The organism is Olivibacter ginsenosidimutans (assembly GCF_039542865.1).
GTDB classification, from domain to species: Bacteria; Bacteroidota; Bacteroidia; order Sphingobacteriales; family Sphingobacteriaceae; genus Olivibacter; species Olivibacter ginsenosidimutans.
Genome location: NZ_BAABIQ010000041.1, coordinates 173,015 through 230,685 on the forward strand (window position 1 = coordinate 173,015; position 57,671 = coordinate 230,685).

General features: G+C 38.9%; 46 protein-coding genes and 2 tRNA genes (2 of these 48 running past the window's edge). 26 read left to right on the top strand and 22 right to left on the bottom strand.

The window, feature by feature from the left end; genetic code table 11:
• From ABD930_RS16505 to ABD930_RS16550, 10 genes are all read left to right on the top strand, one after another.
• Nucleotides 1-322 carry the 3' end of a UDP-N-acetylmuramoyl-L-alanyl-D-glutamate--2,6-diaminopimelate ligase gene (locus tag ABD930_RS16505; protein WP_345233155.1) on the top strand. 1,142 nt of this gene lie to the left of the window's left edge, so the window shows 322 of its 1,464 coding nt (coding positions 1,143-1,464); its start codon lies beyond the left edge, outside the window; its stop codon occupies nt 320-322.
• A gap of 24 nt (nt 323-346) precedes the next feature.
• Nucleotides 347-1,591 carry a phospho-N-acetylmuramoyl-pentapeptide-transferase gene (gene mraY, locus ABD930_RS16510; RefSeq protein WP_345233158.1) on the top strand — a complete coding sequence of 415 codons (1,245 nt, stop codon included), beginning with the start codon at nt 347-349 and terminating at the stop codon, nt 1,589-1,591.
• Between the two features lie 3 nt (nt 1,592-1,594).
• On the top strand, nt 1,595-2,968 hold the full coding sequence (gene murD, locus ABD930_RS16515; protein WP_345233161.1) for a UDP-N-acetylmuramoyl-L-alanine--D-glutamate ligase: 1,374 nt from the start codon (nt 1,595-1,597) through the stop codon (nt 2,966-2,968).
• A 33-nt stretch (nt 2,969-3,001) separates the two neighbouring features.
• Nucleotides 3,002-4,198 (top strand): FtsW/RodA/SpoVE family cell cycle protein, encoded by a 1,197-nt coding sequence (locus ABD930_RS16520; protein ID WP_345233164.1) that lies wholly within the window; start codon nt 3,002-3,004, stop codon nt 4,196-4,198.
• Between the two features lie 12 nt (nt 4,199-4,210).
• Nucleotides 4,211-5,341, top strand: a complete 1,131-nt coding sequence (gene murG / locus ABD930_RS16525) for an undecaprenyldiphospho-muramoylpentapeptide beta-N-acetylglucosaminyltransferase (RefSeq protein WP_345233166.1) — start codon at nt 4,211-4,213, stop codon at nt 5,339-5,341.
• Nucleotides 5,338-6,720, top strand: a complete 1,383-nt coding sequence (gene murC, locus ABD930_RS16530; RefSeq protein WP_345233169.1) for a UDP-N-acetylmuramate--L-alanine ligase — start codon at nt 5,338-5,340, stop codon at nt 6,718-6,720. Before murG ends, murC begins: the two co-directional genes overlap by 4 nt.
• A 1-nt stretch (nt 6,721) precedes the next feature.
• Nucleotides 6,722-7,534 (top strand): cell division protein FtsQ, encoded by an 813-nt coding sequence (locus ABD930_RS16535; protein WP_345233172.1) that lies wholly within the window; start codon nt 6,722-6,724, stop codon nt 7,532-7,534.
• Between the two features lie 12 nt (nt 7,535-7,546).
• On the top strand, nt 7,547-8,881 hold the full coding sequence (gene ftsA / locus ABD930_RS16540) for a cell division protein FtsA (RefSeq protein ID WP_345233174.1): 1,335 nt from the start codon (nt 7,547-7,549) through the stop codon (nt 8,879-8,881).
• 220 nt (nt 8,882-9,101) lie between these two features.
• On the top strand, nt 9,102-10,769 hold the full coding sequence (gene ftsZ / locus ABD930_RS16545) for a cell division protein FtsZ (RefSeq protein WP_345233176.1): 1,668 nt from the start codon (nt 9,102-9,104) through the stop codon (nt 10,767-10,769).
• Between the two features lie 296 nt (nt 10,770-11,065).
• A complete protein-coding gene (locus ABD930_RS16550) occupies nt 11,066-12,307 on the top strand; it encodes an aminotransferase class I/II-fold pyridoxal phosphate-dependent enzyme (protein ID WP_345233179.1) in 1,242 nt (413 codons plus the stop codon).
• A 36-nt stretch (nt 12,308-12,343) separates the two neighbouring features.
• Here ABD930_RS16550 and dapA read toward each other — a convergent pair whose 3' ends face one another.
• The 8 genes from dapA to ileS all read right to left on the bottom strand — a co-directional run bounded on the left by dapA (nt 12,344) and on the right by ileS (nt 24,322).
• Nucleotides 12,344-13,231 carry a 4-hydroxy-tetrahydrodipicolinate synthase gene (gene dapA, locus ABD930_RS16555; protein WP_345233181.1) on the bottom strand — a complete coding sequence of 296 codons (888 nt, stop codon included), beginning with the start codon at nt 13,229-13,231 and terminating at the stop codon, nt 12,344-12,346.
• Nucleotides 13,232-13,307: 76 nt separating this feature from the next.
• A complete protein-coding gene (ligA, locus tag ABD930_RS16560) occupies nt 13,308-15,326 on the bottom strand; it encodes an NAD-dependent DNA ligase LigA (protein WP_345233183.1) in 2,019 nt (672 codons plus the stop codon).
• Between the two features lie 302 nt (nt 15,327-15,628).
• Nucleotides 15,629-15,814, bottom strand: coding sequence for a hypothetical protein (locus ABD930_RS16565; RefSeq protein WP_345233185.1), 186 nt, complete (start codon nt 15,812-15,814; stop codon nt 15,629-15,631).
• 136 nt (nt 15,815-15,950) lie between these two features.
• Nucleotides 15,951-18,674: an aconitate hydratase AcnA gene (gene acnA / locus ABD930_RS16570; protein ID WP_345233187.1), complete on the bottom strand. Its 2,724-nt coding sequence runs from the start codon at nt 18,672-18,674 to the stop codon at nt 15,951-15,953.
• A 162-nt stretch (nt 18,675-18,836) separates the two neighbouring features.
• Entirely contained in the window at nt 18,837-19,529 is a 693-nt protein-coding gene (locus tag ABD930_RS16575) for an SIMPL domain-containing protein (protein WP_345233189.1), read from the bottom strand.
• A gap of 155 nt (nt 19,530-19,684) precedes the next feature.
• Nucleotides 19,685-20,335: a lipoprotein signal peptidase gene (locus tag ABD930_RS16580; RefSeq protein WP_345233291.1), complete on the bottom strand. Its 651-nt coding sequence runs from the start codon at nt 20,333-20,335 to the stop codon at nt 19,685-19,687.
• A gap of 121 nt (nt 20,336-20,456) precedes the next feature.
• A complete protein-coding gene (locus ABD930_RS16585; RefSeq protein ID WP_345233192.1) occupies nt 20,457-20,840 on the bottom strand; it encodes a TraR/DksA family transcriptional regulator in 384 nt (127 codons plus the stop codon).
• A gap of 68 nt (nt 20,841-20,908) precedes the next feature.
• Nucleotides 20,909-24,322, bottom strand: a complete 3,414-nt coding sequence (gene ileS / locus ABD930_RS16590; protein WP_345233194.1) for an isoleucine--tRNA ligase — start codon at nt 24,320-24,322, stop codon at nt 20,909-20,911.
• A 221-nt stretch (nt 24,323-24,543) separates the two neighbouring features.
• Between ileS and ABD930_RS16595 the strand changes: the two genes are divergently transcribed.
• The 4 genes from ABD930_RS16595 (at nt 24,544) to ABD930_RS16610 (ending at nt 26,991) form a co-directional block, all read left to right on the top strand.
• Nucleotides 24,544-24,777 carry a signal peptidase gene (locus ABD930_RS16595; RefSeq protein WP_345233196.1) on the top strand — a complete coding sequence of 78 codons (234 nt, stop codon included), beginning with the start codon at nt 24,544-24,546 and terminating at the stop codon, nt 24,775-24,777.
• 1 nt (nt 24,778) lies between these two features.
• Nucleotides 24,779-25,123 carry a diacylglycerol kinase family protein gene (locus tag ABD930_RS16600; protein ID WP_345233199.1) on the top strand — a complete coding sequence of 115 codons (345 nt, stop codon included), beginning with the start codon at nt 24,779-24,781 and terminating at the stop codon, nt 25,121-25,123.
• Between the two features lie 18 nt (nt 25,124-25,141).
• Complete coding sequence (recO, locus tag ABD930_RS16605; RefSeq protein ID WP_345233201.1) at nt 25,142-25,864, top strand: DNA repair protein RecO; 723 nt, start codon at nt 25,142-25,144, stop codon at nt 25,862-25,864.
• Between the two features lie 227 nt (nt 25,865-26,091).
• Nucleotides 26,092-26,991 carry a DUF72 domain-containing protein gene (locus tag ABD930_RS16610; RefSeq protein WP_345233203.1) on the top strand — a complete coding sequence of 300 codons (900 nt, stop codon included), beginning with the start codon at nt 26,092-26,094 and terminating at the stop codon, nt 26,989-26,991.
• A 14-nt stretch (nt 26,992-27,005) separates the two neighbouring features.
• On the opposite strand, the gene ABD930_RS16615 is transcribed toward ABD930_RS16610, so the two are convergent.
• A complete protein-coding gene (locus ABD930_RS16615) occupies nt 27,006-27,638 on the bottom strand; it encodes a hypothetical protein (protein WP_345233205.1) in 633 nt (210 codons plus the stop codon).
• Between the two features lie 261 nt (nt 27,639-27,899).
• Here ABD930_RS16615 and ABD930_RS16620 point away from each other — a divergent pair.
• Nucleotides 27,900-27,974 (top strand) — tRNA-Val (locus tag ABD930_RS16620).
• 76 nt (nt 27,975-28,050) lie between these two features.
• A tRNA-Val gene (locus tag ABD930_RS16625) sits at nt 28,051-28,125 on the top strand.
• Between the two features lie 147 nt (nt 28,126-28,272).
• Here the strand turns inward: ABD930_RS16625 and ABD930_RS16630 are convergent.
• Nucleotides 28,273-28,533, bottom strand: a complete 261-nt coding sequence (locus ABD930_RS16630; protein ID WP_345233206.1) for a hypothetical protein — start codon at nt 28,531-28,533, stop codon at nt 28,273-28,275.
• A gap of 341 nt (nt 28,534-28,874) precedes the next feature.
• Here ABD930_RS16630 and ABD930_RS16635 point away from each other — a divergent pair, with 341 nt between their 5' ends.
• The 4 genes from ABD930_RS16635 (at nt 28,875) to ABD930_RS16650 (ending at nt 33,199) form a co-directional block, all read left to right on the top strand.
• Nucleotides 28,875-29,303: a DUF6597 domain-containing transcriptional factor gene (locus ABD930_RS16635; protein ID WP_345233208.1), complete on the top strand. Its 429-nt coding sequence runs from the start codon at nt 28,875-28,877 to the stop codon at nt 29,301-29,303.
• A 42-nt stretch (nt 29,304-29,345) separates the two neighbouring features.
• The gene (locus ABD930_RS16640) at nt 29,346-29,858 is read left to right on the top strand and encodes a glucosidase family protein (RefSeq protein WP_345233210.1); all 513 of its coding nucleotides are present in this window, start codon (nt 29,346-29,348) and stop codon (nt 29,856-29,858) included.
• 130 nt (nt 29,859-29,988) lie between these two features.
• Entirely contained in the window at nt 29,989-31,356 is a 1,368-nt protein-coding gene (locus tag ABD930_RS16645; RefSeq protein WP_345233213.1) for an alkaline phosphatase family protein, read from the top strand.
• Entirely contained in the window at nt 31,340-33,199 is a 1,860-nt protein-coding gene (locus ABD930_RS16650) for a cytochrome-c peroxidase (RefSeq protein ID WP_345233215.1), read from the top strand. The genes ABD930_RS16645 and ABD930_RS16650 overlap by 17 nt, the downstream gene beginning before the upstream one ends.
• A gap of 572 nt (nt 33,200-33,771) precedes the next feature.
• Here the strand turns inward: ABD930_RS16650 and ABD930_RS16655 are convergent.
• The 5 genes from ABD930_RS16655 to ABD930_RS16675 all read right to left on the bottom strand — a co-directional run bounded on the left by ABD930_RS16655 (nt 33,772) and on the right by ABD930_RS16675 (nt 40,942).
• On the bottom strand, nt 33,772-34,287 hold the full coding sequence (locus ABD930_RS16655) for a glutathione peroxidase (protein ID WP_345233217.1): 516 nt from the start codon (nt 34,285-34,287) through the stop codon (nt 33,772-33,774).
• A gap of 4 nt (nt 34,288-34,291) precedes the next feature.
• Nucleotides 34,292-35,149, bottom strand: a complete 858-nt coding sequence (locus tag ABD930_RS16660; protein WP_345233220.1) for an N-acetylglucosamine kinase — start codon at nt 35,147-35,149, stop codon at nt 34,292-34,294.
• A 288-nt stretch (nt 35,150-35,437) separates the two neighbouring features.
• Nucleotides 35,438-36,748: a TolC family protein gene (locus ABD930_RS16665; RefSeq protein WP_345233222.1), complete on the bottom strand. Its 1,311-nt coding sequence runs from the start codon at nt 36,746-36,748 to the stop codon at nt 35,438-35,440.
• 15 nt (nt 36,749-36,763) lie between these two features.
• Entirely contained in the window at nt 36,764-39,880 is a 3,117-nt protein-coding gene (locus ABD930_RS16670) for an efflux RND transporter permease subunit (RefSeq protein WP_345233224.1), read from the bottom strand.
• A gap of 3 nt (nt 39,881-39,883) precedes the next feature.
• On the bottom strand, nt 39,884-40,942 hold the full coding sequence (locus tag ABD930_RS16675) for an efflux RND transporter periplasmic adaptor subunit (protein WP_345233226.1): 1,059 nt from the start codon (nt 40,940-40,942) through the stop codon (nt 39,884-39,886).
• A gap of 341 nt (nt 40,943-41,283) precedes the next feature.
• Between ABD930_RS16675 and ABD930_RS16680 the strand changes: the two genes are divergently transcribed.
• Entirely contained in the window at nt 41,284-43,041 is a 1,758-nt protein-coding gene (locus tag ABD930_RS16680) for a M61 family metallopeptidase (RefSeq protein ID WP_345233228.1), read from the top strand.
• Nucleotides 43,042-43,046: 5 nt separating this feature from the next.
• On the opposite strand, the gene ABD930_RS16685 is transcribed toward ABD930_RS16680, so the two are convergent.
• On the bottom strand, nt 43,047-43,541 hold the full coding sequence (locus ABD930_RS16685; protein WP_345233230.1) for a hypothetical protein: 495 nt from the start codon (nt 43,539-43,541) through the stop codon (nt 43,047-43,049).
• Nucleotides 43,542-43,951: 410 nt separating this feature from the next.
• On the opposite strand from ABD930_RS16685, the gene ABD930_RS16690 reads away from it, so the two are divergent.
• A complete protein-coding gene (locus ABD930_RS16690; RefSeq protein WP_345233232.1) occupies nt 43,952-45,754 on the top strand; it encodes an AMP-dependent synthetase/ligase in 1,803 nt (600 codons plus the stop codon).
• Nucleotides 45,755-45,783: 29 nt separating this feature from the next.
• Here the strand turns inward: ABD930_RS16690 and ABD930_RS16695 are convergent, their stop codons facing one another.
• A complete protein-coding gene (locus ABD930_RS16695; RefSeq protein ID WP_345233234.1) occupies nt 45,784-46,650 on the bottom strand; it encodes a cupin-like domain-containing protein in 867 nt (288 codons plus the stop codon).
• A gap of 261 nt (nt 46,651-46,911) precedes the next feature.
• Between ABD930_RS16695 and ABD930_RS16700 the strand changes: the two genes are divergently transcribed.
• The 4 genes from ABD930_RS16700 (at nt 46,912) to ABD930_RS16715 (ending at nt 52,009) form a co-directional block, all read left to right on the top strand.
• Nucleotides 46,912-47,358 (top strand): MarR family winged helix-turn-helix transcriptional regulator, encoded by a 447-nt coding sequence (locus ABD930_RS16700; protein WP_345233238.1) that lies wholly within the window; start codon nt 46,912-46,914, stop codon nt 47,356-47,358.
• A gap of 12 nt (nt 47,359-47,370) precedes the next feature.
• Entirely contained in the window at nt 47,371-49,800 is a 2,430-nt protein-coding gene (locus ABD930_RS16705) for a 3-hydroxyacyl-CoA dehydrogenase/enoyl-CoA hydratase family protein (RefSeq protein ID WP_345233240.1), read from the top strand.
• A gap of 107 nt (nt 49,801-49,907) precedes the next feature.
• Entirely contained in the window at nt 49,908-51,080 is a 1,173-nt protein-coding gene (locus tag ABD930_RS16710) for an acetyl-CoA C-acyltransferase (RefSeq protein WP_345233242.1), read from the top strand.
• Nucleotides 51,081-51,199: 119 nt separating this feature from the next.
• Nucleotides 51,200-52,009 (top strand): DUF4198 domain-containing protein, encoded by an 810-nt coding sequence (locus ABD930_RS16715; RefSeq protein ID WP_345233244.1) that lies wholly within the window; start codon nt 51,200-51,202, stop codon nt 52,007-52,009.
• A gap of 89 nt (nt 52,010-52,098) precedes the next feature.
• Here ABD930_RS16715 and ABD930_RS16720 read toward each other — a convergent pair whose 3' ends face one another.
• The 5 genes from ABD930_RS16720 to accC all read right to left on the bottom strand — a co-directional run.
• A complete protein-coding gene (locus ABD930_RS16720) occupies nt 52,099-53,487 on the bottom strand; it encodes a LutB/LldF family L-lactate oxidation iron-sulfur protein (protein ID WP_345233246.1) in 1,389 nt (462 codons plus the stop codon).
• 38 nt (nt 53,488-53,525) lie between these two features.
• Nucleotides 53,526-55,058, bottom strand: coding sequence for a M28 family peptidase (locus tag ABD930_RS16725; protein ID WP_345233249.1), 1,533 nt, complete (start codon nt 55,056-55,058; stop codon nt 53,526-53,528).
• Nucleotides 55,059-55,071: 13 nt separating this feature from the next.
• Nucleotides 55,072-55,515, bottom strand: coding sequence for a ribose 5-phosphate isomerase B (gene rpiB, locus ABD930_RS16730; protein ID WP_345233251.1), 444 nt, complete (start codon nt 55,513-55,515; stop codon nt 55,072-55,074).
• 200 nt (nt 55,516-55,715) lie between these two features.
• A complete protein-coding gene (gene tatC, locus ABD930_RS16735; protein ID WP_345233254.1) occupies nt 55,716-56,594 on the bottom strand; it encodes a twin-arginine translocase subunit TatC in 879 nt (292 codons plus the stop codon).
• Between the two features lie 145 nt (nt 56,595-56,739).
• On the bottom strand, nt 56,740-57,671 hold the 3' portion of the coding sequence (gene accC, locus ABD930_RS16740) for an acetyl-CoA carboxylase biotin carboxylase subunit (RefSeq protein WP_345233256.1). 409 nt of this gene lie beyond the right edge of the window; the window shows 932 of its 1,341 coding nt (coding positions 410-1,341); its start codon lies off the right edge, out of view; the stop codon is at nt 56,740-56,742.

Below are 57,671 nucleotides of genomic sequence, written 5' to 3' on the forward strand. Positions count from 1 at the left end.
AACGAAGAGGCCGGAAATGGCTAAAGTGGCCACAAAATTAAGTGATAAAGTTATTTTAACGTCTGATAATCCACGAAGTGAGGATCCAAAACAGATTATAGAAGAAATGGAGCAAGGGGTACCAAAAGACAGCAGAAAGAATGTTTTTGCCATAACGGATCGCTATGAAGCTATTAAAGCAGCTGTACATTTAGCTCAACCTGCTGATATTATCTTGGTTGCAGGAAAGGGGCATGAAAAATATCAGGAAATAAAAGGAGTGAAAAAGGTTTTTGATGACAAGGCCATATTGCGTGCGCTTTTTGCCGAGATAGACAACTAAATAGGATTTATATAATCGTAAGGAATGCTATATTATTTTTTTTCATATGTGCATGATCATTTTAACCTACCAGGTACGGGGTTATTTCAATATATCTCGTTTCGTTTTGGTATGGCGGTTATATTATCCTTAATTATAACAACCGTATATGGCGGTCGGTTAATTGGTTTGTTACGTAAAAAACAAGTAGGAGAGACGGTGAGGAGTTTAGGGCTCGAAGGGGAATCACAAAAGCAAGGGACACCTACCATGGGTGGCCTCATCATTATAGCAGGTATATTACTCCCTACCGTGCTTTTCGCCAAATTGGAAAATATATATGTCATTTTGATGATTGTGGCAACAGTATGGATGGGTGCCGTAGGATTTTTGGATGACTATATTAAAGTATTTCGAAAAAACAAGGAGGGGTTAGCTGGTAAGTTTAAGATTGTTGGCCAAGTGGGATTGGGAGTTATTATTGCATGGACGATGTACTATCATCCATCTATCGTAACCCGGCAAAAGGTGAATGGTCCCATTAAAGGTGAGCATATTGCGATACAACAAAACTTTGATGGCACAAAAAGTTATTATAACCTAGAGGTTAAGTCTACGAAAACGAATATCCCTTTTTATAAAAACAATGAATTTGATTATGGTAAGGTGTTGAGTGTTTTTGGAGTGCCTGATGGTAAATATGTGTTTTTTGTCTTTTTGGTTTTTGTGGTATTTATCATTACTGCAGTATCAAACGGTGCAAATATCACTGACGGTATTGACGGATTGGCAACTGGTACATCCGCTATTATAGGAGTAACCTTAGCGATTTTAGCATATGTTTCGGGTAACAGCATATTTGCAGATTATCTCAATATTATCTATATCCCCCAGTCGGGAGAGCTGGTGGTGTTTGCTGGCGCTTTTGTAGGTGCTTGCGTTGGTTTTTTATGGTATAACTCCTATCCGGCGCAAGTGTTTATGGGTGATACGGGAAGTTTGGCGATTGGGGGAATTATAGCTGCCTTCGCTATTATGATTCGTAAAGAATTATTGATTCCTGTATTATGTGGCATTTTTTTGATCGAATTGGTATCTGTTATTTTACAGGTATCCTATTTTAAATATACGAAGAGAAAATTCGGTGAAGGTCGTCGGATATTTTTAATGTCGCCTTTACATCATCATTACCAAAAGAAAGGGTATCATGAATCTAAAATTGTAACCCGCTTTTGGATTGTAGGAATTATTTTGGCTGTCATCACAATAGTTACGTTGAAGGTACGATAGACCATGAATACAAAGGGAACACATATCGATAATAAAAAGCCATTTTTGGTGGTTTTGGGGGCAGGCGAAAGTGGCATAGGAGCCGCTGTGCTTGGCCAGAAGCAGGGCTTTGATGTGTTCGTTTCAGATGCAGGGGAAATCAAAGAAAATTATAAAAAGCAGCTAGCCGATCGGGCTATTGCTTATGAGGAGAAAAAGCATTCATTGGATATCCTGCTTTCAGCTAATATCGTTGTTAAAAGTCCTGGGATTCCAAGAAAAAGCGCTATAGTTCAGCAGCTAATAACCCAAAACATACCCGTTATTGGCGAAATTGAATTTGCTGCCCGTTATACAGACGCAAGAACGATTTGCATCACGGGCTCTAATGGTAAGTCGACAACAACGATGTTAACCTACGATATCTTGAAAAAGTCGGGATTAAATATTGGTTTAGCGGGAAACATTGGTCGAAGTTTCGCTTTGCAGGTTGCTACAGAGCCTTTTGATGCATATGTGCTGGAAATCAGTAGTTTCATGCTGGAGGATATGGATACATTTCGAGCAGATATTGCTGTTCTATTAAATATTACGCCAGATCATTTGGATCGTTACGATTATAAAATGGATAATTACGTAGATGCGAAGTTTAGCATAACCCGTAATCAACGTAAAGACGATTTTTTTATCTATTGTAAGGACGATCCAGAAACGTTAAAGGGGTTGGCAAGAACGCCGATTAATGCGATAACATATCCATTTAGTCAACAAGAAGTAGTTGAACCAGGTGCATACTTAAATAAGGATAAAGAAATCATTATAACAATACCTAACCAGGAAAAATTCATCATGTCTATCAACGATTTAGCTTTACAAGGGAAACACAATGTGTACAACAATATGGCCTCTGGAATAGTGGCCAAAATATGGGAATTGCGAAATGAATCCATTCGCGAGAGTATGGGAGAGTTTGTGAACATTCCCCATCGTTTGGAGCATGTGACACGTATTTCGGGTATTGAATTTATTAATGATTCGAAGGCGACAAACGTTAATTCTGTATGGTATGCCTTAGAAAGTTTACCAGAAAAGATTGTACTCATCATGGGAGGCGTAGATAAGGGGAATGATTATCATATGCTTAAGGAATTAGTAAAAATGAAGGTACGGGGTATTGTCTGTCTCGGTAAGGATACTAAAAATATTCATAATGCCTTTGAAGATGATACCGAAATTATAGTCAACACACAAACGATGAGTGAGGCCGTTCAGATCGCTTATCATATTGCACAAAAAGGAGATACGGTACTGTTATCACCTGCCTGCGCAAGTTTTGATTTATTTAAGAATTATGAAGACCGGGGAGATCAGTTTAAGGCTGCCGTAAGGGAACTCTGATGTTTAATACCGTTTTTCTATAAAAAATAGATTATGGAAAGAATTTTTAGTAAGCTAAAAGGAGACAAATGGATATGGATAATCGTAATTATATTATCCGTATGGTCATTATTGGCAGTTTATAGTTCTACCGGAACGTTAGCTTATAAAGAAGGTAGAGGGACAGAAACGTATTTAATTAAACATTTTACGTTGGTTTTTGCCGGATTGGTATTAATGTACTTTTCGCATTTGCTAGATTATCGGTATTATGCGGGTATATCAAAGATTTTGATGATCATTACCATTCCGTTGCTGCTTTATACCTTGTTGTTTACAAGCGCCGTAAATGATGCCAATAGATGGGTAACTATTCCTGTAATTAACCAGACCTTTCAGACGTCAGATATGGCTAAGCTAGCGCTCATTACGTTTTTAGCAAGGATGCTGACGCGAAAACAGGAAAACATAAAAGATGTGAAACGCGCTTTTATGCCTATTATGGGATCTGTTTGTGTGGTTATTATCTTAATTGCTATTGCCAATATGTCTACCGCTATTATGCTCTTTGCTGTAAGTATTTTGTTGTTGATCATTGGTAGAATCAGTATTAAGCAAATTGCTTATGTTAGTATTGCAGGCGTCTTCCTTTTAACATTGGTTGTATTGTTGGGCCCGAGGCGACAAACGTATATTTCGCGGGTAGAGACATTCATGGGAAAAGGAGAGCCTGATCCGGATAAAGAATTCCAAGCAAACCAGGCTAAAATTGCCATTGCAACCGGAGGTATTTTTGGTAAAGGGCCTGGTAACAGTACACAACGGAATGTATTGCCCCATCCGTATTCTGATTTTATTTTTGCCATCATTATTGAAGAGTACGGTGCTATTGGTGGTGTTTTGCTAGCGATTTTATATTTGGTGTTCATGTACCGATGTATTCGTATCGTAACACAGAGTCCTAAGGCCTTTGGCGCCTTATTAGCGGCCGGTTTAGGTTTTAGTTTAACCATCCAAGCTTTTGGGAATATGGCTGTTGCAGTAGGGTTGGGCCCGGTGACTGGGGTGCCTTTGCCCTTGGTGAGTATGGGGGGGACTTCTATCTTGTTTACAAGTGTTGCTTTTGGTATCATTTTGAGTGTTAGTCGAAATATTGAAGAATTGAAAACGAAAGGTGTCTATAAGGACACAAAAGATATTAAAACCAAGCATGATAAGGTGATTATTGGTGAAATACCTGTAGTGGCATAAAAATATTGAATTATGGTTAATCCAGTAAAACGTATTATTATTAGCGGAGGTGGTACCGGAGGGCATATTTTTCCCGCGGTGTCGATCGCCAATGCATTGGTACGTTTAATGCCGAACATAGAGATTCTATTTGTTGGTGCAAAAGGTAGAATGGAAATGGATAAAGTACCTGCTGCAGGCTATAAGATTATTGGGTTAGATATACAGGGAATCAATAGAAAGTCATTAGTAAAGAATTTGCTATTGCCTTTTAAGCTATGGAAAAGTATTCGCCAGTCAGAAAAAATTATTGATGATTTTAAACCTGATGCCGTAGTAGGTGTCGGAGGATACGCTTCAGGACCCTTGTTACACGCAGCTGGCAAGAAACATATTCCTTATTTAATACAAGAACAGAATTCATTTGCAGGTATAACGAATAAGAAATTGGGAAAGAAAGCGGCAAAGATTTGTGTAGCCTTTGACGGTATGGACAAGTTTTTTCCTGCAGAAAAGATTTTGTTTACCGGAAATCCTATTCGAAGGGATACTGTGGCAATTGCAGGTAAAGACTTTGAAGCTAAGGAATTATTGGGGTTAGATCAGCAGAAAAAAACCATACTCCTGACGGGAGGAAGTTTAGGTGCCCGTACCCTAAATACATGCATGCTTGAAGGACTAGAGAAATTAAGAGACGAAGAAGTACAGGTGATCTGGCAATGTGGTAGTTTTTACTATGAACAGTTAGCTGGTTTATTGAAGGAACAGTCTTGGGACCATGTATGTCTGAAATCTTTTTTGCATCGTATGGATCTTGCCTATGCCGCAGCCGATATGATAATAGCCCGTGCAGGTGCTGGAACGATAGCGGAACTTTGTGCTATAGGTAAGCCGGTGGTATTGGTGCCATCGCCAAATGTGGCAGAGGATCACCAAACTAAGAATGCCTTAGCCCTAACGAAAAAGCGGGCCGCAATAATGGTTACAGACGCAGATGCACCTCATAAATTAATAGATACTGCCCTAGCATTGATTCATGACAAAGATCAATGTAAAGAGCTCGCTGCAAATATTAAACAATTAACAAAATGGGATGCAGATGAAATGATTGCTAAGGAAGTACTAAAGCTAGCAGATCGTAAGCGACAGTCGGAATCCAAATGAACAAATTGAAACGCGTTGAAATGATTATTGAAGATTTAAAACAGGTGTTTCTAATCGGTATCGGTGGCATCGGAATGAGTGCCTTAGCCCGGTATTTTAATCATTTTAATGTGCCAGTAGCTGGCTATGATAAAACAGAGACAGCACTTACCCGACAATTAACAAACGAAGGCATATCTGTATATTATGATGATGCTGTTGAACATGTAGCTTTTGCGTTTACTTACCCTCAGCAGGATTATTTAATTATTTATACACCAGCAGTTCCGAATGATTTAGCTATACTACGATTTTTCCGGGAATTAGACTGCCGGTTATATAAACGATCGGAAGTATTAGGTATAATCAGCAACCGGTGCCATACGATTGCTATTGCCGGGACACATGGTAAGACGACAACGAGCAGTATGATTGCCCATTTATTAACGCATAGCGGTTATGGTTGTTCGGCGTTCTTAGGTGGAATTGCAGCAAATTATAATACTAATGTATTATTCTCTTCTAATCAAACATTGGTTGTTGAGGCAGACGAATATGATCGCTCCTTTTTAACGTTATATCCATCAATTGCTGTAGTTACCTCTATGGACGCCGATCATTTGGATATTTATGGTGATCAAAGTCATTTAGTAGAATCGTTTCGATTATTTATTGATCAGGTGGCGACAACTGGTATAAGAATTGTTAAAGCGGGTTTGACATTACCGGCTGATATACACTATAGTATCGTAGACAAAGCGGATGTTTATGCAGATAATATCCACATAATAGATGGTATGTTTCATTTTGAATACCACGCTATGGATATCACTATTAAAGGAATAAAATTAGGTATTGCTGGAAGGCATAATATCGAAAATGCAGTAGCTGCTATTACGGCAGTAAGAGCCTTGGGTATTACGGAGGATGCTATTAAAGAAGCATTAGCTTCATTTAAAGGGGTGAAACGGAGATTTGAATTTATTGTCTGTCAGGAAGATTGCGTGTATATTGATGATTATGCACACCACCCGGTTGAATTGGAAGCGTGTTTATCAGCGGTAAAAGAATTATACAACGGGAAAACATTAACCTGTATATTTCAGCCACATTTATTTTCAAGAACGCGCGATTTTGCAGATGAATTTGCCCAAGCACTTGCCCAAGCTGATATTGTAATTTTGATGGATATCTACCCTGCGAGGGAAGAACCAATTGTAGGCATAGATGCCGAGTGGTTGCTCCTTAAAATTGATGTAGAGCGGAAATATAAACTGTCAAATGCAGAAATATTGGATTATATCAGAAATGAAAGGCCTGAAGTATTAGTTACGGTAGGTGCCGGTAATATTGATCTATTAGTTGAACCGATTAAGGAGATTCTGGAAAATGTGGAATAGGTTGAAGAACATACCTTGGCGTAATGTGCTTTATGTTTTTACATGGATCGTAAGCTTGGTTGGCTTTTTTGTATTGATGGGCTTTATTAATGCAAAGAAAAATAGAGAAGTGTGTAAAAGTGTGAAGGTAATTGTTCCTGGAACGCAAGCCTTTGTTTCACAGGAGGATGTTTTTAAAACGATAGATAATAATGGTGGGCCTTTGGTTGGGCGACCACTTAAATATTTACCGATACATGAACTTGAAAATAAATTGCGTGAAAATCCATTTATTAAACATGTTAATGTATATGCAGAGATGGATGGTAAAGTAAATGTGAAAATCGAACAAAGAGAAGCCGTTATCCGAATCATTAATTCAGCAGGTGATGATTTTTATCTAGATGGAAGCGGTGTAAAGTTTCCTGCCTCAAAGCTATATGCGCCCCACGTTATTGTTGCGAATGGGAACGTGAGTGAACAGTTTAATGGTAGACAGGACACGATGCGATCGTCGCAGTTAAAGGATCTTCATAAGGTCGCTTTATTTTTGCAAACCGACTCTTTATGGAATAGCCAGATAGAGCAGTTATACGTTAATCCTGAAAATGATATGGAGCTTATCCCCCGTATTGGGAATCAAAAGATTATTTTGGGCAACGGCGATTCCTTACAGGAGAAATTTGACAAACTTTTACTTTTTTATAAGCAGGTTATACCAAAGGCTGGTTGGGGAAAATATAAAACCGTGAATTTGAAATTTGCTAATCAACTTGTTTGCGAAAAAGCAGATAGCGTTATAAAGAAAGAAAATAATAATAAACAGCATAATTAATACGCAGTAAACATGGAAAAACGAATGACTAATCCAAAGGACGCTCCTATTGTAGTAGGACTGGACATCGGTACTACAAAAATTTGCGTAACTGTGGGCCGCAGGAGCGAGCACAATAAGATTGAAGTACTTGGTATCGGCAAGGCAGAATCATTAGGTGTAAGCCGTGGTGTGGTGGCCAATATTCAGAAGACGGTAACCAGTATTGTGAAAGCCGTTGAAGAGGCAAGCGCACAATCAAATGTTGACATTAAGGTGGTAAATGTTGGTATTGCTGGCCAACATATTAAGAGTTTACAACATCGGGGTATCTTAACTAGGAAAGACGATAATGAAATAGGCAGAAAAGATATCGAAAAGCTAGTAGAAGATATGTATAAGTTAGTGCTTCCTCCTGGTGAAGAAATTATCCATGTATTACCGCAAGAATTTACCATTGACAATGAACCCGGTATTAAAGATCCTATAGGAATGGCTGGAAGGAGGATGGAAGCCAACTTCCACATCATTTCTGGACATGTGAGTGCTGTGCGAAATATAAAACGCTGTGTTGAGTATGCTTCTTTAGAGGCGCAAGAGCTTATTTTAGAACCCTTAGCCTCATCTGAAGCAGTGCTTAGTCCGGAAGAGAAAGACGCAGGGGTAGTGCTAGTCGATATTGGTGGAGGAACGACAGATGTTGCCATTTTTCATGAAGGAATTATTCGGCATACGGCCGTTATTCCACTTGGAGGTAATATTGTAACGGAAGATATTAAGCAAGGATGTGCGGTATTAAGGAATCAGGCAGAATTACTTAAAGTAAGATTTGGTTCTGCATTAGCGGAAGAGAACCGTGAGAATGAAATCATTTGTGTGCCTGGGCTGCGTGGTAGAGAACATAAGGAAATCTCCGTTAAAAATCTTGCTTATATCATCCAAGCCCGTATGGAAGAAATCATTGAGCACGTTTATTATGAAATAAAATCTTCTGGATATGAACGGAAATTAATTGGTGGAATTGTAATTACAGGGGGAGGCGCGCAATTGAAGCATTTGGTACAATTGGTGGAATATGTAACCGGTTTGGAATGTCGCATTGGTATGCCAAATGAGCATCTTTCCAAGAATGAAATGTTGCCAAAAAATGTGTATGACGAATTAAAGAGTCCGCTTTATGCAACAGGTATAGGATTATTGATTAAAGGTATTGAATCCACAGAATATAATGAGCAGGAACATCCTCCAAAAAGTCAGGTAGTTAAAGGAATCGCAGAAGAAGGAAAAAAGACATTTGGTTTCTTGGACAAGATTATACGGTATATTAGTGATGATAACAAGATAGAGGATACCGATTATATTAAATAAGTTTTCAACACTCTATTATTTTTCCACATTATAAACAATCGTGGAAAACAATTGTGGAAAAAGTGTTAATATTACCTTGCAAAAGTGACATAAAACTAGGTTTTGGATAGCACTCATTACGAGTAAATTAGGATAGATATGAGATATGCATGTTACTTAGATTCATCGGAAAAATGTATCAGAATATCCCATATCCTTTTAACAAGCAAATTATATACATATGAAATTTGAAATGCTTAAAGAACAATCATCTATTATTAAAGTAATAGGTGTTGGTGGAGGTGGCGGCAATGCGGTTAACCACATGTACAGACAAGGGATTAGTGGTGTGGATTTTATAATTTGCAATACCGATGCCCAAGCATTAGAGTTAAGTCCGATACCTAATAAGGTACAATTAGGGGCAAGCTTAACAGAAGGAATGGGTGCCGGTTCTGATCCTGATGTGGGAGAAAACTCGGCAATAGAGAGCATCGAAGATATTAAGCGTATGCTGGGCGTTAATACCAAAATGCTATTCATTACGGCAGGTATGGGGGGAGGCACGGGTACTGGCGCGAGCCCGGTTATTGCAAAAGCAGCAAAAGAGCTTGGTGTTTTAACAGTAGCCATTGTAACTACACCTTTTGCTTTTGAAGGCAAACGTCGTAGGAGTCAGGCCGAAGAGGGCTTGGGGGAATTGAGGAAATATGTAGATTCTTATCTGGTCATTTCTAACGACCGTTTGCGTGAAATATTTGGCAATTTAACGATGAGTTCTGCTTTTGCCAAAGCCGATGACATCTTAACAACTGCAGCCAAGGGCATTGCAGAAATCATTACTATTCCGGGTTATATCAATGTCGATTTCAAAGACGTGCGAACGGTTATGAATGATAGTGGTGTTGCTATTATGGGTAATGCCAAAGCGAGTGGAGATGATCGTGCACAAAAGGCCGTAGAGGGTGCTCTAGCGTCCCCATTATTAAAAGATAGTGAAATAGAAGGCGCACGTTATATTTTATTGAACATTACTTCCGGTACACAAGAGGTAACGATGGATGAGATCTCTATTGTAACGGATTATATCCAGGAACGTGCTGGTTTCACGGCTGAAATTATTTGGGGAAATTGCTTAGATGATTCCTTAGAAAAAGAATTGTCGGTAACCATTATTGCTACGGGCTTCCAGACAACAGAAGAACGGAAACAAGAAGAGAACAACAAAAAAATAGCTATACCGCTGGAAGAAGAAAAAACTCCTTTAGTGAGACCGATAAACCAAATTCTGACAAAGGAAAAGGAAGAGAAAACGGTAACTCAGGTTGTTGAGGAACCAGCAATAGAGCCAAAGGTACAACCTACTTCCTTACCACAGGTGGATCTTTTCAGTGGATTTGGAAAGGGGCAGCAAAATACAGAAAATAAGCTAGCTGCTAAAAAAGAAGAAGTTATTAGACATACCCTCATAGAAGAGGATCCTGAAACAGACAAACAACAACCGGCTAATGAATATCAGCTAAAGGTGACAGAGAGCGAATTTCTGTTTACAAAAGCAGCCGACGAGCCTGATCAGTCTACAGTTGATCCAGTAAATGAGCAATCCGTTGAGCCTGTAGAGGCAGAAATCAAGCAAGTGGAAGAGCATAAAACGGATGAAAGTATTGAAGAGCAATTGAGAAAAACGAAAGAGCGGATACTTAGATTAAAAGATTTAAGTATGAAACTTCGTTCTGCAAATGGCTTGCAGGAAATTGAGAATGAACCGGCTTATAGAAGGAAACAACGTTCTTTAGATCAAGTTCCACATTCATCCGAATCTCAGGTTTCCCGGTTTACGCTTTCTACTGATGACGGGATTACGGAAATCCGGCCGAATAATTCGTTTTTACATGACAATGTAGATTAATAAATGATGAGGAAATGAACATCAGCCAGTTTGGAGTTTTGTCCTAACTGGCTTTTTTATATAGGTAAACTACATAAAAAGGAAGTTTTTGTACTCATTTGAAAGTTGGTTCAGGTGAAAGTTGCTAATGCTACGGCGAAACTTTATCTTTGTAGACATTTTAACGATTACTTTGGGTTGTTTTAATAACGTTACAGTAGCGTTAATTCACTATGAAATGCAGTTGCTACTGAGCTTTTAAAGTATCACGAGGTAAAACAGTCGAGGCTTATTTAGTAAAATTAAATACATTTACTTTGGATTTATTCGATAAAATAGCAAAAAATTTAGGTCCAATTGGACAACATCACAAATGGTCACATGGATATTTTTCTTTCCCTAAATTGGAAGGAGAAATTGGTGCACATATGAAATTTAGAGGAAAAGACCATCTGGTTTGGAGTTTAAATAATTATTTAGGTTTAGCCAATCATCCCGAAGTGCGTGCTACTGATGCGAAGGCTGCAGAAGAATTTGGTATGGCCTATCCTATGGGAGCACGGATGATGTCTGGAAATTCAAATCATCATGAAGCACTTGAGCAGGATTTAGCGTCCTTTGTTGGTAAAGAAGATGCATTTCTTTTAAATTATGGCTATCAAGGAATGGTGTCAATCATTGATGCCTTAGTGGATCGGAATGATGTCATTGTTTATGATGCTGAATCTCATGCTTGTATTATCGATGGTGTCAGGCTACATATGGGTAAACGATATGTATATCAACACAACGATATTGAAAGCTGTAAAAAGCAGCTGGAACGTGCAACGAAAATTGTAGAGCAAACAGGAGGCGCAATTTTGGTGATTACGGAAGGTGTGTTTGGTATGTCGGGGGCGCAGGGTAAATTGAAAGAAATCAATGCACTCAAAAATACATTTAATTTTAGACTGTTAGTGGATGATGCTCATGGTTTTGGTACTATGGGCGCTACAGGTGCAGGTACGCATGAAGCACAAAATTGTATAGACGGTGTAGATATCTATTTTGGTACTTTTGCGAAATCTATGGCAGGAATAGGAGCTTTCGTTGCTGCAAAAGAAGAAATGATTACGTACCTACGATACAATATGCGTTCTCAAACTTTTGCTAAATCTTTACCTATGCCGATGGTTATCGGTTTAAAGAAACGGTTGGAGCTTTTAAAAGGGGAACCGGATTTACGCAAAAAACTTTGGGAAGTTGCTACTTCCCTTCAAAAAGGTTTGCGAGCGAATGGATTTGATATTGGACATACAAATACAATGGTCACTCCCGTATTTTTAAAAGGGGATCTGGCAGAAGCTACTGCACTGACAATGGATCTTCGGGAGAATTATGGTATTTTTTGCTCTATTGTTGTTTATCCTGTAATCCCGAAAGGGCAAATTGAATTGAGATTAATTCCTACTGCTGCACACACCTTGGAAGACGTTGAGCGAACGATATTCGCTTTTTCTGAGGTAGCTGAGAAACTTAATAATGGATATTACCGGGAACAACAGGTTGTTCCGGCTTAATGTTGTAAATATGCCTTTTTTTAAAGGCATATTTTACTATTCTTTAACGGTTAAGGTACTTACAGCAAGAGCGATTTTTTGTTTTGTTTCCTGACTGACACCAACCAAAGGTAAACGCACGTAGTTTTTGCAAATGCCTAGTTCTTGGAGCATTTCTTTGACGCCAGCCGGATTACCTTCAACAAAACAGAGATCGTCAATATGGAGTAGTTCATAATGTAATTTACGTGCTGCCTCATAACGCCATTCATTACAATATTTTACCAAACGTTGAGTCTGACTTGGAAAGGCATTTCCAACAACGGTAATTACGCCCACCGCTCCCAATGACATCATCGGTAGCGTTAAAGCATCGTCTCCTGAAATGAGCAAAAAGTGTTCAGGCTTATTGGCCATAATACGGGTAAAGTGCTCAAAGTTTGCAGATGCTTCTTTAACGCCAATAATATTACTGAAATCATTCGCTAATCGGATAATCGTGTCTACAGTAATCATACTGCCTGTTCTTCCAGGAACATTGTATAAAATAATTGGAAGCTCAGTAGCTTGGGCAACCGCTTTATAGTGTTGATAAATGCCCTCTTGAGTGGGTTTGTTGTAATAGGGACTTACTGAAAGAATAGCTTGGTAAGCAGGATGATTAAAATCCTTTAATTGACCAATGAGTTCGGCAGTATTGTTTCCTCCAAAACCGGCTACTAATGGGACGCGTCCAGCAACCTGATCAGCAGTAAAATCTAAGATACTCTTTTTTTCTTCTTTTGTCAACGTAGCGACCTCTCCTGTAGTTCCCATGCTGACTAAATAATCCATACCACTGTCTATTTGATATTCAATCAAGTTAGACAAACCATCGAAATCAATGCTGCCATCAGCATTAAAGGGTGTAACTAATGCCACACCGGCACCATATAGGCTATTCATTGTATTTATAACGTTTTAATTATTGATGCTATTTAAAATGTGTCAAACCTAAGATAAAAATGACAGATTTAATAATTTATGCAAGCATTTTTATTAAATCTGCCTCAGAGATGATTGGGATGTTAAGCTTTTGAGCTTTTGTTAGCTTTGATGGTCCCATTTTATCACCGGCAACCAAATAGTTGAGCTTATTGCTGATACTACTTAACATCTTTCCTCCATTGGCCACGATAAGCTGGGTTAATTCTTCCCTGCTGTGATTTTCAAATACGCCGGATATGATGAAAGTTTTGTTAGCCAATTTATCACTACTAAGCACACGGTCTTCTTCAACTATAGAAAATTGTAGTGCTACACTTTTTAAAACAGCTATTTGTTGTAGATGAATCTCTTTGGAAAAATATTCAGTAACACTACTAGCAATTCGTTCACCAATTTCTTCAACAGCAGCGATTTCTTCACAAGTAGCATGAATTAATGCATCTATGGTTTTGAAACTATTAGCTAGTTTTCTGGCGATGGTCTCACCTACATAGCGAATCCCTAAACCAAAAAGCACTTTAGGGAAGGGTTTTTCTTTGGATTTTTCTATTCCGTGAAGCATATTCTGTATGGATTTCTCCCCAAAACGTTCTAACTGCTCCAAGCGATCTTTATGTTCTTTTAGGCTATAAAGGTCGCTTATTTGCTTGATTAACCCCTTTTTGTAAAGTACTTCTACTGTTTCATTTCCCATTCCTTCAATATCCATTGCCTTTCTGCTGATAAAATGTTGTATTTTCCCAACGATTTGTGGTGGGCATCCTAGTTCATTCGGACAATAGTGTACCGCCTCGCCAGCTTTACGTATCAATAATGTTCCACAAGCTGGGCAATGGGTAGGGTATTGTATTTTTGAAGTTTCTGGAACTCTTTTTTCCATATTTACGCCAATGATTTTAGGGATAATTTCTCCCCCCTTTTCCACTGATACCGTGTCTAACTCGTGTAAATCGAGTCTCGTAATTTCATTGGCATTGTGCAAAGTAGCACGTTTAACGGTCGTTCCCGAAAGCTGTACGGGTTCTAAGTTAGCTACTGGCGTAACGGCACCGGTACGACCGACTTGATAGCTAACCGATTTTAGGATAGTCTCAACTTCTTCTGCTTTGTATTTATAAGCAATTGCCCATCTCGGTGATTTTGCGGTAAAGCCTAGTTCATCTTGTTGTGCGTAGCTATTAACCTTGATCACAATACCGTCTATATCATAGGTTAAGCGATATCGCTCATTTTCCCAATAAGCAATAAATTGAAAAACTTCAGCTAATGTATGACATAGTTTAGTATGTTCACACACGTGAAAGCCCCACGATTTTACGGCATTTAGGCTATCCCAATGCGTTTTAAACGCCCTGTCACGGCCATCCATGTATAGAAAATAAAGAAAACAATCTAATGGGCGTCTTGCTACTTCAGCAGAATCTTGTAATTTAATGGTACCTGCTGCAAAATTGCGTGGATTCGCATAAGGAATCTCTCCATTCTCCTGCCTTTCCCGATTGAGTCGTTCAAAGGCCGCCTGATGCATAAATACTTCCCCTCTGATTTCAAATAATGCTGGATAGCCGTCATTTTTTAACCTGTTTGGAACACTTTTTATCGTCCGCACATTAGCCGTCACCTCATCGCCTTGGCTACCGTCGCCGCGGGTGACAGCACGCGTTAACAATCCATTTTCATAGGTTAAACTAATGGATAAGCCATCAAATTTTAATTCACAGACATATTCGAAGTGATCGCCAAGTACCTTTCTTACACGTTCATCAAATTCCCTGAGTTCTTCTTCACTATAGGTATTGCTTAACGATAGCATAGGCCACTTATGGCGTACGGTTTTGAACTGTTTCGTGATATCTCCTCCAACTTTTTGTGTTGGCGAATCAGGATCCAAAAATTCAGGATAAGCTTCTTCAAGCGAAGCTAATTCTGCTAGTTTCTTGTCAAAATCAAAGTCGGATATGCTTGGCTGGGCAAGGACGTAGTACTTATAATTATGTTCATTGAGCTCCCTGGTCAATGTAGTTATTCGCTGTAAGACATCGCTTTTTTGCATAGCACGAAGTTAATAATTTTTATCGTTCTAGGAGCTGATTTTAACCCTTTGTTCGTTTTAAGAGTGCCTTATTTTACGCTGGAAAAGTGCTAACTACGTGACAAAAATTAAACAACATAAAATTGCTGCATGTTTCGTAATGACAAAAAACTTTTTTTTTGCTGTACGAAGAGCTTGTTTAAAATTTATCTCATTATTTTTTATAACTCTTTTTGGCTGCAACTTCGCTAAATTTAGGTTTCTGATTTAAGCGAATACATGAAATGTTAACATAAAAAAGGCCCTGAATTTCAGGGCCTTTTTTATTCATTAAATTTTCTTTTCGGTCTTTTATAAAGTACCGTTGCAATAACGGTAATCAGTATAACAGCGATTGCAATATAAGTAACTGCTTTTGGGGTACTATATTCTTCGCTATCGCCCATGTGACCAGCTAATACGAAATTAGAATAAATCACGGCCATCAACACCATTAATAGTTTTTTCATTTTCCTTTACCCTCCTTTTTTAACAAAGTACCTTTGTTGACTTAGGTTTGTTATTGATTATTAGCTTTAAATATAAGCATAAAATATTGCAAATAAAAATTTAATTTGTTTTTTGTTTAAATAAATGGGTATTTAGCTATTCTTTTGCTAAAAAACCACGTAATACATATTGAAGTATACCTCCATTTTTATAGTATTCAATTTCAATAGCCGAATCAAATCGCGCAATAACGTCAAAGTTGATATGATTCCCATCAGCTTTTTCCGCTTTTACTTGTAACTTTTTATAAGGAGTAAGTTGATCTGCCAAGCCCGTTATGGTAAACGATTCCGTTCCATCAAGGCCTAAGGAATCGGCATTTTCTCCTTGCGTAAAAACTAAGGGAGCAATACCCATGCCTACGAGATTACTGCGGTGTATCCGTTCGAAACTTTCCGCGATCACTGCTTTTACACCTAATAGCGTGGTTCCTTTGGCAGCCCAATCACGTGAAGATCCACTACCATACTCTTTTCCCGCCAATACAATAAGTGGTATACCTGCCTTTTGATAAGCCATGGAAGCGTCAAAGACAGAAAGCGTTTCATTATTAGGGAAATAGGTAGTATAACCGCCTTCTTTAGTTGTAATTTTATTCTTGATCCGGACATTGGCAAAAGTGCCCCGCATCATCACTTCATGATTTCCTCTTCTAGAACCATAAGAATTAAAATCTTTGACAGCGATACCCTTGTCGTTTAAATATTTTCCGGCAGCGCTATCTAGCCTAAAAGATCCGGCAGGAGAAATATGATCGGTTGTTACCGAATCTCCTAGGTATAACAGGACACGAGCATTTTTGATATCCGTAACGGGTTCCGGAACCTGGCTAATATCTTTGAAGAAGGGTGCTTCTTGAATATAGGTAGAATTATTTTTCCAATGATAATTACTGCCCATTGGGGCAATAAGATCTTGCCATTGTTTGTTTCCGTCAAATATGACATCATATACTTGTTTAAAATCTTCCTGTCGTAAAGACGCCTTGATCGTTTCATTAATTTCGTCTTGAGAAGGCCAAATATCTTTTAGATAAACAGGTTCACCATTTGGATCTAAATCTATAGGATCGTGCAGAATATCTACATCAATTCTTCCGATTAAGGCATAGACTACTACAAGCATAGGGGACGCCAAAAAGTTCATTTTAACTTGTGGATGCACCCTAGCCTCAAAATTTCTATTACCACTTAAAATGGAAGCTACCACCAAATCCGCTTTATCTACAGCTTCGGCAATGTGTGGAGGCAATGGCCCACTGTTACCAATACACGACGTACATCCATAACCTACATGATGGAATCGTAGTGCCTCTAAATCTTCTATGAGTCCAGAACGCTTTAAATATTCGGTTACTACTTTTGAACCGGGTGCTAGACTGGTTTTTACCCATGATTTAGTCCGTAGCCCACGTGCGATTGCTTTCCTTGCAACCAAACCTGCCCCAACCATCACTGCTGGATTAGAGGTGTTGGTACAGCTCGTAATAGCCGCGATAACGATTGATCCATCACTTAAAACATATTCTTGATTTTCGTGGATAATCCGTACGGTTTTGAGCTGATCACTTTGAACTGTTTCATGGGATATTTTATGTTTAGCACTTGGTGTAAATGCTGTGCCAGATCCTCCTTCGGATAACCAACTATTTACTTCACGATTCTTGAAAGGTATATATTTACGCTTATACTCATTATCCAACAATTCGCCAAATTTGTGATATAGCTCTTTTATAAGAATTTTATCTTGGGGCCGTTTTGGTCCGGCTACTGCCGGTTCTAGCGTATTTAAATCAAGTGTTAATATATCGGTATATGTGATAGTCTTTTCGTTCGCTCTCCAAAGCATGTTTTCTTTGCAATACGATTCAACCAGTTTGATGTGATGAGTCGGTCTATTGGTGCGCTGCATATAATCGATGGTCTGATGATCGATGGGAAAATAGGTTACCGTACACCCGAATTCTGGCGACATGTTGGATATAGTAGCCCGATCGGTTACGGTTAGATGGTCTAAACCCTCGCCAAAAACTTCGACAAATTTACCGACAACACCATAGTCGCGCAATAACTTGGTGATGGCTAATACCATGTCTGTGGCGGTACATCCATCAGGTATTTTCCCCGTTAATTTTAAGCCAATAACCTGCGGACAGGTGAAATAGATCGGTTGTCCCAACATGGCTGCTTCGGCTTCTATTCCGCCAACACCCCAACCTAACACGCCAATACCATTAACCATAGGTGTGTGCGAATCTGTTCCTACTAGTGTATCTGGAAAAATCCATCCGTCACGTTCGATAATACCTTTTGCGAGGTATTCCAAGTTAACTTGATGGCATATTCCCATACCTGGAGGAACAACTGTAAAATTATTCAAGCCCGTTTGCGCCCATTTAAGTAGTTCATAGCGTTCGGCGTTGCGCTCGTATTCTAAATCGACGTTTTTATCATAAGCGTAATTTGTGCCATAGTAGTCTACCTGCACAGAGTGGTCAATCACTAAATCTACCGGAATGGCTGGGTTAATCTTATTCCCGTCTTTACCTTTGCGGATAACTTCTGCTCTAATGGAAGCAATATCCACAACTGCAGGTACACCAGTAAAATCCTGCATCAACACTCGCGCTGGTTTAAACGGAATTTCTTTTTCCGTACCCAACGGATTCCAATGGAGAAGTGTTTCCAAATGCTCGTCTGTAATAGAGAAGCCATCGTGGTTTCGAATGACATTCTCTAACAAAATTCGGATAGAAAAGGGGAGCTTATCAATAGCATGCCCCTCTGCATGCAATTTGCTAAGCGATGCTGTTTTGCTCATGTTCGTTCAGTTTAGTATTATTACATTATTTATACTACCTATTTTGACCCCAAAATGTTTGAGTTTTATAGGATGATGAGCTTGATATGACGCAACCTACAAAAAAGCCATGCTCAAGATTTGTACTTAAGCATGGCTTTCGGATTAAAAAATACGATCTGATTATTTTAACTCAAATACGACTCTAAATTGATAGTTTATCTTAATTTTTTTAAAATCTATAGCTAATGATTGTTCTGGTACGGCATCTGCACGCATTGCCATTGTTTTAAAGATCGGTTGAGGACTTCCCGCATCGGTATTGTTATCGCTCACTTCTAAGGCATCTCCCAAAGAATCTCCCAAAGCTTGTGCAATAACAGTTGCTTTTTCCTTGGCATTATTAACCGCTTTAATGCGTAGCTGATTTTTTATCTCATTGATCTGACTGTGATCATAGCTTGCGATATTTGTTGATTGAATTCCTTTAGCATCTACATTAGCAAGGATCTCATTGATGGCATTTAAGTTGGCTACTTTGATACTATATTGTTTGCTCGCTAAAAAACCAGGATCTTTTTTCTCTTTGGGATCCACATAGTTGTAGCTGGAGATATTGTTGATTGTAAAATCCTCTGTTTTAATTCCCGCTTTTTTTACTGCCGAAGCTAACTGTTTTTCCAGTTCGTCTATCGTTACTTTATTTTTATTATCTTTAAAATATTCTTTTAGGGATATCGAAACATAAATAATATCCGGTGTAATTTCTTCTTCTGCAGAACCATAAACTTCGATTTTTCGTCTGGTATCAACATTTTGTGCGGAAGCAGACCATACAATTGTTCCAAGCAATAAAACGGCAATTATTTTTCTCATGGTGTAAAAGTTTAAGTGACGATGAAATCCTGCTACTAATATCAGGTTACTAAGTTCATGCAGTTCATCGCTTGTAATAAAATTTATTTTTAACTATTTTATTGGAAAACGTTTTAATGAAAGGAAATGCTACAATTTTATTGTTTTGCGAAATATTATTCTTCAATGACCTCACTATGGTAACTTGCAGGCTCTTGTACTTCTTCTTTGAAATAACGTTTTTGAAAAATTAAGATAATAATTACACCAACAGATATCGCCGAGTCGGCCAAGTTAAATACCGGCCTAAAAAAAATAAATTCTTCCTTTGGCCAAATAGGAGACCAAGTAGGAAAAGTGCCCTGTAATAGCGGGAAATAGAACATATCTACTACTTTTCCATGAAATAATGTGCTGTAGCCTCCTGAAGCCGGTAAAAATTGTGCTTTATCATACCAGGTGCTTTCGCTGAAAATTAATCCATAAAAAGTAGAATCTATAATGTTGCCTAATGCGCCAGCAAAAATCAGGGCTACACACATAATTAGACCACGATGATATTTTCGTTTAATCATGTAAATCAGTCCGTACCCGATGCCCAATACGGCTAGGATCCTGAAAATCGAAAGGGCCAGTTTGCCTCCTTCTCCACCAAATTCCATACCGAAAGCCATACCGTTATTTTCTGTAAAATGGATAAGTCCTCTATTGCCTAAAATTTTAAACTCTTGGCCTAAAGTCATGTTTAGTTTTACCCAGAATTTAATGACTTGATCTAAAATTAATACAGCTAATATTAAGGAAAATGGTTTAGTATATCCTTTCATTTTATTCACAGGATTTGAAAAGGGAGTGCCTAAAAAGTCCGCTACAGCCATATGGGCTCTCCAATCCATTTCATTGCGATCGAAATAAAGACTTTTTAGACACCCTCTTTATGAGGAATGCTTAATATTGTTTTAATTTAGCCTCCATACTAAGCGTAGTATGCGGAACCGCACGAAGTCGCTCTTTCTGAATAAGCTTACCAGTTTCTCTACAGATACCATAGGTCTTATTTTCTATTCTCACCAATGCAGCTTCCAAATTATCAATAAATTTTTTTTGACGGGCAGCTAATTGATTGATTTGCTCTTTCTCTAAAGTTGCAGAGCCGTCTTCGAGTGTTTTAAAGGTCCCTGCGGTATCGTCTGTACCATTGCTATTAGGACTACTCAATGATTTCGCCAAGGAGTTTAGTTCCTCTCTAGCTATGCGAAGCTTTTCCAGGATAATTTCTTTAAACTCTTGTAATTCAGCATCGCTATAACGTGTCTTTTCTGTGTTTTCCATTTTTCCAATTTTTTAAACAAGAATTTAATATTCGTCACGGCATATCCCGCTTTTAGTCTTAAACTCTATTACACTTTTTCTATTAATACGTTTAACTCGGTCTCTTCTATTGCAACGCGTTCTCCTATAGACAGATTATCTTGAACTATAAATGAGTCGGCCAATATTTCTGCGCTAATATAGGATAAATTATCCTTAATCGCATCAGCAATGATTGCACTATTGCTGATAGTAACCTTAATCTTATCGGTTACCTCAAGGCCCAACTCTTTTCTAAGCGTTTGGACTCGATTTACCAGTTCTCTAGCGATACCTTCACTTTTAAGCTGCGGCGTTATTTGAATATCTAAAGCAACAGTAAGTTTATCTAAATTAGCAACCTGCCAACCAGTCACGTCTTCTGCGATAATTTCAACGTCTGCCAAGGTTAACGTATAAGGTAAATGTTCGAATGTAAAATTACCTTTTGTTTCCAATACGTTTATTTCACTTTCACCAAATGCTTGAATAGCACTAGCAACTGATTTCATGTCTTTACCAACTTTCGGGCCAAGAGCTTTAAAATTGGGTTTTATTTTTTTTCGGATGATGCCGGAAGTGTCCTTAATAAACTCAATTTCTTTAATATTTGTTTCCGACAGAATCAGGTGTTTCACTTTTTCCACTTTATCCCTAAAGTTATCGTCCAGTACTGGAAGTAAAATTTTATTTAGTGGTTGGCGAACATTAATTCCGACCTTTTTGCGAAGAGATAGCGTTAAAGAGGATATATCTTGCGCCAAGGTCATCCGTTCTTCCAATGCCTGATCAATAAAATCTTGGTTAGCAATTGGATAATCTGCTAAATGTACCGATTCTGCAATGTCTTTGCCAGTAGCTGAATTAAGATCTAAAAACAGCTGGTCACTAAAGAATGGTGCAATAGGAGAAATTAACTTCGCGATGGTATCCAAACACGTATAGAGTGTTTGATAAGCTGAAATTTTATCTTCGCTATATTCTCCTTTCCAGAAGCGTCGGCGACATAAACGTACGTACCAATTACTTAAATTTTCATCTACAAAGTTTTGAATAGCTCGAGCTGCTTTGGTGGGTTCAAAATCGTTATAATAGCTATCTACTTCAAGAATTAAGCTATTTAATAAAGAAATGATCCAACGATCAATTTCGGGCCGGTTTTCATACGCAATATCTGCCTCCCGATAATTAAATTTGTCAATGTTGGCATAAAGGGCAAAGAATGCATAGGTATTATACAAAGTACCAAAGAATTTTCTGCGCACTTCGTCCAACCCTTCTTCATTAAACTTTAGGTTATCCCATGGAGCGGCGTTACTGATCATATACCAGCGTGTAGCATCTGCACTATACGTTTCAATAGTTTTGAATGGATCTACAGCATTACCCAAACGTTTGGACATTTTATTTCCATTCTTATCGAGAACAAGTCCATTGGATACTACATTTTTAAAGGCAACAGAATCACATAACATCGCTGCAATAGCATGCAAGGTAAAGAACCAACCCCTTGTTTGGTCTACTCCTTCAGCGATAAAATCAGCAGGATAGGCTCCTGTAAAACCATCTTTAAACGGCAATTTATTTCCATTGGCCAGCTTATCATAGTCTAAGCCCCACTGTGCATAGGGCATTGAACCAGAGTCGAACCAGACATCAATTAAATCGGGCTCCCGAAATAGCTTTTGCTTATTTGTAGATACTAAAACAAGATCATCAACATAAGGTCTGTGTAAATCAAATTGATTGGTATCTAATTTTACCAAATAAGCACGTAAGGCAGCGCTTTCTTGTTCGTTTAAAATGCCGGTAGCTAAACTATAGGTGATTTGTTCACGGAGTTCGGCAATCGAACCAATGCAAATTTCTTCATTTTCATCTGTCGAGCGCCAAATAGGAAGGGGAGTGCCCCAGTATCGAGAGCGTGATAAATTCCAGTCTACCAAATTTTCTAACCAATTTCCAAATCTTCCCGTACCTGTAGCTTCTGGTTTCCAGTTTATGGTTTTATTGAGCGCTACTAATCTGTCTTTAACAGCCGTAGTTTTTATGAACCAACTATCTAAAGGATAATAAAGTATCGGTTTATCGGTACGCCAGCAATGCGGATAACTGTGCTCGTACCTTTTTACATCAAAAGCTTTATTCTCCTCTTTTAGTTTAATAGCAATCAATACGTCTGTTGGTTTGAAATCAGGTGACTGGCGTTCTTCGTCACTGTAATATTCCTCTTTTACGAAACGTCCAGCAAAATCGGTAATTTCTTTTACAAAACGACCCTGCTTATCAACAATGGGTACCTCTTTGCCATTTTCATCTTTTACCAAAACGCCAGGTACGTCATTTTCCTTACATGCCTTAAAGTCATCAGCTCCAAAAGTAGCGGCAGCATGAACAATGCCTGTACCGTCTTCTGTCGTGACAAAATCACCTGCAATGACTCTAAAAGCGTTGCGTTGTAATTTCTCGTTGGTTACATAAGGAAGCAGCTGTTCGTACCTTAAATTCAATAAGGCTGACCCTTTGAATTCGGAAGCGATTTCCCAGGGAATTAGTTTGTCACCTTCCTGGTATTGTTGGAAAGGCAGATCCTGTGCTTCTGGTTTAAAATATTTGCTAATCAAATCTTTAGCTAATATGATGCTGACGGGTTCAAAAGTATACGGATTAAAGGTGCGAACTTTTACATAGGTTATATTCTTTCCTACGACTAAAGCGCAGTTAGCAGGAAGTGTCCAAGGAGTAGTTGTCCAGGCAATAAAAGCAGTGTCTTCGCCTTCCTGCTCAATTAGTTGAGGCATTAATGGATGAATTTGATCCTTTATAAGCCTAAATTCTGCCACAATAGTCGTGTCCTTTACCGGTTTATATGTTCCAGGTTGATTAAGCTCATGGGAACTTAAGCCTGTGCCCGCAGCTGGTGAATAAGGTTGAATAGTATAGCCTTTATATAAAAGATCTTTTTTGTAAAGTTCTTTTAAAATCCACCACAGCGTTTCTATATATTCGTTTTGATACGTAATATAAGGGTTCTTCAAGTCGACCCAATAACCCATTTTCTCCGTAAGATCATTCCATACATCTGTATAGCGCATGACTTCACGTTTACATGCAGCATTGTACTCCGCTACGGATATTTTCTTTCCGATATCTTCTTTGGTAATACCTAATGTTTTTTCAACAGCCAGTTCAATAGGCAGGCCATGGGTATCCCACCCCCCTTTTCGTTTAACCTGATAACCTTTCAGTGTTTTATACCGACAAAAAATATCCTTAATGGTACGCGCCATCACGTGATGTATGCCGGGCATACCGTTGGCAGATGGTGGGCCTTCGTAAAAAGTATATGGATTTGCGGCAGATCGACTGGTTATACTTTTTTCAAAAATATTTTTTGCTTGCCAGTTAGCTAATATGCTGCTGCCTATACGGGGTAAATCGAGCTGTTTATATTCTTTGTACATCAATGTATTATTCCAAAAAATGAGGTTGCAAAGTTAAGATATTAAGCTGAGAAGTGAAAGCATCGTTATTCGTCATCATGGTTTGCATGTTTCTGAAATGTAAATTTATATGAATGGATATCCATCGTATGATTATTTCTTATCTTTATCCCAAGAAAGATTACTATTATAGGTTATATTTTCCATCTAATATCTTATAGCTAATATCTCATATCTTAACGATGAACAAATATTTAAAACGTGGCCTAATAATTACCCTATTGGGGATTGCAATATGTGCATTTGGCCTATATTTAAAAGATATAGAAAGTGATTGGTACGGTATCATCCTTATTGTTGGCGTAATCATATTTGGTGTAGGCTTTGTTACTATTGTATACAGTTTGATTAGAAAAATTGAGCGGCAGAGCATTTTAGAAGAACGTGCGGAACAGGCCGCAGAAAATAAAGAGTAACATGCAGTTTTTGCGCGCATTAAGAGCAGCATGGCAAGGAATCAGTATTGCGTTTAAAACCGAAAAGAATTTTAGGATACATAGTTTTTCTGCCATTTTGGTGTTGATTTTTGGCGTTTGGTTGAATATTAGTTCAATGGAATGGCTATGGATACTATTATCCATTACTTTAGTAATGGCTGCTGAATTATTGAATACTGCGATTGAGGCCGTTACTAATTTATGTTCGCCAGCTTATCATGAATTAGCCAAAAAAGCAAAAGATACTGCTGCAGCTGCAGTGCTTGTAATAGCTATCTTTGCGCTTATTTGCGGAATGATTATTTTTTTACCTAAACTTGTATAGGAGTTTACTTTTTTAGTGGTGTTACATAAAACTAGAGGAATCGTTCTTAAAACCACGCCTTACGCCGAAAGTAGTGTCGTTGTACAGATTTTTACGGAAAAGTTTGGCATGCAGGCTTATCTTGTCAATGGAGTAAAAAAACCTAGAGCTAAAATCGGGTTGAATATTTTGCAACCTTTTCATTTACTGGATCTAGTCGTTTACCATAAACTTACCGGTAGTTTACAACGTATTTCGGAAGCTCGTCAAACACCTATATTTCAACGTATACCTTATGATGTCATTAAAAGTTCCATTGCGCAGTTTTTAAATGAGTTGGTTTATAAAAGCATGAAACAACAAGGACCTGATGAAGCGTTGTTTGATTTTATTTTCCATGCTATTTGCTGGTTAGATGCATTAGAGCATACACCAGCCAATTTTCATCTTTATTTTTTATTAAAATTAACCAAATTTTTAGGCTTTTATCCCGCTTCAAATGGGAGTAACCGTCCTTTTTTTGATTTAAAAGAAGGCACTTTCACTAGCTATCTTCCTAATCACTCACTAGTATTACAAAATCCTCACACGACACAATGGGCGACGATTTTAAATAGTAATTGGTCTGCGTTGCATGGGATTAAAATTCCACACGCTGATCGAAGAATTCTTTTACATAGAGTGGTAGATTTTTATCAACTCCATTTAGATGCGATAGGAGAAATAAAATCATTGGAAATATTGGAAGAGGTGTTGGGTTGAGGTTTGCACCTCACGCATTTGGGTGATCACCTCCACTGCTCGGGTAACATTCGTAAGCACTGGGATGATTACCTTAGACCTGGAGGAGTTTACCTTAAAAGCTGGAGTGATTGCCTCCACCGCCGGAGTAACGTTCTTAAATAATGGAATGATCACCCTAAGCTCAGAAAAATACTTTAAATTTCGTAATTTGCTACTTTTATTTTAATAACTTTACCCATAAAGCGATGAAATTTGGTCAGGTAGAAAATCCAGCGTTAGTAGACTTTAAGTTGCCGAAGACACCTTATGCTACAATAGAATTGTTGAAGAAATCGAAAAAAAGGAAGGCTTTTGAGGTATATGTTGGTTGCGCAAAATGGAACAAGCAAGATTTAAAAGGTTTCTATCCCCGTGGAACTAAGGATGAGTTGACGTATTACGCTACGCAATTTAATGCTATTGAACTGAATGCAACTTTTTATAATTCACCTAGTAAAGATCAGGTATCGTCATGGAGAGAGAAAACACCTGCTGACTTTAAATTTTTTCCTAAGCTTCCTAACCAAATTAGCCATTTTAGACGATTGCTAAATGCTAAAGAGCCGACTATTGCTTTTTGCGATGCCATTAGTCTCTTTGAAGAAAAATTAGGCATGGCCTTTCTTCAACTACACGACAATTTTAAACCAGATCAGTTTGATCGTTTGGTGAGCTATTTGGCTGATTTTTCAAAAGAAATCCCGCTTGCCGTTGAAGTTAGAAATAAAGAATGGTTTTCGGATGAACAAATTTTGGCACAGTATACAGCACTATTGGAAAAAGAGCGATTTGCCAATGTAATTGTCGATACTGCTGGAAGAAGAGATATGCTTCATATGCGATTGACTACTCCACAAGCATTTATACGTTATGTAGGGGCTAATCATCCCAGTGATTATCAACGATTGGATGATTGGCTGGAAAAAATTATAGAATGGAGAGATGCAGGTTTACACTCGCTGTATTTCTTCGTACACCAGAATGTAGAGCAGGAATCGCCGCTTCTCTCTGCTTATTTTATCGAAAAGTTGAATCAGGCGTTTGATTTGAATTTAAAGATTCCGAGAGGTAATGGTTCAGAGGGGCAACGTGAATTGAAATTGTAGTAAATATACAATATTTAAAGCCTTTTGTTTAACTCGTCTTGTAATTGGCGATTTAATTTTTGCTCACGTTCTATCGCTCTTTTACGATGTTGTTCGAATTCTGCACGAACTTCTTCCAGTGTTTTTTGGGCGTCAGCAGTAAGTTTGTGATTTTGTCTAAAACGATAAATATAAAAAACTAAAACGACAAGCAGTAAGCTTATTACACACCAAACCAAGGTATTATAGCTTCCTTTTGATAGGTAGAAACCCAAAAAACGAAAACTTTCGTTTCGTTCTTTGGCCATTTTTAGTTCCTTCTTGATATTTGTTAAACTGTCTTGTAAGGAGGTAACTGCCGTATCGTGGGTAGTTAAGGTAGTATTTACATGAGTTAGTTTAGATTGTATTTCCTGCAATGAATCAGCAACGTTACTTTTTAGCTTTTCTAAATAGATCTTCTTTACTACTTTATAATCTTGGTAGTTGTTTGAAGTACTCATGATGAAATCGAATTGACTAGAGATGGCGCCATTAATTAAATCATTCTTACTGGGTATTGATGTTTTAGATTTAGGTAATTGCTCTTGTACACTACTAACTTGCGCATTACTAGTAAAAGATAAAGAGAGTAATAATATGATAGGCGAAATTTTTAATTTTTGCATAGGAGATAAAAGTTGCGACTAATATTACTCGCAAACATAGATAAAATGCTTTTCAATTACAATGAGCTTATCTTCTAATCGTATTTGCTCCGTTTGATGTTGTAAGAGGCAATAATGAAGGGCCAAGGATATAAAATAAATTGTTAAGGATGAAAAGTTTAAGATTGTTGCAGCGGAATAGTGAAAAAATATTTTGCAATATTACGTAACAACTCTATATTTGCAGTCCCCAAAGGAGAAGAATAAATTCCCGAAAGGAAAGGAGGCTTAGCTCAGCTGGTTCAGAGCATCTGCCTTACAAGCAGAGGGTCACTGGTTCGAATCCAGTAGCCTCCACTATAAATTGTCTTTGTATGATCAAGCAATGAAGCTTAATAACTTTTTTGGTAGTGATCAGTTTCGAAAAATTAAAGGAGGCTTAGCTCAGCTGGTTCAGAGCATCTGCCTTACAAGCAGAGGGTCACTGGTTCGAATCCAGTAGCCTCCACTTCACTGGGCAAGTCAGATAATTCTGAACTTGTCCAGTTTTTTTTTGTAGCTAACCGTTGTTTATCAGTATTATATCCTCGGCGATTTCGTTCAACCTTGTGGTTCGATGTTCAAAACCGTCAAACATCAGATTTTGGGGATACCTCTAACCAATGATCCTGCGCTTTACCGAAATATCCCCTTTATGGCTATCGGAAAGCTTAATCAAGTTCGATATTGCCCCATTGAGTAGCTGGCCAACACTGCGGGAAGTCTGCAAAATATCCAGCAGTTTTTTTTCAAAGGAGGTAATCTTCTTTTCGCACTTCGATTTTACGGCATGAAAATCCGCGCTGTCAAAGTCACCGGACAAAAATGAATCACGTGCAAGGTCAATCTTTTCGCTCAACGCCTTGATCTGGTTCATCGCTTGCTTTTGGTTGAACTCCCCGTATTACCGACAGTGCCGTTAAACGGTTGGTGCAAATGGCAATGGTACCGAACAAGGAGGTATTCCAGCACCTGCAAAGCGGCAGGATGAAGAATTGTCCACCACGTTTAACAATATGGTCAGTTCGGTACTGGATTACCATTTCACAAGTGACACACAACAGGATGCCACCACCAAAGACACATTGTATCGTGCTTATAATGCGGTGACCGGCTAATGCTGTTGATCGTGTTGCTTAGCCATGCCAATGGTTGGTCGCCTCAAACGCTTATCTTTGTGTATATTAAAATACAGAAAAGTGAAAAACTACTTATTCCTTGCAGCGGCTATTTATTCTAGGTGAGGACATAAAACGTTATACTTCGGAAAACGAATTTATAATACAGCCCCGTGCATTAGTAGTCGGTCAGATCAAGGAACCATTCATTATTGAAACCATAGGCTATGTCCACTGTTTCGCTGCCCGCTTTTACCCTTTTGGGTTTGCCAACTTCGTAACTACCCCCATAAAAAACCTGGCAGACAAAGAAACCCTCATAGCACAACTGTTCGGAGAGAAGGACGCCAAAGAACTGGAGCAGAAAATCATTCGGGCAACGGATACTAAAGAGCGGATAGAGATCATTGAAAATTTTCTTTTGGGTAAATTTAAAAGCCAAAGTACCATTGACAGCATTGTGAAACTAACCGATGACACCATATTGGCAACAAAGCGCATCACTTCAATAAATGCTATACTGAAGTAAGACTTACCAAGAGGCCAGCTCCAAAAAAATATTCGGCGACATTTGTGGGATAAGTCTAAGCAGCAGTTCAAGCCACATATTTACTTGAATGGTTCCCCTTTTCCAGATTCATTTGACGAATCTGTCGTGTATTATCACGGCGGAACGACTATAGCAATAGAAGCGGGATTATTGAGTAAACAAGAAGTCAAATCTGCTTACTTACGGATGAAAGAGCATGTGCAGCGGGCCCGGGCATCGACAATTGGTCTTACCTTATATCCACCTTATCCCGCTGGTACATTTAAAAATAAAGGTATGGGGCCATATGCTTACCAAAATGGAGGGGATTGGACTTGGTTTGGTGGACGTATGGTGATACAGCTAATTCGCTATCGTTTGCTAGAAGAAGCTAAAGAGGCACTCGAACCGATGTTAGATCGAGTCCTCAAAAACAATGGATTTTATGAATGGTATACGCCAGATAACCGTCCACAAGGATCTTCAAGTTTTCGAGGAGAAGCTGGTGTTTTATGGTCTGCTATCACTGCTTTACAACAAGAAATGACTAAATAAATAGTTAAAATGCCGTTTTACAGGAAAACGTAACAAATAACTTGCATTCATAGTTGTTGTACGTGCGGTTTAAAATGTACTTTTGTTGAGATAAAGATTTATCCTCCAACATAATTCATTAAAAACCGAAATGAAGGCGATTGTTTTTTTTTATGCTACGTTACATAGGGCCACCAAACTTTTGATCATCTTATGTACCCTAGTATGCTTTGGTGCCTGTAAGGGCAAAAAAGCGGCAAATTTTGATCAAGACATAAAAAAAATTAACCATGTAGTGGTTATTTACATGGAGAACCATAGCTTTGATAATCTGTATGGTGAATTTGAAGGAGCGGATGGGATTTCTAATGCTTCTGATTCGGCTATTATCCAGCTGGATGATCAAGATAAACCCTTTACGTTCTTGCCTGAAATTCCAAGATCAAGTGTTTTCCCTGTAAACCTGCCCAATCACTATTTTAATATTGACCAGTATGTTCCTTCGGATCAGGAAATACCCGACGTCACACATCGTTATTATCAGGAAATTATGCAGATTAATGGGGGCAAAATGAACAAATTTGCTTTCTACAATCATACTAAAGGCCTAGCTATGGGGCATTATAAAACGGAGTTGTTGCCATTAGTGAATTTAGCCAAAGAATACACGTTATGCGATCGCTTTTTTCATAGTGCCTTTGGTAGTTCTTTCTTGAACCATCAATGGCTAATTGCGGCTGCAACACCTATTTTTCCAAATGCTCCAGCGATGCATCTGGCTAAGGTTGATTCTACCGGGCGCATGATCTCAGACGGAACCTATACTCCCGAAGGTTACGCCGTAAACACCGCATATTCGGTTAACGCACCGCATCCGAAAGGAATGGATTCCACGGCGTTAATGCCCAACCAAAAAAATCCAACAATTGGTGATCGACTAAGTGAGAAGAATATTTCTTGGGCTTGGTATTCAGGAGGATGGGATGATGCTTTGGCCGGTAATCCGGATGGAACATTTCAATATCACCACCAACCATTTATTTATTATGCCAGTTTTGCCGATGGAACAAAGGCTAAAAAAGATCATTTGAAAGATGAACAGGAGTTTCTTGCTGCTGCTCGGAAAGGAACACTGCCGGCCGTGTCCTTTGTAAAACCATTGGGTATCAACAATGAGCATCCAGGCTATTCGGATGTTTATCATGGGGAAAAGCATGCCCTGGAATTAGTGAATGCGGTGCTTAACGGACCAAACAGTAAAGACGCCCTTGTTATCGTAACCTACGATGAAAATGGTGGTTTTTGGGATCATGTGGCTCCACCGGTGGTTGATAAATGGGGGCCAGGTTCACGCATACCGGCCATTATTATCTCACCTTTTGCCAAAAAAGGTTTTGTTGATCATACGCAATACGAAACCGTCAGTATCCTGGCATTTATCGAAAAAAGATGGGGGTTAAAGCCCTTGACTGATCGTGATAAAAATGCCAATCCGTTGCGTAATGCATTTGAATTTTGATTTGAAGAAATCGTTTATCCGAAATACGGGTGTTTTGAAGCGATCAACGAGAAGATGTTGTTGGTGTGTCGCGTGCGTAGTGATATATTGGTTTTGTTCGTGTGAACAAGCTAAGGAAAGTCGCGAACAAATTATCGAACGCGAAGTCCTTTCCCAAGTCGAGCACTTTACTGCGCTCGTCGAACATCAATTTATTCCGGCTGTTCAAGGCGCTGCGAATCAGGATGAATTACAAAAGCTATTTCTGGAATTAAGGTTCAACTATAAAAGCATGGAATGGGCGGTTGAATATTTCACTGGATCGACGTCCCGTTTTGTGAATGGCCCGCCAGTGGAAGAAATTAGTCTAACGGGCTTATACGTTTTCCAGCCTGAAGGCTTACAGGTAATGGAAGACCTGTTGTTTCCTACCTACGATAAACAAAACCGCCAGGCACTTCTACATTACAGTCAGCTTTTGCTAGAAAAATGTGATGCTTATCGTGCTTATTTTGCCAATATTCCAATAGCCGATTGGCAAGTATTAGATGCCGCCAAACAAGAGGTATTCCGGATATTGACGCTGGGTATTACCGGATTTGATAATCCACTTACCTTACGAAGTATGGAGGAATCAGCGATTTGTTTAGAGCGTCTGAACCTGGTGTTGAAACCTTATATGGAAGAAGCGAAGACAGATAGTCTTCGCAATCTAATTTCATCGGGAGCCCAATACCTCCGTAAGCATCCGGATTTTAACAGTTTTGACAGGGCTTATTTTATACGTAACTATGGAAATCCAATGACGGCAAGCCTTACCGACTTAGCGGAAAAATTATCTATTCGGTTTATCCAGTATAATCGTCTTTTGCGGCAAGATGCACGAACATTATTTGATAAACGAGCTTTTGATGTAAATGCATATACTCCAGGCGTAGGTTACCGGGTGACAGAAAAGAGAAAGGAGCTTGGAAAAAAGTTATTTTTCGACCCCGTATTGTCGGATGGCCATGGTAGAAGTTGCGCTTCCTGCCACCAGCCAGATAAAGCGTTTACGGACGGATTGGTAAAAAATACAATCCTAGATCATCCGAAACCTTTACTGAGAAATACACCAACATTGTTAAATGCGGCTTTACAACCCATGCAGTTTTATGATCTCCGGGCGCTATCTTTGGAAGATCAGGTAAGCGATGTGGTTCATAATAATGATGAAATGCATGGTTCTTTGCGTAAGGCAGCTCAAATCCTTTGGCTAGACACTACCTATCGTCGCTCGTTTACGGTAGCCTATCCCAAGAAACAGCGAAAAAGCATCGATACCTTGGAAATCGTCAATGCTATAAGCTCCTATATTCGTGGTCTAAGTGAGCTTAATAGCCGTTTTGATCAATATATGCGGGGGAATACTCATGCAATGCAACCGCAGGAAATTGAAGGATTTAATTTATTTATGGGAAAAGCAAAATGTGCAACTTGCCATTTTATGCCCTTGTTTAATGGGGCGGTTCCACCAAAGTTTTACACAATGGATGCTGAAGTAATCGGCGTGCCGCAAACGGCAGATGCTAAAGTCATAGATCCCGATTTGGGAAGATATAAAATAATGCCGTTTGAATCGCTCCGGCATGCCTTTAAAACAGTGACCGTTCGCAATGTTTCTAAAACTGCACCGTATATGCATAATGGTATTTTTAAGACATTAGATGAGGTTATTGATTTTTATAATAATGGTGGGGGAGAAGGTATGGGCATTACCGTAGCAAATCAAACCTTATCACCAGATAGCTTACATCTGACCAAAGAGGAAATTAATCAATTGAAGGCTTTCATGAATAGCCTTGATAATAATGGACAACGATGATAAAAAAATATGCTGTACTGTTTTGTATATAAAGTGAGTGTTTTAATGTACAAGTAAGCTGCTCTGTACCTAATAATAGGTGAAAAAGGACGTTTTTGAAGGGATATCTACATACGATATCAAAAAAGATTACGGTTTAATTTTGATTTATCATTCGTTTGTCATACTTTTAGAATACCAATTGTAAACCTAAGGTGTAAAAAGAGTAGCCTCCATTATAAAGGCTACTCTCTTTTTTTATTGGCACAAAGTTTGTAGTATATATCATGAAGTAAGTTATATACTTCACATAAAAAAGTCTTTTCATAATTTAGGTTTATAATTGGTTAGGTAAAAGCCTTGATGCTCATCATCAAGGCTTTTTTATGAATCTATAAAATAGACGCTTAATAAGGGCACAACAAACACCCAACGACGGTTATACATCATCCAACAACTTCCTTTTCACGTCCTGTGTATGCATAACAAACACCTTACAACAGGTAATAGCCACCTAAAAATAGGCCTATCCAAAACCCTATTCAACGAAAAGCGTATTTAACTTTTGAACATAATCCAATAACATTATATTCTTATAATTGAGAAGTTATTTCAGGAGACAAGGGTTTAACTGCAGAACGGTATCGGTGGATAAGGTTCCCCTGCTCATCGATTAAAAATTTTTCAAAGTTCCATTTAATATCTCCTGTGAAATCAGGATTTTTCGCTTGCGTTAAATAGCTAAAGAGAGGATTAATATCGTCACCTTTTACGCTACTTTTTTCTGCTAGTAAAAAAGTGACACCATAGTTAGCCTCGCAAAAACTTTTGATATCGTCATTACTACCAGGTTCTTGCGATCCGAAATTGTTGGCAGGAAAGCCGATCACCACCAATTTATCGCCAAATTTTTTGGAGAGTTCTTCCAGTTCTTTATACTGTGGTGTAAAACCGCATTTGGAGGCGGTATTTACCAGCAATAGTTTTTTTCCTTTAAATTGACTTAAGTGAATGGCTTTTCCGTCAATTGATGTAAATGAAAATTGATAGATATTGTTTGCTGGTGGGATAAGGAATGTGCTCATGAGCAGTATTAAAAGCGTTTTCATGATTTTATTTATTAACAGTTTCTCGTTCGATCACAAAGTTAAATAACTCTTCGATAGGTTGTTGGATGATTTTTCCGATTTGCACGGCATATTGCTTACAAACGATACGTAGTTGCTCGCTAAAATAATAGGCTATAGAGCCAACGAAATGGAATAAATGCTCTTGATAATTAGGAAATAACAAGATGTTCGTTTTGACAAATTCTTCAAAGCCACGGTGCAAAAGGCCCGTTATATAAGGATGGTTTTGATTACTCTCCATAAATGGAGCAAAAGAAGCTAGATAAGTATTGGGAGAGTTTCGTTGGTATACATTTTTAATAACAATTTCTTTGTTAATTCGGTACGTCGCTTCAAATTTATGCGCTAACTCGTCCGGAAGTGATCCGTATAAAAAAGCCGTTACTAACTTTTTGCCAAACCAGGCACCAGAACCTTCATCGCCCAAAACAAAGCCTAGGCCCTGTTTTGTAGGTTGTACTTGCTCCCCATCAAAAAAAGTGACGTTCGATCCAGTACCCAATACGGCGGTGTATCCACTATCATTACCACACGTGGCGTATGCTGAACCAATGAGGTCCGTTTCAACGGAAATAAAGGCTCGAGTAAATAGTTGGGACAATGCGTTAGAAACCAATTCCCGTCTGTCTGGATTGGTACATCCGGATCCGAAAAAATAAAGTTCAGTGACTAGATCAGTGTAAGGTGTAATTTCCGTTATATTTTGTACAATTTTTACGATTTCTTTTTCTGTAATAAAAAACGGATTTAATCCTCTCGTCCGAAACATCAGCGGTTCGGTATCGGGAAGTGCTAACATCCAATCCGATTTATAGGATCCACTGTCCACAACTAGTATCATAATTTTATTTAAATTTACGACTACCGGAATTTTACCTAAAAACGGGAAATATTTCACATCATATCGAGTGAAGTTCCTTTATTCGTCATATCGAACGTAATTCTTTTGCTCGTTAGCCCTAGCGTAGCCGAGGGGATCTGTTTATGGAATAGATTCCTCAACTATGGTCGGGATGACGCTTCTACTGCGATCGCGATGACGTGTTCAAGTCTTTTGGATAATTTAACCAATTTTATTCCGTCTATACAAACTTAACGATTATTGCAATGATATACAATCTCCTTATCCTTAATTCAAAGTAAGTGATCCGGAAATTTGTTTTAATCCAATTTCCGCCATTTTTGCTTCATATTGGGCATTACTAAAGCGAACACTGGCATCCACATAATTTCGTTGCGCCTCTCTAAACTCAAGCGGCGTAATACTTCCTAATTTATACTTATCGAGGGTAATATCCATATTTTGTTTAGCAATTAACTGATTGCTTTTTTCTTTTTTTACGAGTTCTAAGTTGACCAAATATGTTTGGTAGGCTGCGGAAAGCTGTGAAAGAATGGCTTGATTTGTTTTCTCTAAATTGATGCTGGCATTTTCTATAGCTAACTCGGCATTTTTCTCATTTCTTTTTTGCAGGAAACCATTAAATATATTTAACGAGGCAGATGCACCATAGCTGAAACCATTACCGCTATTTTTTGTAGCAAAACCCAGTTCTGCAGTCGTTCTACTTTTCGTATAGGCAGAATTAACACTGATCGTTGGATACCGCTGTCCCTTAACTTCTTTAAGGCTTAGCTGAGCGATTCGCCTATTAATCAATGCTACTTGTAAATCCGGGTTATGCTGTAAGGCAAGATTGATCAAATGATCGTATTTAAGATTGCTTTCGATATCAATACTATCGGAAACATCAAAAACCGTATTCACGTCACGAGCCAGTATTTCATTCAATTTGATCTTGGTATTCCCAAACAATACGCTTTGCCGCATAAGGTTCGTGGTATCTGTATTTAGGTCTACTTTGGAAGCCAATACCTCTAATTTTGAAGCCCTGCCGATTTGATAACGATTTTCGGCCATTTCAAGTCTATATTTCGATAAATCAAGGGCTGTGCTCAACGCAGTAAGTTGTTGCTTTTGTTGAACTAAATCAAAATATTGACTAACGACATCGAAAACAGTAGCTAATATTGCTTGCTTTAAATTGGTTTCTCCCAATTTTTGTAGCTCCTGGAGTCGATCATAACGAGCAAACATTTGAAAGCCGTCAAATATGGTCCAGTTAAGATTAGCACCATAGGCTAAAGAGGTGTTTTTAGCCCCTTTTAACGAACGTGTTTCACCGCTGAGTAACGTTTGTGTAGTATTTTGTATGGCTGCTGACGTAGAGGCATCGCCCGTTATTTGGGGTAACATACCCGCATTGGCAATATTGGCATTGTTTTCAGCTACCGTTACGTCGTTACTTACCAAGCGAATGTCATAATTTTGCTTAAGGGCAATAGCAATGGCATCTTCTAAGGTAAGCGTTTCCTGAGAAAATACGGAATGCGGTATATGGATCAGGGCAATAATAAATAGGAAAAATAATTTCTTCATAAATAAAACTAGAATTTATACCGTTGGTAGCGTATTTTGCTGTTCTTCTTTTGCTACGGTTTCTGCTGCTTTCAGATCTTCATTTACTTTGTGCGCACGTGACCATAGCGCATAGACTGCAGGGATAACAAATAAGGTGAGAATAAGGGCAAAGATGGTTCCTCCCACAATGACCACACCCATACCGACTCTACTGGTTGCAGCGGCTCCTAAAGCAAGGGCAATAGGAAGAGCTCCTAAGGCTATGGCAAAACTGGTCATTAATATAGGGCGTAAACGAGCTTCAGATGCATGTAAGATCGCTTCCCCTACGGTTTTTCCTTCTTCTTTTAACTGGTTAGCAAACTCCACAATTAAAATACCATTTTTCGTAACTAAACCAATGAGCATAATGGTTCCAATTTGGCTAAATATGTTCCAACTTTGACCGGTAATCCAAAGCGATAGCATTGCTCCTGCAACAGCCATAGGCACGGTTAATATAATGATAAAGGGATCTAAAAAACTTTCAAATTGTGCCGCGAGGATGAGATAAACTAAGAGAAGGGCCAAGCTAAAGGCAAATAAGGTATTCGAACCACTTTCTTTGAAATCCCGGGATTCTCCTCCTAAGTCTGTCGAGAAACTCTCATCTAAAACCTTAGCAGCTATCTTATCCATGGCATCAATGCCTTCTCCCAAGCTTACTCCTGGTGCTAAACCAGCAGAGACGGTAGCCGACATGAAGCGGTTGTTATGATAAAGCTGTGGTGGACTGGATTGCTCTTCTATACTCACTACATTATCGAGTTGAATAAGTTTGCCGTCACTACTTCTGACAAAAATAGCTGCTAAATCGACCGGTGAGCTTCTATCAATATCATCAAATTGACCAATGACCTGATACTGCTTCCCATTCATAATGAAATAAGCAAAACGTTGTCCGCTAAGCGATAATTGTAGTGTTTGGGCAACATCCAATACCGACACGCCTAAACTTTGTGCTTTATCCCGGTCAATACTGATATTTAGTTCCGGTCGATTAAACTTGAGGTCAATATCGACGATGGAAAAGGCTGGATCACTGTTCGCTTCGTTCATAAATTCCGGAATTTTTTCGCGAAGCTTTTCAAAGGTAGGGGCCTGTATAATATATTGTATGGGAAGTCCGCCGCGCCGATTTACAGAAATAGTGGGCTCTTGGGAAACAAAGGTACGGGCATCGGTGTATTTTCTAGTTTGCTTGGTTAAGGCTTCCGCAATTTTCTCCTGAGATCGTTCGCGTTTGTCTGGTTGAACCAAAGAAAGTCGCATCCGGCCACTGTTGATCGATGCTGAGCCAAAGCCGGGAGAGGTCATGACCAAATTGACTGTTTTTTCAGGAACAGAATCGTTTATCAATTGGGTCAGTTCATTCATAAAACGACTCATGTATTCGTAAGAACTTCCCTCTGGACCAGTAACATTAACGCGGATTAAACTGCGATCTTCATAAGGTGCAGTTTCCTTTTTGAGGTGCCCCCAAAAAAAGACAATAAGGCCTAAACAAAGAATAAGTATCGGAAAGCTTGCCCATTTGTATCGTAAAAAGACGGCCAAGATTTTACCATAACCCGTTGTCATTTTTTCAAAATAAGGTTCCGTGAGCTCGTAAAAACGGGAATGCTTAGGGCCACCTTTTTTCATAAGGTAAGCATTAAGCATTGGTGTTAAGGTTAACGAAACAAATGCTGATATCAATACTGCAGAAGAAATAACGACCCCAAATTCCCGGAATAATCTTCCAACGAACCCTTCTAGAAACATGACCGGTAAAAAAACAGCGGCTAAGGTAATCGAAATAGAAATGACCGCGAAGAAAATTTCGTTAGAGCCCTTTATTGCTGCCTCTATTGGGCTCATACCTTCTTCAACTTTTTTATAAATATTTTCCGTAACAACAATACCGTCATCCACTACTAAACCGGTTGCCAATACAATCGCTAATAAGGTCAACACATTGATGGAAAAACCTAAAATGTACATAATAAAGAAGGTCGCGATCAGCGATACGGGAATGTCGATTAATGGACGAAAAGCGATACCCCAATTTCTAAAAAAAAGATAGATAATCAATATCACTAAAACAAGTGCAATACCTATGGTTTCAGCTACTTCTGTTACTGATTTTTTAATGAACAGTGTATTATCCAGCGCTACTCCAAGTTGGATGTCACTGGGTATTTCATTCTTAATTTGTTCCACCCGCTTATATAAGGCATCGGCAATTTCGATATAGTTGGTTCCCGGTTGCGGAATGATGGCTAAACCAACCATCGGTACCCCCGATTCGGTCATGCTCGTTTCTAGATTCTCTGGTCCTAAAACGGCTTTTCCGATATCGCTAAACCGTATGATGCGATTACCATCCGTTTTAACGATCAGATTGTTGAAATCATTCTCTGTGGTTAAATTGCCTACCGTTTTTACTGTTAATTCTGTGTTTGCCCCGGTAATTTTACCAGAAGGAAGTTCGACATTTTGTAAGGTAAGGGCATTACGTACGTCAAGTGGTGTCAATCCGTAAGCGGCTAAACGCATGGGGTCAATCCACATCCGCATGGCGTAGCGCTTCTGCCCCCAAATTTGCACGGTACTTACTCCGGGCAGCGTCTGCAAACGCTGGGCGATCACATTTTCTGCAATATCATTTAAGTCTAATTCGTTACGGGCATCACTTCGAACCGTTAAGGTAATAATAGGCTCAGAATCGGCATCTGCTTTTGATACAACAGGAGGAGCATCAATATCTTCTGGTAAGCTGCGTAAAGCCTGCGAGACCTTGTCGCGCACGTCATTGGCCGCTTCTTCCAAATCTTTACCTAAAATGAATTCAATGTTAATGCTACTGGAACCTTGATTGCTGGTGGATGAAATATTCCGGATACCATCTATTTGATTAATGGATTTTTCCAAAGGCTCGGTAATTTGGGATTCAATAATATCCGGATTGGCCCCTGCATAGTTCGTACGTACAGAGACGATGGGAGGATCAATAGAAGGAAATTCCCTTATACCAAGAAAGGTATATCCAATAACACCAAATAGAATCAGTAGAAGGTTCATGACAATGGTCAGAACCGGACGCTTTATACTAATGGTTGATATACTCATGATCTACGGATTTATACTGACATGGACAGACATTCCATCTTTTAAAGACATAATGCCCGAAGTAAGCACCGTGTCACCCATTTTAATGCCACTATTTACCAGAATATCGGTACTTGTTCGGCTATCAGTTTCAATAGGTACGGCAGATGCTTTACCATTCTTATATACAAACACCTGCTTACCGTCCTGTACAGGGATAACAGCTTCAGTAGGAATAAGAATGGCTTCTTTAATCATATTGATGGGTAATTCTACACGTGCAAAAGAACCAGGATACAATTCACCACTGTCATTTGCTGCTAAAGCTCTTATTTGTATCGTGCGGGTAATGGCATCTATACCGGGTTCTATAGCGTAAATTTTGGCACTGTAATGTTTATTAGAACCACTTACCATAAAGCTAAGGGGTTGGCCTTCTTTAATTTGTGCAGTATATTTCTCTGGAATAGAAAATGATATTTTGACAGGGTTTGTGCTTACTAAATTCGCTACTACCGTAGTAGGAGTTAAATACTCGCCGGCAGAAACGGATCGTAAACCTATTTTACCACTAAAAGGGGCCCGCACTTTAGTTTTGGCAATTTGCGCCTCAACTAATTGTGTCTGTGCCTTGGCAGATTGTAAATCCGCATAGGCGACATCATTTTCTTGCGTACTAATGGCTTCTTTCTCTAACAATAGTGCCGCCCTTCGTGCATTGTCTTCAGCTAATTTTTCCTCTGTTTGTTTTTGAAGTAACTGTGCCTGAAGTTCGGTGTCGTCTATATTAAATAAGATTTGTCCCTTTTGAACATAAGAGCCTTCTTGAAAATATAAATTGCGAATAATACCTGAAACTTCGCTTCTGATTTGTACTTGTTCATTAGGTTCAATACTGCCCGAGGCCGTGAGTGTATTGGCGAAATTCTTTGGCTTAACAACGATGGCTTTTACTTCCATTGGCCCCCCCTTTGGAGCTTCTGTAGGGGCCTCAATTTTATTTTCTTTTTTCTTTGAAAATTTATAAGAGGCAAAAGCAACGACGCCAATTAGAATAATTAAGTAAATGTATTTTCTCTTCATTCAGGAATAAATTACAATGTTTTAGTATCGTTTTTATACAAGTGTATTGGGTAGTTGAGCTGACGAATGCATTCATATTACAAAGGTTAAAGATAGCACTATTTCATGAAGTGTTTTGCAACATTATTGATGCCATATCACACCCAATGCTATTAAACCGATCTTTCGTTTGAATGGGTTCGCTGTTAAACTGGAATTTTAACACGAAGCTATTTGAAGTAAAAGGAATGTAAAAGCTTGTTTATAAACGAGAGGTTGTCTAAGTTTGCAACCTGATTTCCTGCTCCATGAATAAATTATTTGTTAAACTTTTCACCTGCTTTTTATTGATGTCAAACACTATGCTAGCACATACCTCTTCCGAAGCTCCAATAAGATTTGAAGTTTCTTTTAAAGAACCACAAGCACATTATGTGGAGGTTAAAATGGATATAGTAGGGGTTAAAGGTGATTATATGGATGTTAAAATGCCTGTTTGGGCTCCTGGATCCTATTTAATACGTGAATTTTCAAAGAACGTAGAAGGCTTTGTTGCATCTGATGCTGAAGAAAAACCGTTAAACAGTAAAAAGGTAAGCAAAAATACTTGGAGGGTTTTTGCTAAGGGTGCAAAGAATGTACAAATACGGTATCGTGTGTATGCTTTCGAGGTATCGGTTAGAACCAGTTTTGTTGATGCCGCCCATGCCTTTCTATCTCCTACCGGAATCTTCATGTTTGTAGATGGACAATTAAATCGATCTGCACAAGTGACCATACATCCTTATCAGGGCTGGAATAAGGTATCTACCGGATTAGAGCTGGCCGCAGATAAAGCATTTACATATGTCGCACCCGATTTTGATGTATTATTTGATTCACCCATCGAAGTTGGGAATCAGGATATTTTTACGTTTACCGCTGTGGGTGTATTGCATGAAGTGGCGATGGTTGGTGGAGGTAATTATGATAAGGAAAAATTAAGTAGGGATATGGCTACGATAGTCGAACAAGCAACCGCTATATATGGTGAAAATCCTAATAAACGGTACGTATTTATTGTACATAACTACCAATCAGGTGGAGGAGGTTTGGAACACCTAAATTCTACTGTTTTAGGGGCTTCGCGATTTGCTTATGGCACAGCAAGCGGATACCGCTCCTTTCTTAGTTTAGTAGCGCATGAGTACTTCCATCTATGGAATATTAAACGATTGAGACCGGAGGCTTTAGGTCCCTTTGACTATGATCAGGAAAATTATACCACCGATCTGTGGATTGGTGAGGGATTTACGGCTTATTATGATAATTTATTGGTTAAGCGTGCTGGGTTGAATTCGGAGGAAGGCTATCTACAAGACTTGGCCAGTGATATTGCCGCTGTAGAAAATCGACCAGGTAATCATGTACAGTCGTTGAGTGAATCGAGCTTTGACGCTTGGATTAAATATTATCGTCCAGACGAAAATTCGATGAATAGTATGGTGTCTTACTATAATAAAGGTGCCTTGATGGCTTTGTTAATAGATCTTAAAATACGTCATGCATCGAAAGGAACAAAGAGTTTAGATGAGGTTATGCGAGAGGCCTATCGTATTTTTTATAAGGAGAAAAAAGAGGGCTATAGCGATCAAGCGTTTAAGGAATTGGCAGAAAAGGTGTCTGGAGTGGTATTAGATGATATTTATGCCTGGGTGAATACCGCTAATTCACCGGATTATGAAACGTATTTGAATAAGGTAGGTTTAACCCTCACTAACTTGAACGAGGGTTACGTTATTCCGGATATAGGTATAAAAACGACCACTGGTGAAGGTAAATTGCTCATTCAACAGGTCGTTCGTGGAAGCGGCGCATGGAATGGAGGAATTAACGTTAAGGATGAATTGATAGCCATTAATGGTTATCGGATAGAGACAAGTGGCAAAGAGTTAGACCGTATACTGCAATCCAGTGAAATAGGGGATAAGTTAAACGTATTGGTCGCTAGGGATGGGGTATTAAAAGAACTAACGATTGAAGTCGGCGCAAACAATAATGGTAAATATGTTATAGAACCCTTATCAAATGCCACAAAAGAACAGCAAGCCTGGAAGGAAAACTGGCTTGCTGCAAAATAATGATCTTAAAAAGCAAATCGGATAGATAGGCCAAATCCAGCAAAATCCACACCGGTATTATCTGGCGCGAATCTCATTTCGGGTTTCCAATCCAGCGATAAGTCGATAGGGGCGCCATCAATTTTATAATCTAGTCCCAATGCACCATCTATGCTAAATGCGGCACCACTATTGTCTGTTACTTTATTTTTATATGTTCCAATACCTGCACCACCACCATAATACCATTGTAAACCCGGAGCACTCTCGATAGGATTGTGGATTTCATATAGACCTACAAATTTAAACGTAGAGTACTTGCTGTTAGAGCGGAAATTTAAAATAACATCAAGTGCACGTTGATCTTGTAAAAAGGTTTTGAAGGTTATTCCGTTCGCAACACCAAATCGCCCGCCAATGGCGCTTTTATAATCGTGTCCATCTGTTGCCTGCGCATTTACCTTCAATGTAATCAAAGAAAAAGTTAGGGCACATAATACTGTAAACAGTAGTTTTTTCATACAATAAGAAATCTTAAATTAAAAAATTTATGGGTATGTCCTGAATAATCAGGGCCCAAAGTTAAGCTTTTTTGCTAGCTAAGTTCACTTATAAGAACAATTTTTAGTTGATTTTATTGTCTCGCTAATCACGGATCAACTGTTTTTTATGACATTTTAGATAAATTTTCCAATAATCATTAAGATGGATACATCAGTATGTAAATTTTATAGACATAGGCTTTTTGCTAACAAAATATTTCTTCTCTTAAAAACACATCGCCAACACTTTTTTGTTTATCTTTAAAGAAGTCAGTTAACATACCGGAGGCTCCATGTAGCACTAGAGATGTAATGCTGAATAGAAAGAAAATGGCCTAGCTATAGAAGGTTCCATTAGCTTAGCTAGGGGGAAATAAACCGATGCTGTTATGGCGGATATTATACGTGTTTTTGACTTATTGCCTCATTATAAGTCGACATATAAACAGAAAACCATGGTCGTGGGAAAAGTCGACGGAAACTGGAAGGCCCTTGAAACAGAAGATTGCTTACGTATTGTTGATAACCTAAGCAGGGGGCTTATCGACCTTGGAATAAAAAAGGGTGATAAAATCGCTATCATGTCTGGTAATAGACCCGAATGGAATTTTCTTGATTTTGCCGTGAGTCAAATCGGTGCTGCTACCGTACCTTTATACCCAACGTTATCTGACCATGACTTAAATTATATTTTGGAGGATGCCGATATTAAAATCGCCTTTGTTGGAACAGCTGATTTGTATGAAAAAATTAAAAATGTTCTGCAACAAAAGCATCCAGATGCACCGGTTTATAGCTTTAGTAAAGTGTCCAAGGTAAAACATTGGGAGGAAATCGAAAAAAACGGAGCTTCCTTATCAATTGATCTGGAAAATTATCGTCATGCGGTTACTGCCGATGATTTGTTAACCTTAATCTATACTTCTGGAACGACAGGAAACCCGAAAGGCGTGTTTCTTTCACACCGAAATTTGATAACGAATTTTACCGATTGCGCGCATTTGTTGCCTGACAACTATAAAACGGCCATTAGCTTTTTACCGTTATCGCATATTTTTGAACGAATGGTTATCTATCTTTATTTCTATAAAGGCGTTACCATTTATTATGCAGAGAATATGGATATGATCGTAGATGATATCAATGCTGTTAAACCTAATGGTTTTACAACTGTACCTCGCGTATTAGAAAAGATCTATGATAAAATCGTTGAAAAAGGGAAATCGCTTAGTGGACTGAAAAAGGGAATATTTTTTTGGGCATTGCAAGTAGGACTTAGGTTTAAAGAGCCAGAGCGACAGACCCTCTTTTATCGATTAAAGCTGTTGCTTGCCCGTATATTGGTTTTCAAACAATGGCAAGCGGCCCTTGGTGGAAATATTGTTGGTATTATTAGCGGTGGTGCGGCTTTACAAGAACGATTGTCCCGTGTATTTTGGGCTGCGGGTATTCCGGTCCTGGAAGGATACGGTTTGACTGAAACATCTCCTGTGATTGCCGTAAATAGCTTTGAACCCAGAGGATTGAGATTTGGATCGGTAGGTAAAGTATTAAAATCAGTGAAGGTTAAAATAGCAGCGGATGGCGAAGTTTTATGCAAAGGACCAAGTGTTACAAAGGGATATTATAAAAACGAAAAGGCTACAGCTGAAGCTTTTGATAACGACGGATACCTTAAGACAGGTGATATTGGAGAATTGTCTGCTGACGGTTTTTTACGGATTACCGACCGAAAAAAGGAAATGTTCAAAACGGCAGGAGGGAAGTATGTCGCACCACAACCCATTGAAAATAAATTAATGGAATCAACACTAATTGCTCAGGTAATGGTCATTGGCGAAGGAAAAAGATTTCCTGCGGCATTAATCGTCCCTTCTTTTGAAGAGCTCAAAAAGTGGGCGAAAAGAAAAGGCATGCCTCAGGTTGCTCCGAATGATTTGGTTAAAAAACAGGAAGTACAGCACAAATACCAACAGATCCTAGATCAGGCTAATACCAATTTTGGACACTGGGAGCAGATAAAGAAATTTGCATTATTGACAGACGAATGGAGTATTGACGGTGGAGAGCTAACACCTAAATTAAGTTTGAAACGAAAGGTAATATTGGAAAAAAATAAAAATCGTATAGAAGAAATCTATGGCAAAGAAGAGGATTCTGCCGAAGACAATCAGCAAGAAACAAAAAAGTAATCTTTTAATGGTTCTCCTTCTAATTGTCCTTACTTCGTTCGCTTAATTGCTTTATTGGCTCTAGCAGTTGCAATATCGAGCTTGTATTGATACCAACGCTCTTTAAAGATTTTACGCATGGTATTATCAAAATGTCTGGTAATAACCAAATTCCTAAATCCTCTCCATTTATCCATGCGTTTAGAAGGTAACGCCCGTACACTAATGGAATACCCCTCTGTTACATATTGAATGTAATGCCAATAACCCGAAGGCATCAACAGTGTTTCTCCAGGATGTATCTCGGCCTCATAACCATTTAGGTATTGAAGTGCTGGGTATTTTTCGTAATCTGGATGTTTTAAATTGGCTATACTATGGAAGTTATAGGGTAATTTATACATCAAATCAGATTGGTCTAGAGGGAATAGCCAAATCCGTTTAATTCCTTTATATTGCGTGATAAAGACATGAGACATGTCAATATCAAAGTGATTTCGTGTACTTGAACCTTCACCACCAAAAAATAAAAAGGGTAACCATTTTAAGACTTTTCCTCCAGTCAAATCATTATAGACAATATCGTGGTTAAGTTCAGGCTTAAGTTTCATTAAGTTAAACAGAAAAATTCTAAGATCGGTCGGTTCCCGTTCAATCAAATCTAAATATTCAGAGAATTTCATTCGAGTAACCGGAGCACTTTTTGCACGATCATTAGACGTATCTTCTTTGCCATATAGGTCAATTACATGCTCTCCAGCGATCTGCTTAAAATAATCGTAATTCCATTTGCTAAAAGCTGGACTATCCCTACGCACAAAATCTTCCAAAATAACCGGAACGCCTTTATTAAAATACTGTTCAAGGAACTCCTCGGAGCTCAAGCCTGAACGTCTATCGGTCTTCTTTAGTTGCACTGCTATATAGGTTATCTACACGTCTAGATGCAAACTTAAAAATTCTTTTTCAAACTTAGTAAATTCTCACGCGGTAATGTGTCTTTTATGGTATATACCGGACAAATGTATTTAAAAAGAATCTTTTTTAGATCTTATCGCAATGTAAATCTGCACATCAGCATATGCCGTTTTATGGAAGAGCAAGATTTCGGCAAAATTAGAAAATACTTGTTTGCTATGAATTTTACTGCTAGATTTGGTATGCAAGCATAATAACTTATGGCTCAAGATAATACGATCGATTATTATTTGAAAACTACTTGGCAATCAATGGCTAATAAATATAACCAGTTGGCGGCTAAGCACGGATTTACACAAGCAACGGGTTATGTACTCATTAATATTAGAAAGGAAGGAACTCCGGTAACGCAAATTGCCAGCTTATTGGGAGTGAAGTCAACGAGCTTATCCCGTATGTTGAGTGGGATGGAGCAACAAGGACTTATCTATCGGAAAGAAGATGCGCAAGATCGGCGTTCTGTACGCGTCTTTTTGACCGAAGAAGGTCAGCAAAAACGGGAAGTTGCTAAGCATATGGTACGTACGTTTAATAGCTATCTCGATCAGCATATGAGGGCGTCGGACCGTCAAAAATTGATCGATACCTTAAAACGTTTGAATGAGCTAACTGTTAAATATACATCGGACGATGAGGAAATGGATTAAACCGTAATCATTATGATCAATAAAAACATAAAAAAGGTAGCCGTATTAGGGTCTGGTGTGATGGGGTCACGTATTGCTTGCCATTTTGCTAATATAGGTGTTCAGGTATTGCTGTTGGATATTGTGCCGAAAGAATTAACAGTAGAAGAGCAAGCTAAAGGGATAACGGAACAAGACCAGTCGTTTAAAAACCGCATAGTCAACCAATCGCTTGGTACAACCATAAGGACCAATCCATCTCCTGTGTTCAGTAAACAAAGCTTAAAAAATATTACTACGGGAAATTTTGACGATAATATGAAAGATATTGCGGCAGTAGACTGGATTATCGAAGCGGTAGTAGAACGATTGGATATTAAAAAACAGGTTTTTGATCAAGTAGAACAACATCGGCAACAAGGAACCTTAATCACTTCCAACACTTCAGGCATACCTATTCATCTGATGGCGGAAGGGCGGAGTGACGATTTTAAACGTCATTTTTGTGGTACACACTTCTTCAATCCGCCACGATACTTGAAGTTATTGGAAATTATACCTACCAGCTATACGGATAAAGCTATTGTTGATTTTTTAATGCATTATGGGGATTTATTTCTAGGAAAGACAACTGTTCATTGTAAAGATACACCAGCTTTTATCGGCAATAGAATTGGTGTCTATTCTATGCTGGTCGTTGCCCACTTGTTGGAGCAACTAGACCTAACTATAGAAGAGGTTGATAAATTTACGGGGCCAGCTATGGGCCACCCGAAGTCTGCTACTTTTAGAACGTCTGATGTCGTTGGTTTAGATACGATGGTTAATGTGGCAAAAGGCCTTTATGAGCAGGTGCCTAATGATGAAGCGCGGGAGCTTTTTAAGCTACCAAACTACATCAATAAATTGGTGGAGAACAAATGGCTCGGTGAGAAAACAAAACAAGGCTTCTATAAAAAAGTAAAAGACGAAAAAGGCCATAGCGAGATATTGGTGCTCGATTTGCCTTCCATGCGTTATCGAAAACAACAAAAAGTGAAATCAACAACACTGGAAGAAACAAAAAGTATCGATAACCTGACGGAGCGAATGAAAGTTTACGCTCATGGGAAGGATAAAGCAGCTACCCTCTTCCGCGCTATGCACTATCCGTTATTTGAATACATATCAAAACGAGTACCCGAAATAACGGATGATTTTTTTCGTATAGATGATGCGATGCGTGCCGGTTTTGGATGGGAACTCGGGCCTTTTCAGATTTGGGATGCACTTGGAGTACAAGAAACCATAGAAAAAATGAAGACGGAGGAGAAGCGGTTACCAGGACAGTCTGGAGAAGTGGCTTCTTGGGTATCCGAAATGCTTGCCGCAGGGCATACAAGCTTTTATAAAATTGAAGACGGAAAACGAAAGTATTACGATATTACCAGTAAATCCTACAAAGACATTCCCGGAACAGCCTCTTTTATTGTACTAGATGATATTCGAGCAACGCACACCCTATGGAAAAATGACGGCGTTTCCATTATAGATTTGGGCGATGGTGTTATCAATGCGGAGATGCATACCAAAATGAATACGATTGATGCAGCCGTTATTGAAGGGATAAATAAAGCTATTGATTTGGCCGAACAGCAGTATAAAGCCTTGATTATTGGAAATGATGGCCCCAATTTTTCAGCCGGCGCTAATCTTGGAATGATTTTTACGATGGCTGTTGAGGAGAAGTATGACGAATTAAATCATGCGGTTAAGTTATTTCAGGATACGTCCATGCGTATTCGATATGCTCGTATTCCCGTTGTAGTCGCTCCTTTTAACCTTACCTTAGGCGGTGGATGCGAATTTTCGATGCACGCTGATTTTGTGCAGCTGCATGCAGAAACCTATATGGGATTGGTCGAATTTGGCGTTGGTGTGATTCCCGGAGGAGGGGGAACAAAAGAATTTACACAAAGGGCTTCTGATGCGTATCGCGAAGACCAGATTGTCCAAAATGTATTAAAAGAGCGATTTTTAACTATAGGTCAAGCTAAAGTGAGTACTTCAGCGGTGGAAGCCTTTGAGTTAGGGTATATGCAGAAAGGGAAATACGCTATTACGATGAACCGCAGTAGATTGCTGGCCGACGCAAAGAGGAAGGCTTTAGCATTAGCCGATGCAGGCTATACCCCGCCTAGTCCTAGAAAGGATATTACCGTGTTAGGTAAACAAGGGTTAGGCATCGTTTATGTTGGAGCCAATTCGATGAAATCGGGTAATTATATCAGTGCGTACGATCAAGAGTTGTCTGAAAAATTAGGTTGGGTGATGTGCGGAGGAGATGTATCAGCACCTACAAAAGTATCAGAAGCGTATTTATTGCAATTAGAACGTCAAACCTTTGTGTCATTGGTGAGCCAGAAAAAGACGCTAGAACGGATTCAGCATATGCTGACAACAGGAAAGCCGTTGAGAAATTAGAATGAATAGTAAGAAAGATTTTATATATAAGGATTATATAAATATGCGTAATCAATGGATGGTCACGATGTCTAAGTACTAAGTACTTAATACTAAATACTACAAGCATGGAAGCATACATTATAGCCGGTTACCGATCTGCAGTAGGAAAAGCACCTAGAGGAGGCTTTAGATTTTCACGTGCAGATGATTTAGCTGCAACAGTGATTAAACATGTAATCAGTACAGTGCCTAGTCTGGACCCATCCGAAATTGATGATGTTATCGTAGGAAACGCAACACCAGAAGCTGAACAAGGTTTGAACATCGGCCGACTGATTTCATTGATGGCATTAGATACGGATAAGGTGGCAGGAGTGACGGTTAATCGTTACTGTGCATCGGGTTTAGAAACGATTGCCACGGCTGTGGCAAAAATAAGAGCTGGAATGGCTGATGTTATTATCGCTGGAGGGGTAGAGGTGATGTCTGGTATGCCTATGGGGGGCTGGAAAATTGTTCCTAACCCTGACATAGCCCGGCAGCACCCTGATTGGTATTGGAATATGGGGCTTACCGCGGAAGCAGTTGCTCATGAATTTAAGGTAAGTCGTGAGGATATGGATACTTTCGCATTGCAATCACATCAAAAAGCAATGGCAGCTATTAAAGCCGGTCGTTTTAAGAAAGATATCGTACCCATTACGGTAAAAGAACAATACATTGAAGAGGATCAACTGAGGGTTCGGGAGTATGTTGTGGATACAGATGAAGGGCCAAGAGCGGATACGAGCTTAGAGGCCCTAGGAAAGTTAAAACCGGTTTTTGCCGCTGGAGGTAGCATTACTGCGGGAAACTCTTCACAAACTTCCGATGGAGCTGCTTTTGTTTTGGTTGTGTCCGAACGAAAGTTAAAAACCCTGAATATCACTCCCATTGCTCGATTGGTAAGCTTTAGTGTGGCTGGTGTTCCACCAAGGATTATGGGGATTGGTCCTGTAGATGCTATTCCAAAGGCATTGAAACAGGCAGGTTTGAAGCAAGACGATCTCAGTCTAATTGAATTAAATGAGGCTTTTGCCTCCCAATCATTGGCCGTCATCCGAGCCTTAGACTTAAATACCGATAAGCTAAATGTAAACGGTGGCGCAATAGCCTTAGGGCACCCATTGGGGTGTACTGGAGCAAAATTAACCGTGCAATTGTTAAATGAATTGGAAAGGCGACATCAAAAATTTGGAATGGTAACCATGTGCGTAGGTACAGGGCAAGGGGCGGCCGGAATATTTGAACGATTGTAAATGGACTTAAATAGAAATGTAAAGAAGTTTTAAATTTGTCAAAAATCAAACAAAGGGTTTCCTAAATAGATTTTTTTATATTAGGTTTGGCTTTATTAATTAGTATAATGTCTTAGCAAATGCGTCACTTCTTCAACGTTTTTCTCTTGGTAGCTCTTTTATGGTTTCCTTCTATAAGCATTAAAGCTCAGGATTATTCGCTAATAGCAAATACCTATGAAGCATCAAAAGGCGATAGTATTGTGTATACCCTTTATCAAGGTAGGGGTCTTGATTCAACGGAAATAGCTCCAGAAGCTGTGAAGAATTTAATTTATGCCAACTATACACAGGGTGGCAAGAAAGCTGCTGATACCATTCCGTTGGACAAAAGCTTTATGCAATATCGAGCGCTACAACAAAATGAAGGACAGAGTTTATTAACGATAGAATTTAAAGGCGGAACGGTAACATATGATCAATTGGTTGTGGAAGATTTTGCTAAAACAGAAAATTTAACCGAACTAGCAGGCATTATAGATTCATCTGGTTTCACTACAGAATATACTGCCAATACCTTTTTTACGGCTAAAGTACTTACTGTAACCGGTAAACCTAATGGAAGTTTGTATAAAAATAAAGAGTGTAAACAATTGGAAATTGTGCTGGAGCAGAATCCATATAAACTGCAATATGGAGATGATATTGCCGCAGTAATTCTTTTGGATGGTAAACCACTACAAGGTACCAGTACAACGATATACACGAAGTCAATTTCAGGTCAAGTGCATGCCTCTAAATATAGATCAGATGCCGATGGAAAAATCTATTTTAAATTAAATCGCTCTGGGTTATGGTTATTGCAAACAGTGTATGCTAATCCAAGCCAAGAGAAAGGAGCAGACTATAATTATTATCAAAGTTCTTTCTCTTTTAGGTTTAGTCATTAGCCGTTTTTTTGTGCATTGCCTTTCGCGTTACGAGGATATATACCTTACACCATCAACCTTATACCTCTTAAAACGTATAACTTAATACTTTATAACTTTCTACTGTCTTTTTCTAGCCATTGTTTACTAAAAGATGTTGGTGATACAGTTGGTAATTTCCGTTTTGGTCCCCATACCTTGGCGAAAAATCGTTGCAGAATAGTATTTTTAAACTTTCCTCCAAAAAAGTCGAGCCACTTGCGATTGGCTATCGCTTTTGTAAATAATTTCCAGCCCCATTTTTCAGTTACAGAAGACTGTCCTTGATTAACGGCATCTCTGCGATTAAGTAAAAGCATTTTATGAATGTCGATCTTAACCGGACATACTTCAGAACATTTTCCGCAAAGACTGCTGGCATAGCTGAGGTGTTTAAAATCTGCCATACCTTTCATATGTGGCGTAATAATAGACCCTATTGGCCCACTATAGGTTGTGCCATAGGTATGCCCGCCAATGTTTTTATAAACAGGACAAGCATTAAGGCAAGCCCCACATCTGATACAATACAGACCCTGCCGTTGTTCTTTTTGCGCTAGTAAATCAGTGCGGCCATTATCCAATAAGATCACATACATTTCTTCCGGTCCGTCATGCTCTTCATCTTTTTTGGGGCCGCTTAAAATAGTATTATAAACGGTGAGGTTTTGCCCAGTCCCGTGATTAGCCAAAAGAGGCCAATAAAGATCTAAATCCTGAATGGACGGAATAAGCTTTTCGATGCCGACGATAGCGATATGTATTTTAGGGAATGATGTACTTAGGCGCGCATTACCCTCGTTTTCGGTAATTGCTATACTTCCCGTGTCAGCAATCAAAAAATTTGCTCCCGTAATACCTACTGATGCTTGCAAGTAATCGTTACGCAATAATGCTCTGGCTTTAGCTGTAAGCTCCTCTGCACTAGCTTCTTTTGCTGTACCGAAGCGTTCATAGAACAATTGAGCGATATCAGCTAAACTAAGATGCATGGCTGGCGTGACAATATGATACGGTTTTTGTCCTAGTAACTGGACAATATATTCCCCTAAATCTGTTTCTATCGATCGAATATGATGGTTTTCCAAAAAGGAGTTTAATTCCACCTCTTCCGTAACCATAGATTTTGATTTAACGACAGTTTTTGCATGAACACGATTGAGTATAGCCAAAATTTCCTCTTGCGCTTCGCGAACGTCATTCGCCCAGATTACCTTACCTCCGTTCTTTTGAAAATTAGATTCAAACTCTGGCAAAAGTTTGTCTAAGTTTTCCATTACGCGCCATTTGATGCTGTGTGCTTTCCGCTTAGCGTTTTCAAGACTATTCCAGCGTTTTAAACCATGATTAACCGACTGGTCATACCGATCAATGTTGAAATTAATTACCTTTCTATGTGAAAGGTCAAAGGCTTTTTCTTCACTAGCTGAAATAAAATCGGTTGCAGTCTTTGTTGACATCGTTTAGTTGTTTATGCTATAACGTAAATAAGAAAAACTTATTTTTTGTTTGAATCCACTATTGGGCGGTCGTTTCGGTTTACTAAGTCCCAGGCAGTGTAAAAAACTAATTTAGCACGTTCTGTGAGTAAACGGAAATTTATTTTGTCTATCGTATCACCTGGGCTATGGTAGTCTTCATGTATACCGTTAAAATAAAAAATAACCGGAATTTTATGTTTGGCAAAATTATAATGGTCTGATCGGTAATAGATTTTTTCTGGGTCATTCGGATCATTATACGTATAATCTAAGCTTAGCTTAGTATAGTTTTGGTTTGCTGTCTCACTAATGGTATGCAGAATAGAGCTTAATTTGTCTGACCCCACTAAATAAACGTAGTCAACTTTTGATTGATGTGGTGGATCGATTCTCCCAATCATGTCTATGTTTAGATTAGCAATGGTATAAGCCAGCGGAAATACAGGATGCCTAGTATAGTAATTCGATCCTAATAAGCCTTTTTCTTCACCGGTGACAGTCATAAATAAAATGCTCCGCCTCGGGCCATGCCCATCTTGTTTAGCCTTTGCAAAGGCCTTGGCAATTTCCAATACACCGGTTACACCAGAACCGTCATCATCAGCTCCATTGTTTATTTTACCATCAGGATTAACACCGATATGGTCGTAATGCGCCGTAATAATCAAAAGCTCTGCTTTTTTATCCGTACCTTCCATATATCCCAATACGTTTTGTCCTTTAATGGGTACTGTTTTTCGGCCAAAGGCAATATGAACAGCTGTAGCGATGGTGAAATTTAACGGTGTACGACGGGCATTAATTTTGGCTGTCAACTGTTGTAACGTATAACCCGATGGTTTTAATAACCTATTGGCTACTCTTGGTGGTAAATAGATTACTGTCGGAGCTGTTGGAGACACATTGGTATTAATTCGTTGAATATCTTCGCTTAACTTAATAACTTCTGCATGTGTCGTTTTTTGCAGTTGCTTCAATAATGAATCCGCTACGGAAGAAACAGTTAGCACTAATTTTGGACGTTGGCGCAAAATATAGGATAAGCACTTTCCTCCGTTGTTGCTTAATTCCCCTTCGTTAAGCAATAAAACAACTTTGTCCTTAATACTAAGCTGTTTTAAATCATCGAATCGTTTATGGTTAATACCAGCGCCGATAAATAAAATTTCATCGGTGTCAACAATTTGTCTTGATTTTTGGCCAATGATCAAAAAGTCCTTATCCGCTAAAAATTCTTGATTGCCAATAGTAAAATAATCAACGGAGAAATGCTGGGAAGCCAGTTTTACAGGTTGAAAATAGGTTTGATTTACAGGGGCTTCTAAGCCAAGCAACCTGAATTGTGCCGCAATGTATTCAGCCGCTTTATCCGCTCCGGGCTTTCCGGTTTCCCTACCCTCAAAAGCATCAGAAGCGATAATTTCCAAGTGCTTTCTTGCGGATAGAGTATCGATCGTCTCTGCATATGCTGTTGGTGCTACCTGCTGCGCAAAGCAGAAACGAATTACTAAGCTCAACGTGAGTCCTAGTTGGATGCTGTTGATGGGCATTATAAAAATGAAATTAGCTACAAGCTATTTTATGAACGCGAGTTCCATGCCTGCCACCTTCAAACGCTGTAGTAAGAAAAATGTTAACCATTTCTTTACACGCTTCAATCGAGGTAAACCGGGCAGGTAAACAAATGATATTGGCGTCATTATGTTGACGGGCAAGTGCTGCTATTTCTTTCTGCCAACAAATAGCAGCACGTATACCCTGATGTTTATTCGCGGTAATGGCTACTCCATTCGCACTACCACAGATTAACACACCAGCATCACATGTTCCATTCTCTACAGCATTTGCAGTAGGATGCGCAAAATCAGGATAATCCACCGATTCATGACTATTTGTTCCGAAATCAGTAACCTGGTAACCTAATTCCTGTAAATAACTTACCAATGTCGTTTTGTAATCGAAACCAGCATGATCACTACCAATTGCAATTTTTTTTAGTGTATTCATTGTTATTATTAATTAAAATCAGACCCCAAGGGGTTCTTTGATACATTAAAGAACAAACAAAAATCAATAATTCAAAATTTCTCCAGGCGGGTAGCGTATTGATAACTTAGATGCACAACATATATACCTTTCCACAGTGATTACTGATGCTGTCGTAACTATACAAGGTACTCACAACGGGCAACTTTTAACATCAATAGCTACCCGTTATAAAATTCCTTTTCTGCTTTAAGTTTAGCTCTTTGTACCCTACCCGCAATGACAATGCTTAATTCGTACAACAAAAATAAAGGAAAGCTTACCGTTAGCATCGTAAGAATATCAGGTGTCGGTGTAACCACCGCTGCTATGACTAGAATGATAACGATGGCATATCGACGTGTTGCACGCATAAACTGGGGTGTCATTATTCCTATTTTGGAGAGAATATAAATGATAATAGGTAGTTCAAATACCACTCCGGTACCCAATGTCAATGTTGCAACTGAAGATAAGTAAGAGTCTACTGTGATCTGATTATCGATTTCAGGGCTTACCGTATAATGAGCCAGGAAATTAACCGATAATGGTGCGATCATAAAATACCCAAATAATATGCCTAGGACAAACAGGAGCGTCGCATAAAAAACAAAGCCATTGGCCGACTTCCGTTCAATGTCAGTTAATGCAGGTTTTACAAAAAGCCAAATTTCATATAAAAGGTAGGGAAATCCCAATACAAGACCAATCAGTAGCGATGAGTTCAACTGTAATGTAAACTGTCCAGCCATATCGGTATTAATAATATTAATCGGAATTTCTGTGACACAGAAGTCAGGGCCAAGATTAAATCGTTCACCAATGATACACATCATGCGGTATGTCCAAAAATCGGGTTTTTTCGGTCCCATGATAATGGTGTCAAAAATAAAATCATAAAAAGCGAAAGAAAGCCCCATAAAAATGGCTATTGCAATTGCTGAACGAATTAAATGCCATCTCAAGACTTCCAGATGATCGAAAAAGGACATTTCCGCTTCTAATGACTTGCCTTTCTGTTTTATAGTCTCAATTAGTTTTTTGCCAGAAATTTCGCTCATAGTTTACTCGTCTAGGAAATCCAATGAATTTTATGCTTTTTGCGGTGTAGCGGATTTCGTACTGCACCAGATTACTTAACAAAAATACCATTCTTAATGGTAAGAATGGTATGTTATGTTTGGTTATATTAAGAAAAACGTCATTTTATTCAGAAAGGTCAAAAGTCTCCATGAATTTGGTCGTAAAATTACCTGCTCTGAAATTAGGGTCTCTCATTAATTTAAGATGTAAGGGGATCGTCGTTTGAATGCCTTCAATAACGAACTCACTTAGGGCTCTCTCCATGGTAGAAATAGCTTCTTCTCGCGTTTGTGCAACGCAAATGAGTTTAGCAATCATGGAATCGTAGTTGGGAGGGATCTGATAGCCTGCGTATACGTGTGTATCAATCCGCACACCATGTCCACCAGGTGAGTGAAAGGTGGTGATTCTCCCAGGCGAAGGGCGGAAATTATTGAATGGATCTTCCGCATTAATACGACACTCGATGGCGTGCATATTCGGTTCGTAATTTCTACCCGATAGAGGTACACCTGCTGCAACTTTAATTTGTTCTTTGATGAGATCGAAGTTAATAACTTCTTCTGTTACAGGGTGTTCTACCTGGATCCGAGTATTCATTTCCATAAAATAGAAGTTCCGGTGTTTGTCTACTAAGAATTCAATCGTTCCGGCGCCTTCGTAATTAACGGCTTTAGCTCCAGCTATCGCTGCTTCGCCCATTTTCTTTCGTAGTTCTGGAGTGATAAAGGGAGAGGGGGCTTCTTCTATTAATTTTTGATGACGTCGCTGAATGGAACAATCGCGTTCCGATAAATGGCAGACTGTTCCATATTGATCTCCGATAACCTGGATTTCGATATGACGGGGATCTTCTACAAATTTTTCCAAATATAATCCATCGTTTCCGAATGCAGCACCTGCTTCTTGTCTTGCAGAATCCCAGGCATGTTCAAATTCACTATCTTTCCAAACAACACGCATTCCTCTTCCGCCACCACCGGCAGTAGCTTTTAAGATAATGGGATAACCAATTTCGTTAGCGATTTTTAATCCTTCCGAAATAGATGAAACGA

What these genes read in the sequence shown, in the direction of transcription:
- ABD930_RS16630 (WP_345233206.1), bottom strand. Translation starts at nt 28,533, where the DNA reads ATGAACCAGATCAAGGCGTTGAGCGAAAAGATTGACCTTGCACGTGAT.
- ABD930_RS16565 (WP_345233185.1), bottom strand. Translation starts at nt 15,814, where the DNA reads ATGAAAAAACTATTAATGGTGTTGATGGCCGTGATTTATTCTAATTTC.
- murG (WP_345233166.1), top strand. Translation starts at nt 4,211, where the DNA reads ATGGTTAATCCAGTAAAACGTATTATTATTAGCGGAGGTGGTACCGGA.
- ABD930_RS16690 (WP_345233232.1), top strand. Translation starts at nt 43,952, where the DNA reads ATGGCGGATATTATACGTGTTTTTGACTTATTGCCTCATTATAAGTCG.
- ligA (WP_345233183.1), bottom strand. Translation starts at nt 15,326, where the DNA reads ATGCAAAAAAGCGATGTCTTACAGCGAATAACTACATTGACCAGGGAG.
- ftsA (WP_345233174.1), top strand. Translation starts at nt 7,547, where the DNA reads ATGGAAAAACGAATGACTAATCCAAAGGACGCTCCTATTGTAGTAGGA.
- ABD930_RS16520 (WP_345233164.1), top strand. Translation starts at nt 3,002, where the DNA reads ATGGAAAGAATTTTTAGTAAGCTAAAAGGAGACAAATGGATATGGATA.
- rpiB (WP_345233251.1), bottom strand. Translation starts at nt 55,515, where the DNA reads ATGAATACACTAAAAAAAATTGCAATTGGTAGTGATCATGCTGGTTTC.
- ABD930_RS16705 (WP_345233240.1), top strand. Translation starts at nt 47,371, where the DNA reads ATGATCAATAAAAACATAAAAAAGGTAGCCGTATTAGGGTCTGGTGTG.
- ABD930_RS16710 (WP_345233242.1), top strand. Translation starts at nt 49,908, where the DNA reads ATGGAAGCATACATTATAGCCGGTTACCGATCTGCAGTAGGAAAAGCA.
- ABD930_RS16660 (WP_345233220.1), bottom strand. Translation starts at nt 35,149, where the DNA reads ATGATACTAGTTGTGGACAGTGGATCCTATAAATCGGATTGGATGTTA.
- murC (WP_345233169.1), top strand. Translation starts at nt 5,338, where the DNA reads ATGAACAAATTGAAACGCGTTGAAATGATTATTGAAGATTTAAAACAG.
- mraY (WP_345233158.1), top strand. Translation starts at nt 347, where the DNA reads ATGCTATATTATTTTTTTTCATATGTGCATGATCATTTTAACCTACCA.
- ABD930_RS16655 (WP_345233217.1), bottom strand. Translation starts at nt 34,287, where the DNA reads ATGAAAACGCTTTTAATACTGCTCATGAGCACATTCCTTATCCCACCA.
- ABD930_RS16615 (WP_345233205.1), bottom strand. Translation starts at nt 27,638, where the DNA reads ATGCAAAAATTAAAAATTTCGCCTATCATATTATTACTCTCTTTATCT.
- acnA (WP_345233187.1), bottom strand. Translation starts at nt 18,674, where the DNA reads ATGAGCAAAACAGCATCGCTTAGCAAATTGCATGCAGAGGGGCATGCT.
- ABD930_RS16720 (WP_345233246.1), bottom strand. Translation starts at nt 53,487, where the DNA reads ATGTCAACAAAGACTGCAACCGATTTTATTTCAGCTAGTGAAGAAAAA.
- ABD930_RS16685 (WP_345233230.1), bottom strand. Translation starts at nt 43,541, where the DNA reads ATGAAAAAACTACTGTTTACAGTATTATGTGCCCTAACTTTTTCTTTG.
- ABD930_RS16610 (WP_345233203.1), top strand. Translation starts at nt 26,092, where the DNA reads ATGAAATTTGGTCAGGTAGAAAATCCAGCGTTAGTAGACTTTAAGTTG.
- ABD930_RS16650 (WP_345233215.1), top strand. Translation starts at nt 31,340, where the DNA reads ATGCATTTGAATTTTGATTTGAAGAAATCGTTTATCCGAAATACGGGT.
- ABD930_RS16595 (WP_345233196.1), top strand. Translation starts at nt 24,544, where the DNA reads ATGAACAAATATTTAAAACGTGGCCTAATAATTACCCTATTGGGGATT.
- ABD930_RS16675 (WP_345233226.1), bottom strand. Translation starts at nt 40,942, where the DNA reads ATGAAGAGAAAATACATTTACTTAATTATTCTAATTGGCGTCGTTGCT.
- ileS (WP_345233194.1), bottom strand. Translation starts at nt 24,322, where the DNA reads ATGTACAAAGAATATAAACAGCTCGATTTACCCCGTATAGGCAGCAGC.
- ABD930_RS16600 (WP_345233199.1), top strand. Translation starts at nt 24,779, where the DNA reads ATGCAGTTTTTGCGCGCATTAAGAGCAGCATGGCAAGGAATCAGTATT.
- ABD930_RS16680 (WP_345233228.1), top strand. Translation starts at nt 41,284, where the DNA reads ATGCTAGCACATACCTCTTCCGAAGCTCCAATAAGATTTGAAGTTTCT.
- ABD930_RS16725 (WP_345233249.1), bottom strand. Translation starts at nt 55,058, where the DNA reads ATGCCCATCAACAGCATCCAACTAGGACTCACGTTGAGCTTAGTAATT.
- ABD930_RS16715 (WP_345233244.1), top strand. Translation starts at nt 51,200, where the DNA reads ATGCGTCACTTCTTCAACGTTTTTCTCTTGGTAGCTCTTTTATGGTTT.
- ftsZ (WP_345233176.1), top strand. Translation starts at nt 9,102, where the DNA reads ATGAAATTTGAAATGCTTAAAGAACAATCATCTATTATTAAAGTAATA.
- ABD930_RS16645 (WP_345233213.1), top strand. Translation starts at nt 29,989, where the DNA reads ATGAAGGCGATTGTTTTTTTTTATGCTACGTTACATAGGGCCACCAAA.
- ABD930_RS16670 (WP_345233224.1), bottom strand. Translation starts at nt 39,880, where the DNA reads ATGAGTATATCAACCATTAGTATAAAGCGTCCGGTTCTGACCATTGTC.
- tatC (WP_345233254.1), bottom strand. Translation starts at nt 56,594, where the DNA reads ATGAGCGAAATTTCTGGCAAAAAACTAATTGAGACTATAAAACAGAAA.
- dapA (WP_345233181.1), bottom strand. Translation starts at nt 13,231, where the DNA reads ATGAATAGCCTATATGGTGCCGGTGTGGCATTAGTTACACCCTTTAAT.
- ABD930_RS16575 (WP_345233189.1), bottom strand. Translation starts at nt 19,529, where the DNA reads ATGAGAAAAATAATTGCCGTTTTATTGCTTGGAACAATTGTATGGTCT.
- ABD930_RS16665 (WP_345233222.1), bottom strand. Translation starts at nt 36,748, where the DNA reads ATGAAGAAATTATTTTTCCTATTTATTATTGCCCTGATCCATATACCG.
- murD (WP_345233161.1), top strand. Translation starts at nt 1,595, where the DNA reads ATGAATACAAAGGGAACACATATCGATAATAAAAAGCCATTTTTGGTG.
- ABD930_RS16580 (WP_345233291.1), bottom strand. Translation starts at nt 20,335, where the DNA reads ATGAAAGGATATACTAAACCATTTTCCTTAATATTAGCTGTATTAATT.
- ABD930_RS16700 (WP_345233238.1), top strand. Translation starts at nt 46,912, where the DNA reads ATGGCTCAAGATAATACGATCGATTATTATTTGAAAACTACTTGGCAA.
- ABD930_RS16585 (WP_345233192.1), bottom strand. Translation starts at nt 20,840, where the DNA reads ATGGAAAACACAGAAAAGACACGTTATAGCGATGCTGAATTACAAGAG.